General features: G+C 44.6%; 51 protein-coding genes and 2 tRNA genes (2 of these 53 running past the window's edge). 21 read left to right on the top strand and 32 right to left on the bottom strand.

Annotation, left to right across the window (positions count from 1 at the left end; translation table 11 throughout):
- The 6 genes from MLE17_RS06010 to MLE17_RS05985 form a co-directional block, all read left to right on the top strand.
- Positions 1 to 847: the 3' portion of a glycoside hydrolase family 105 protein gene (locus tag MLE17_RS06010; protein ID WP_243347852.1), read on the top strand. It extends 395 nt beyond the left edge of the window; only the last 847 of its 1,242 coding nucleotides appear in the window; its start codon lies beyond the left edge, outside the window; its stop codon occupies positions 845 to 847.
- On the top strand, positions 844 to 2,247 hold the full coding sequence (locus MLE17_RS06005) for a glycoside hydrolase family 105 protein (protein WP_243347851.1): 1,404 nt from the start codon (positions 844 to 846) through the stop codon (positions 2,245 to 2,247). Before MLE17_RS06010 ends, MLE17_RS06005 begins: the two co-directional genes overlap by 4 nt.
- Positions 2,248 to 2,418: 171 nt before the next feature.
- Positions 2,419 to 2,733: an L-rhamnose mutarotase gene (rhaM, locus tag MLE17_RS06000; RefSeq protein ID WP_243347850.1), complete on the top strand. Its 315-nt coding sequence runs from the start codon at positions 2,419 to 2,421 to the stop codon at positions 2,731 to 2,733.
- A gap of 130 nt (positions 2,734 to 2,863) precedes the next feature.
- A complete protein-coding gene (locus tag MLE17_RS05995; RefSeq protein WP_243347849.1) occupies positions 2,864 to 4,435 on the top strand; it encodes a sialate O-acetylesterase in 1,572 nt (523 codons plus the stop codon).
- Between the two features lie 210 nt (positions 4,436 to 4,645).
- Positions 4,646 to 5,998, top strand: coding sequence for an oligogalacturonate lyase family protein (locus MLE17_RS05990; RefSeq protein ID WP_243347848.1), 1,353 nt, complete (start codon positions 4,646 to 4,648; stop codon positions 5,996 to 5,998).
- 257 nt (positions 5,999 to 6,255) lie between these two features.
- Positions 6,256 to 7,506: a glycoside hydrolase family 28 protein gene (locus MLE17_RS05985; protein ID WP_243347847.1), complete on the top strand. Its 1,251-nt coding sequence runs from the start codon at positions 6,256 to 6,258 to the stop codon at positions 7,504 to 7,506.
- A gap of 70 nt (positions 7,507 to 7,576) precedes the next feature.
- Here MLE17_RS05985 and MLE17_RS05980 read toward each other — a convergent pair whose 3' ends face one another.
- Positions 7,577 to 8,467, bottom strand: coding sequence for an AraC family transcriptional regulator (locus tag MLE17_RS05980; protein WP_243347846.1), 891 nt, complete (start codon positions 8,465 to 8,467; stop codon positions 7,577 to 7,579).
- Positions 8,468 to 8,610: 143 nt separating this feature from the next.
- Between MLE17_RS05980 and MLE17_RS05975 the strand changes: the two genes are divergently transcribed.
- Entirely contained in the window at positions 8,611 to 9,996 is a 1,386-nt protein-coding gene (locus MLE17_RS05975) for a sugar porter family MFS transporter (protein WP_243347845.1), read from the top strand.
- Positions 9,997 to 10,156: 160 nt separating this feature from the next.
- Positions 10,157 to 13,438 carry a DUF5107 domain-containing protein gene (locus tag MLE17_RS05970; RefSeq protein ID WP_243347844.1) on the top strand — a complete coding sequence of 1,094 codons (3,282 nt, stop codon included), beginning with the start codon at positions 10,157 to 10,159 and terminating at the stop codon, positions 13,436 to 13,438.
- 161 nt (positions 13,439 to 13,599) lie between these two features.
- Here the strand turns inward: MLE17_RS05970 and MLE17_RS05965 are convergent, their stop codons facing one another.
- The gene (locus MLE17_RS05965; protein WP_243347843.1) at positions 13,600 to 13,827 is read right to left on the bottom strand and encodes a hypothetical protein; all 228 of its coding nucleotides are present in this window, start codon (positions 13,825 to 13,827) and stop codon (positions 13,600 to 13,602) included.
- 38 nt (positions 13,828 to 13,865) lie between these two features.
- On the opposite strand from MLE17_RS05965, the gene MLE17_RS05960 reads away from it, so the two are divergent.
- The 5 genes from MLE17_RS05960 to MLE17_RS05940 all read left to right on the top strand — a co-directional run bounded on the left by MLE17_RS05960 (position 13,866) and on the right by MLE17_RS05940 (position 18,876).
- Positions 13,866 to 16,277, top strand: a complete 2,412-nt coding sequence (locus tag MLE17_RS05960; RefSeq protein WP_243347842.1) for a beta-galactosidase — start codon at positions 13,866 to 13,868, stop codon at positions 16,275 to 16,277.
- Positions 16,278 to 16,439: 162 nt separating this feature from the next.
- The gene (locus MLE17_RS05955; RefSeq protein WP_243347841.1) at positions 16,440 to 16,937 is read left to right on the top strand and encodes an RNA polymerase sigma factor; all 498 of its coding nucleotides are present in this window, start codon (positions 16,440 to 16,442) and stop codon (positions 16,935 to 16,937) included.
- 10 nt (positions 16,938 to 16,947) lie between these two features.
- Positions 16,948 to 17,394, top strand: a complete 447-nt coding sequence (locus MLE17_RS05950; protein ID WP_243347840.1) for a hypothetical protein — start codon at positions 16,948 to 16,950, stop codon at positions 17,392 to 17,394.
- A gap of 78 nt (positions 17,395 to 17,472) precedes the next feature.
- Positions 17,473 to 17,919: a DUF6108 family protein gene (locus tag MLE17_RS05945; protein WP_243347839.1), complete on the top strand. Its 447-nt coding sequence runs from the start codon at positions 17,473 to 17,475 to the stop codon at positions 17,917 to 17,919.
- 24 nt (positions 17,920 to 17,943) lie between these two features.
- Positions 17,944 to 18,876 (top strand): PorT family protein, encoded by a 933-nt coding sequence (locus tag MLE17_RS05940; RefSeq protein ID WP_243347838.1) that lies wholly within the window; start codon positions 17,944 to 17,946, stop codon positions 18,874 to 18,876.
- A gap of 44 nt (positions 18,877 to 18,920) precedes the next feature.
- Here the strand turns inward: MLE17_RS05940 and MLE17_RS05935 are convergent, their stop codons facing one another.
- The 4 genes from MLE17_RS05935 to MLE17_RS05920 form a co-directional block, all read right to left on the bottom strand.
- Positions 18,921 to 19,586, bottom strand: a complete 666-nt coding sequence (locus MLE17_RS05935; protein ID WP_243347837.1) for an inorganic pyrophosphatase — start codon at positions 19,584 to 19,586, stop codon at positions 18,921 to 18,923.
- Between the two features lie 211 nt (positions 19,587 to 19,797).
- Positions 19,798 to 19,965, bottom strand: coding sequence for a DUF362 domain-containing protein (locus tag MLE17_RS05930; protein ID WP_243347836.1), 168 nt, complete (start codon positions 19,963 to 19,965; stop codon positions 19,798 to 19,800).
- Positions 19,966 to 20,079: 114 nt separating this feature from the next.
- Positions 20,080 to 20,943: an alpha/beta hydrolase gene (locus MLE17_RS05925; RefSeq protein WP_243347835.1), complete on the bottom strand. Its 864-nt coding sequence runs from the start codon at positions 20,941 to 20,943 to the stop codon at positions 20,080 to 20,082.
- A 120-nt stretch (positions 20,944 to 21,063) separates the two neighbouring features.
- Positions 21,064 to 21,567, bottom strand: coding sequence for an RNA polymerase sigma factor (locus MLE17_RS05920; RefSeq protein ID WP_243347834.1), 504 nt, complete (start codon positions 21,565 to 21,567; stop codon positions 21,064 to 21,066).
- Between the two features lie 532 nt (positions 21,568 to 22,099).
- Here MLE17_RS05920 and MLE17_RS05915 point away from each other — a divergent pair.
- The 3 genes from MLE17_RS05915 to MLE17_RS05905 are packed head-to-tail and all read left to right on the top strand — an operon-like array spanning position 22,100 to position 25,548.
- Positions 22,100 to 23,485, top strand: a complete 1,386-nt coding sequence (locus tag MLE17_RS05915; RefSeq protein WP_243347833.1) for an NfeD family protein — start codon at positions 22,100 to 22,102, stop codon at positions 23,483 to 23,485.
- Positions 23,486 to 23,498: 13 nt separating this feature from the next.
- Entirely contained in the window at positions 23,499 to 24,260 is a 762-nt protein-coding gene (gene kdsB, locus MLE17_RS05910; RefSeq protein WP_243347832.1) for a 3-deoxy-manno-octulosonate cytidylyltransferase, read from the top strand.
- A 10-nt stretch (positions 24,261 to 24,270) separates the two neighbouring features.
- Complete coding sequence (locus MLE17_RS05905; RefSeq protein ID WP_243347831.1) at positions 24,271 to 25,548, top strand: M16 family metallopeptidase; 1,278 nt, start codon at positions 24,271 to 24,273, stop codon at positions 25,546 to 25,548.
- A 59-nt stretch (positions 25,549 to 25,607) separates the two neighbouring features.
- Here the strand turns inward: MLE17_RS05905 and MLE17_RS05900 are convergent, their stop codons facing one another.
- The 5 genes from MLE17_RS05900 to nusB form a co-directional block, all read right to left on the bottom strand.
- Entirely contained in the window at positions 25,608 to 26,021 is a 414-nt protein-coding gene (locus tag MLE17_RS05900) for a DUF5606 domain-containing protein (RefSeq protein ID WP_243347830.1), read from the bottom strand.
- 79 nt (positions 26,022 to 26,100) lie between these two features.
- On the bottom strand, positions 26,101 to 26,685 hold the full coding sequence (gene coaE, locus MLE17_RS05895) for a dephospho-CoA kinase (protein ID WP_243347829.1): 585 nt from the start codon (positions 26,683 to 26,685) through the stop codon (positions 26,101 to 26,103).
- The gene (locus tag MLE17_RS05890) at positions 26,678 to 27,685 is read right to left on the bottom strand and encodes a YbbR-like domain-containing protein (RefSeq protein ID WP_243347828.1); all 1,008 of its coding nucleotides are present in this window, start codon (positions 27,683 to 27,685) and stop codon (positions 26,678 to 26,680) included. Before MLE17_RS05890 ends, coaE begins: the two co-directional genes overlap by 8 nt.
- Before the next feature lie 14 nt (positions 27,686 to 27,699).
- The gene (yajC, locus tag MLE17_RS05885) at positions 27,700 to 28,020 is read right to left on the bottom strand and encodes a preprotein translocase subunit YajC (RefSeq protein WP_243347827.1); all 321 of its coding nucleotides are present in this window, start codon (positions 28,018 to 28,020) and stop codon (positions 27,700 to 27,702) included.
- A gap of 57 nt (positions 28,021 to 28,077) precedes the next feature.
- Positions 28,078 to 29,004 (bottom strand): transcription antitermination factor NusB, encoded by a 927-nt coding sequence (gene nusB, locus MLE17_RS05880; protein WP_243347826.1) that lies wholly within the window; start codon positions 29,002 to 29,004, stop codon positions 28,078 to 28,080.
- A 203-nt stretch (positions 29,005 to 29,207) separates the two neighbouring features.
- Between nusB and MLE17_RS05875 the strand changes: the two genes are divergently transcribed.
- From MLE17_RS05875 to ribF, 3 genes are all read left to right on the top strand, one after another.
- Complete coding sequence (locus tag MLE17_RS05875) at positions 29,208 to 29,570, top strand: DUF3276 family protein (RefSeq protein ID WP_243347825.1); 363 nt, start codon at positions 29,208 to 29,210, stop codon at positions 29,568 to 29,570.
- A gap of 124 nt (positions 29,571 to 29,694) precedes the next feature.
- The gene (locus MLE17_RS05870) at positions 29,695 to 30,318 is read left to right on the top strand and encodes an HAD family hydrolase (protein WP_243347824.1); all 624 of its coding nucleotides are present in this window, start codon (positions 29,695 to 29,697) and stop codon (positions 30,316 to 30,318) included.
- Complete coding sequence (gene ribF / locus MLE17_RS05865) at positions 30,318 to 31,238, top strand: riboflavin biosynthesis protein RibF (protein ID WP_243347823.1); 921 nt, start codon at positions 30,318 to 30,320, stop codon at positions 31,236 to 31,238. Before MLE17_RS05870 ends, ribF begins: the two co-directional genes overlap by 1 nt.
- Before the next feature lie 35 nt (positions 31,239 to 31,273).
- Here ribF and MLE17_RS05860 read toward each other — a convergent pair whose 3' ends face one another.
- The 7 genes from MLE17_RS05860 to MLE17_RS05830 form a co-directional block, all read right to left on the bottom strand.
- Positions 31,274 to 31,732, bottom strand: a complete 459-nt coding sequence (locus MLE17_RS05860; protein ID WP_243347822.1) for an Lrp/AsnC family transcriptional regulator — start codon at positions 31,730 to 31,732, stop codon at positions 31,274 to 31,276.
- A gap of 291 nt (positions 31,733 to 32,023) precedes the next feature.
- Positions 32,024 to 32,824, bottom strand: coding sequence for a ThiF family adenylyltransferase (locus MLE17_RS05855; protein ID WP_243348127.1), 801 nt, complete (start codon positions 32,822 to 32,824; stop codon positions 32,024 to 32,026).
- 204 nt (positions 32,825 to 33,028) lie between these two features.
- On the bottom strand, positions 33,029 to 33,580 hold the full coding sequence (locus MLE17_RS05850) for a nucleosidase (protein ID WP_243347821.1): 552 nt from the start codon (positions 33,578 to 33,580) through the stop codon (positions 33,029 to 33,031).
- 143 nt (positions 33,581 to 33,723) lie between these two features.
- Positions 33,724 to 34,725: a uroporphyrinogen decarboxylase family protein gene (locus MLE17_RS05845; protein WP_243347820.1), complete on the bottom strand. Its 1,002-nt coding sequence runs from the start codon at positions 34,723 to 34,725 to the stop codon at positions 33,724 to 33,726.
- A gap of 350 nt (positions 34,726 to 35,075) precedes the next feature.
- Positions 35,076 to 38,369 carry a preprotein translocase subunit SecA gene (secA, locus tag MLE17_RS05840; protein ID WP_243347819.1) on the bottom strand — a complete coding sequence of 1,098 codons (3,294 nt, stop codon included), beginning with the start codon at positions 38,367 to 38,369 and terminating at the stop codon, positions 35,076 to 35,078.
- A 147-nt stretch (positions 38,370 to 38,516) separates the two neighbouring features.
- The gene (locus MLE17_RS05835) at positions 38,517 to 40,094 is read right to left on the bottom strand and encodes an alkaline phosphatase family protein (RefSeq protein WP_243347818.1); all 1,578 of its coding nucleotides are present in this window, start codon (positions 40,092 to 40,094) and stop codon (positions 38,517 to 38,519) included.
- Between the two features lie 232 nt (positions 40,095 to 40,326).
- A complete protein-coding gene (locus MLE17_RS05830; RefSeq protein WP_243347817.1) occupies positions 40,327 to 41,502 on the bottom strand; it encodes a DUF4105 domain-containing protein in 1,176 nt (391 codons plus the stop codon).
- 635 nt (positions 41,503 to 42,137) lie between these two features.
- Between MLE17_RS05830 and MLE17_RS05825 the strand changes: the two genes are divergently transcribed.
- Complete coding sequence (locus tag MLE17_RS05825) at positions 42,138 to 42,746, top strand: SagB/ThcOx family dehydrogenase (protein ID WP_243347816.1); 609 nt, start codon at positions 42,138 to 42,140, stop codon at positions 42,744 to 42,746.
- Between the two features lie 87 nt (positions 42,747 to 42,833).
- Here MLE17_RS05825 and MLE17_RS05820 read toward each other — a convergent pair whose 3' ends face one another.
- Entirely contained in the window at positions 42,834 to 44,015 is a 1,182-nt protein-coding gene (locus MLE17_RS05820; protein ID WP_243347815.1) for a hypothetical protein, read from the bottom strand.
- Positions 44,016 to 44,494: 479 nt separating this feature from the next.
- Positions 44,495 to 45,001, bottom strand: a complete 507-nt coding sequence (locus MLE17_RS05815; protein ID WP_243347814.1) for a hypothetical protein — start codon at positions 44,999 to 45,001, stop codon at positions 44,495 to 44,497.
- Positions 45,002 to 45,439: 438 nt separating this feature from the next.
- Between MLE17_RS05815 and MLE17_RS05810 the strand changes: the two genes are divergently transcribed.
- Positions 45,440 to 46,066 (top strand): NAD(P)H-dependent oxidoreductase, encoded by a 627-nt coding sequence (locus tag MLE17_RS05810; protein ID WP_243347813.1) that lies wholly within the window; start codon positions 45,440 to 45,442, stop codon positions 46,064 to 46,066.
- Positions 46,067 to 46,151: 85 nt separating this feature from the next.
- Here the strand turns inward: MLE17_RS05810 and MLE17_RS05805 are convergent, their stop codons facing one another.
- The 12 genes from MLE17_RS05805 to MLE17_RS05750 all read right to left on the bottom strand — a co-directional run.
- Positions 46,152 to 47,027: a carbon-nitrogen hydrolase gene (locus MLE17_RS05805; RefSeq protein WP_243347812.1), complete on the bottom strand. Its 876-nt coding sequence runs from the start codon at positions 47,025 to 47,027 to the stop codon at positions 46,152 to 46,154.
- Positions 47,028 to 47,075: 48 nt separating this feature from the next.
- Positions 47,076 to 48,104 carry an agmatine deiminase family protein gene (locus tag MLE17_RS05800; RefSeq protein WP_243347811.1) on the bottom strand — a complete coding sequence of 343 codons (1,029 nt, stop codon included), beginning with the start codon at positions 48,102 to 48,104 and terminating at the stop codon, positions 47,076 to 47,078.
- 212 nt (positions 48,105 to 48,316) lie between these two features.
- A tRNA-Asp gene (locus MLE17_RS05795) sits at positions 48,317 to 48,390 on the bottom strand.
- A gap of 213 nt (positions 48,391 to 48,603) precedes the next feature.
- Entirely contained in the window at positions 48,604 to 48,867 is a 264-nt protein-coding gene (locus tag MLE17_RS05790) for a GIY-YIG nuclease family protein (RefSeq protein WP_243347810.1), read from the bottom strand.
- 38 nt (positions 48,868 to 48,905) lie between these two features.
- Positions 48,906 to 48,979, bottom strand: a tRNA-Asp gene (locus MLE17_RS05785).
- A gap of 545 nt (positions 48,980 to 49,524) precedes the next feature.
- Positions 49,525 to 51,045 carry a PQQ-binding-like beta-propeller repeat protein gene (locus MLE17_RS05780; protein ID WP_243347809.1) on the bottom strand — a complete coding sequence of 507 codons (1,521 nt, stop codon included), beginning with the start codon at positions 51,043 to 51,045 and terminating at the stop codon, positions 49,525 to 49,527.
- A 158-nt stretch (positions 51,046 to 51,203) separates the two neighbouring features.
- Positions 51,204 to 51,599 carry an ExbD/TolR family protein gene (locus tag MLE17_RS05775; protein ID WP_243347808.1) on the bottom strand — a complete coding sequence of 132 codons (396 nt, stop codon included), beginning with the start codon at positions 51,597 to 51,599 and terminating at the stop codon, positions 51,204 to 51,206.
- Positions 51,596 to 52,246 carry a MotA/TolQ/ExbB proton channel family protein gene (locus tag MLE17_RS05770; protein ID WP_243347807.1) on the bottom strand — a complete coding sequence of 217 codons (651 nt, stop codon included), beginning with the start codon at positions 52,244 to 52,246 and terminating at the stop codon, positions 51,596 to 51,598. The genes MLE17_RS05775 and MLE17_RS05770 overlap by 4 nt, the downstream gene beginning before the upstream one ends.
- A gap of 181 nt (positions 52,247 to 52,427) precedes the next feature.
- On the bottom strand, positions 52,428 to 53,606 hold the full coding sequence (uxuA, locus tag MLE17_RS05765; RefSeq protein WP_243347806.1) for a mannonate dehydratase: 1,179 nt from the start codon (positions 53,604 to 53,606) through the stop codon (positions 52,428 to 52,430).
- Between the two features lie 11 nt (positions 53,607 to 53,617).
- Entirely contained in the window at positions 53,618 to 54,430 is an 813-nt protein-coding gene (locus MLE17_RS05760; protein ID WP_243347805.1) for an SDR family oxidoreductase, read from the bottom strand.
- Positions 54,431 to 54,454: 24 nt separating this feature from the next.
- Positions 54,455 to 56,893 (bottom strand): glycosyl hydrolase family 95 catalytic domain-containing protein, encoded by a 2,439-nt coding sequence (locus MLE17_RS05755; RefSeq protein WP_243347804.1) that lies wholly within the window; start codon positions 56,891 to 56,893, stop codon positions 54,455 to 54,457.
- A gap of 220 nt (positions 56,894 to 57,113) precedes the next feature.
- A protein-coding gene (locus MLE17_RS05750) for a DUF4974 domain-containing protein (RefSeq protein ID WP_243347803.1) crosses the window boundary here: on the bottom strand, positions 57,114 to 57,671 show its 3' end. The gene runs 819 nt beyond the window's last position; 558 of the gene's 1,377 nt are visible here — the last part of the coding sequence; its start codon lies off the right edge, out of view; it ends in the stop codon at positions 57,114 to 57,116.

Here is a 57,671-nt window from a genome sequence, read left to right as displayed (position 1 = left end):
TCAGCTTTGGCACTTTAAGGAACTGGATGATTGCGGTTCGATGGGTGCCAGTGTGATTGATGTTTACAAATACGCTCCGAAACCTGAGTATAAAACTTACATTGAAACGGCTGCGAACCACATAACCAAAGGTCAGGAGCGTTTACCTGACGGTACGCTTTGCCGCAAGACTCCCCGCAAGATGACCGTTTGGGCTGATGACGTTTACATGAGCGTATCTTTCCTTTCGCGTATGGGGAAATTCACCGGCGATGTGAAGTATTTTGACGATGCAGCCAAACAAATCCTTCAGATTTCAGACCTGCTTTGGGACCCTACCAAACAGATTTACTATCACTGCTATTATACCGACCTGAAACGTAACGGTGTTGCTTATTGGGGGCGTGCCAACGGCTGGATTGCGGTTTCTACTGCACAACTTCTGGATTTGATGCCGGCTAATCACCCGAAACGCGCCCAGTTGATTAAATACCTCGAACGTCAGATTGTAGGTTTTTCCCGTTATCAGGATGCTAATGGCATGTGGCACCAGCTTTTGGATAAACCCGATTCTTATGCAGAGTCTTCTGCTACCGCCATGTTCGTTTACACTATCGCAAAGGCATTGAACAACAACTGGATTGACCCGACCTACAAATCCATTGCAATAGCCGGATGGAACGCTCTGAAGAAAAACCAGATTACGGCCGATGGCAAATTCTCCAATGTTTGTGTTGGAACCGGTATTTCCGATGATCAGGTATTCTACTATACCCGTCCGGTGGGTGACAATGAGAAACACGGTCTCGGACTTGTGCTGCATACCGGTGTGGAAATGATGAAACTTAGCAAAAAAACGAAGAAATGATACGCAGAGTTCATTCCTTAATAATATGCGGAGCGTTTTGTGCGCTGTCCTTCAACGGGCAGGCACAATACGTTTCCCACAACAAGGAGAAAGTCAATGACTTCAATACGCCGATGCACCTGATGAAGCCGGAGTACAAGACTCCTTATGGCGTAGCCACTCCCGAAGAGGTTAAAGGTGTAATTGACCGTGTCCTTACTTTCCTCGAACCGGCAACTCCTTTTAAAGTTATCAACAAAGAGACTCAGGCTGAAGTTACCGACCTCCGCAAGATTGATAAGAACTCAGTGCTTGAAAAGGGCACCTTTCGTCTCGCCAGTTACGAGTGGGGTGTAACTTATGCGGGCATGTTGCTTGCCGCACAAACGACTGGTGATGCCCGTTATTCGAAATATGTTTCGGATCGTTTCAATTTTCTGGCCAGTGTTGCGCCCTATTTTGAGAAGCTTCGCAAAGAAGGCATTGTGGAACCGCAGATTCGCCAGGTGATTCACCCCGAAGCGCTGGATGATGCCGGAGCTATGTGTTCGGCGATGATAAAAGCGCAGAATGATGGCCTGAAATGCAACACCCGTGCGATGATTGACAACTACATCGACTTTGTCATGAACAAAGAGTACCGTCTTGCAGATGGAACCTTTGCCCGTAAGCGTCCGATGTACAACTCCGTTTGGCTTGACGATATGTTTATGGCTATTCCTGCTATTGCCAATATGGGGAAACTGACCGGTGACAAGAAATACTACGACGAAGCGGTGAAGCAGGTGCTGCAATTTGCCGACCGCATGTTCATCAAAGAAAAAGGACTTTACCGTCACGGTTGGGTAGAGGGGATGAGCGAACACCCCGCTTTCCATTGGGGACGTGCCAACGGTTGGGCTATCCTGACTAAAGTCGAAGTACTGGATGCTCTACCTGAAAACTATCCCGGACGTGACAAGATTCTCGAGCTACTTCGTGCTCACATTCGCGGCCTTGCCGCCTGCCAGTCCGGCGAAGGCTTCTGGCACCAGTTGCTCGACCGCAATGATTCTTACCTCGAAACTTCTGCTACCGCTATTTATACCTATTGTATCGCTCATGCCATCAACAAAGGATGGATAGATCCTTTGGCTTACGGCCCTGTGGCTATGTTGGGCTGGCATGCTGTGGAATCGAAGGTCAATCAGGCCGGAGAAGTGGAAGGTACCTGTGTGGGTACGGGAATGGGTTTTGACCCTGCTTACTATTACTACCGTCCGGTACACAAATACGCAGCACACGGCTATGGTCCGGTAATTTTGGCTGGAGGTGAAATGATTCGCCTGTTGAAAACCACTTATCCGAAGATGAATGACAGTGCGGTGCAATTTTATCACAAGCAGCAAAAGACGGATAAGCCGATATTTGCGGAGGAGTGAGAAGTCCCACCCCCTCCCGATAGCTATTTCGGGACCTACCCAATAGGGCAGGAGTCGTCGCGCAATCCTAATTAAATCTCTAATCTATTTATCATTAAATAATCAGAAGTCATTCGACTCCCCTCTCTATAGGAGAGGGGTAGGGGGAGAGGCTTCTTAATCTTTCTAATCATGAAAAGACAAGCATTCAAAATGTTCCTGAAACCGGGCTTCGAAGCCGAGTATGAAAAACGCCACAACGCCATCTGGCCTGAGTTGAAACAACTTCTCAAAGACAACGGTGTGTGTGATTATTCCATTTTCTGGGATAAAGAGACCAATATCCTTTTTGCCGTACAGAAAACCATCGGTGATGGCGGTTCTCAGGACCTCGGTACTACCGAAATCGTACAGAAATGGTGGGCTTATATGGCTGACATTATGGAGACCAATCCCGATAACTCTCCGGTTTCGATTCCTCTGCCGGAAGTATTTTATATGGAGTAGAATTTAAGGTGTCACAGAGAACCACAGAGATTTTTCACAGAGTACCACAGCGAAATGTGTCTAAAACCGCTGTGGTTCTCTGTGCATTTCTCTGTGTCCTCTGTGATATTTCTCTAATAATTAATCAACAATGAATAAACTATCCCGTCTCTTTTGTCTATCCGTAGCTCTTACCGCTACATTCTGGGCAAAAGCCGAAGTGAAACCTTCGACACTTTTCTGCGACCATATGGTGTTGCAGCGTGACGTGCTGATTCCCGTGTGGGGAACGGCCAAAGCCGGTGAGAAAGTAACCGTTAAGTTCAATAAATCGGAGCAAACTGTTACGACAGATGCTTCCGGCAAATGGATGATTCGTCTTCCGAAGCAGAAGGCAGGCGGACCATTCACGATGTCAATCAAAGGTACGAATGCCGTTACCGTCAATGACGTTTACGTCGGTGAGGTGTGGCTTTGCTCCGGCCAGTCGAACATGGACATGACCGTAGGTAAAGAAGACCGTTACTGGTGTGGCGTGCTCAATGAAGCCGAGGAGGTGGCCAATGCCAATTATCCGACCATCCGTGTCTTTGACGTTGATTATACCCCGAAACAGACTCCGCAAGTCAATGCTATCGGCAAATGGGAAGTCTGTTCGCCAAAGACTGTTGGCCATTTTTCTGCAGTAGCTTACTTTTTTGCCCGCGAGATTTCGAAAAAATTGCATGTACCTATCGGTATGGTGACTTCCGCTTTTGGGGCCAGCACTGCTGAAACGTGGATTAGCAAGGAGTCTCTGGAATCTCATCCGAATCTGAAGCCGCTTTTGGATGCTTATCACGATAAACTCAACAAGTTCGTTGCCGATAGTGCTAATCTTATGGCAAAATACCGTGCAGAACTGGCACAATATCAGGGAGACCAGGCCGCTGCTCAGGCGGCTGCCGGTGATGTTTCCGCTTCTAAGAAGTTGAAAGCGCCGCGCAATCCGAGTCCGATTGTTGACCAGCATAATCCTTACGTTTGCTACAACGGTATGATTGCACCTCTCGTTCCTTACGCCATTCGTGGAGCGTTGTGGTATCAGGGTGAGTCAAACGGACCGTCATCCAATCTCTATCGCGAGATTATGGAGACGTTGGTGGCCGATTGGCGCAAGTCATGGGGCGAAGGTAACTTTCCGTTTCTCTATGTTCAATTGGCCAACTACGGCGCTCCTGTAACCGAGCCGGTGAAAAACGACATTATGATGACCGTTCGTGAGGCTCAGGTGAAAAACCTTTCCATTCCGAATACCGCAATGGCCGTTGCGATTGAGAACGCGGGCAATGACCCTAAAAACATTCACCCAAAGAACAAACAGGCTATCGGTTATCGCCTTGGCGTGGCTGCCCGTGCCAAAGTCTATGGCGAAAAGATTGAATACTCCGGCCCAATGTACAAAAGCTATAAAGTAGAGGGTGATAAAATTCGTCTCTTCTTTGACCACGTGGGTGGTGGACTTGTCGCGAAGGATGGTAAACTGACCGGCTTTGCCATTTGTGGCGAAGACAAGAAGTTTGTGTGGGCGGAAGCTAAAATAGAGGGAAAGACGATTGTTGTTTCCTCTCCGGAAGTGAAGAAACCTATCGCTGTTCGTTACGCCTGGAGCGTGAATCCTCCGGCAAGTCTTTCGAACAAGGACGGTTTGTGGTCGCCAAACTTTAGAACGGATAATTTCTAAAAGATACGATTACCCGCAGGGTAACATATGTTTACCTTGCGGGTGACAATTGACTACCTTTCACCTGACATATCATTACCTTGCGGGTGACAATTGGTTACCTTTCGTCCGACATATCATTACCTTGCAGGTGACATTTGATTACTTATCCTATGTAATAAGCTACTTGTAAAGGGCATTTTCTGCCATTCAAGCAATAATAACAATAACATGAAGAAAAGATTTGCAATATTTCTGTTGACATTGGGTGTCTGTATTACGACTATCCAACCGTTTGCCCAGATAGGTAAACGCTTCCCTTCCGAGCGGAAAGTCATCAAAGATCCCGTTACCGGAAACAAACTAATCTTTCTTACCAGCACTCCGGTGGGGGATTCCAAGATTTACCAGACGCACAACCAATGGACTTCCGATGGCAAGTGGCTTATTTTCCGTTCCGGTCGGGTTAAAGGCGAGGCAATGGCCGTAAATGAGAAGAGCGGTGTGATGGTTCAGGTGACCGAAGGCGGTTACACCGGTATGCTCAACGTGGCACGCAAGTCGATGAAACTCTATTTTATGCGCCGTCAGCAAAATGATACGTTAAGCGAGTCTTTATCCATTGTTGAGGTCGATTTGGCAAAACTCTTTGCCGATAGTCAGGCCGGAACAATGAAACCGGTGGCTGCCTACCAAAGAATTTGTGGGATAACACCTCCCGAACTGGAAGCCGGTGGCGATATGGCGCTCGACGGCAGTGAAGATTGGGTTTGGTTTCGTGTAGGCAAGGAGGAGGCTGCCCGTCATTTAGCTCCCGATGCTAAGATTGAACCTGCATTTGGTCCCCGTCACATGGGAGCCGGTCCCGCCGGTATTGCTGGTATGAATATCCATACGGGAGAAGTCAAATACGTTACTTCAGTTCCTTTTCAGGTGGGACATATTCAGACCAATCCGTGGGTTTCAGGTCAGATTATCTTTTGTTGGGAAACGGGAGGCAAGTCTCCACAGCGCACCTGGATCGTTAATTCCGATGGTTCGGGTCTTCGTCCGTTATATCCCGAGGCTTCTTACGAATGGGTGACGCATGAAGCGGTCATTTCGCCGGATGAAGTGGCGATTGCCATATTAGGACATCGCAAAATTGCATCATCTTCTGATACTATGAACGTAAAAGGGACAGATTTCAAAGGTATCAATCCCGGTCAGGATGCCGAATGGGGAGATTGCGGTACACGCGAGAAGCCTACGGGGCTGGGCATTGTCAATATCAACACGCGCGAAATGGTTATTGCCGGACAAACGGCCAGTGGTAGCGGATTCTGGCATGTTAATGGTTCGTCTGATAAACGATTTGTCGTAGGCGATGATTTTGCACGTAATATATATCTGATTGACCGCCGTACTCATGAGATGATTCTGCTCTCTACCGGACATAAGGCGACGGCCGCCGATCATCCCCATCCGACCTTCAGCCCTGATAACACGAAGATAGAGATTCAGTCCGCAATGCTTTCGGCAGATGGCAAATCGATGAACATTTGTGTGATTCCCGTGCCGGAAAAATGGTTGAAGAGAAAGTGAATTTGGTTACAAAAGTGCTTGACGGTGGTAAATTCGTTCAAAATGAGGTGGATTAATTTCCATTTTTAAATACGAAGTAGCAAAATTGAGTCTTTTTGATAGCCTAAAATTATCTTACAGGCATTGAGTACGATTATACAGTCCTAAAAGAGGCAGATACCGTAGTTTTGTCATAAATATTTTACAGTCCGGCCCGGGCCATAATTCATTGCTGAAATGAAAGGCTCGCGATATTAAGCCGCACACAATAATAATTTATGAAGAGATTATTTCTGCTTGTATGTTTAATGGCTGTCGTTTTTGCCGCTCAGTCTAAAGATTATGTTATTACGGATTTCGGAGCCCGTGCCGATAGCACTACGATGAATACTTCTGCTATTCAGAAAGTGATTGACCTGGCACACACCAGCGGAGGGGGCACTATCGTGATTCCTAAAGGTACATATCTTTCAGGCGCCTTGTTTTTTAAGCCACATACCAAACTTCGCCTGGAAGAGGGGGCCGAACTTCTAGGTTCAGATAACATATCCGATTATCCTTTGATTCCATCTCGCATGGAGGGGCGGAAACTCGACTATTATGCCGCGCTGATCAACGCTTATCGTGTAGATAGTTTCAGTATTAATGGACCGGGTAAAATTAATGGGAACGGTTTGCGCTATTGGAAGCAGTTTTGGGCGTATCGTGATTCGATGAAGAGGATGAAACAGGAAGCAACCAACCTGGATGTTCACCGTCCGCGCCTTGTTTTTATCTGGGGATGTAAGAATGTGCTGCTTTGTAATGTGAAGATGTGCAATGCCGGATTCTGGACGACCCATTTATATCAATGCAAGAATGTTTTGATCGATCATTGTGACATTCGCTCACCGTACAAACCTGTTCCTGCTCCGAGTACCGATGGTGTGGATATTGACGTTTGTAAAGGTGTGACCATTCGCTACTGTTATATAGCCGTCAATGATGATGCCGTTTGTGTAAAAGGAGGAAAAGGTCCTACCGCTCATAAACTTCCAGAAAACGGTATTGTGGAGAATGTCCTTATTGAGCATTGTACCTTCGGCCCTTCTCATTCGACATTGACTCTGGGTAGCGAATGTATTCATGCCAAAAATATTACCATGCGTAATTGCAAGGTTGACAATACCTGTCCTGTGCTGAAATTCAAGATGCGCCCCGATACTTACCAGCTCTATGAAAATGTTACCGTTGAAAACATCACCGGCATGTGCGGCTCCATCATCAATATGGCTCCCTGGACCCAGTTTTTCAATCTCAACGGAAGTAAAGAGAAACCCTGTGGTAAAGTTCGCAACATCACTATTTCTAATGTAAAGGTGAAAAGTCTTACTTTTGGCGAAATGCAGGGGAATCCGAATGACTCCGTCTCTGAAATTGTTTTCAAAGATATCAATGTGACTACACCCAAGGCTTCGTTTAAGAATAAATACTCCGATGTGAAAATGGAGAACGTTCTTGTGAATGGAACTCCATTACAAAACCAATAGATTCATCGTATATTTAGCATAGAAAAAGAGATTACTTCAGCCTGAACTGGAAGTAATCTCTTTTTTCTTTTTATCCTTTCTTCTTCTTCCTATACTCGGTCGGTGATATTCCCATCGTTTTAGTAAACAACCGGCTGAAGTAAAACGGGTCTTCAAAGCCAATCATCATACAAATCTGATTAATCTTCAAATCCGTGAAGTCGAGGTGATGACACGCCTCCTGTATTTTGAGTTGAATGAGGTAGTTGAGGGGCGAATATCCCGTTTTTTGCTGGAACAGGGCCGATAAGTGGGAGGCAGAGAATCCCACGTAACGGGCAATTTCGGCCAAAGTCAGTCGTTTGCGGATATTCTCACGCATGAAGTGAATTGCTTCGTCCACCACATCCCGCTGACTCTCTTGCTCGCTGGCGCTCTCCCGGTAACTCCGGAGAAACTTCAGCGACCCCAGAAAATGGTAAAACTCCGTGAGGCTGTAGTAGAGATTATCCTTGCTATACCCGTTGCGCAGCGTTGCAAACATCTCCTCAAAGAGTTGCAACCGCAGTTCGATACGAGAATCGCTTCCCGGAGATATCCGTGTCGGCTTGTCCAGCCCATTTGCAAAGAACCCCGCCATCTCCCCGTCGAAATGTATCCAGTAGATTGTCCATGGATTATTAGGATCACTACCATAAGCATGTGCTTTCCCTTTAGGTATAATGACAAACTGGTGTGCGGTGATATTCTGTGTCTCACCCTCTGTCTGAGTCCATCCGTTCCCTTCCAGGCAATAGATTAGAATATATTGCAGGGCTTCCTCTTTGCTCCGTTTGCGGAAATGGAATCCGGCTTTGGGGTAGAAGCCCAGGTCAGTCATATAAAGTTTATTGCTGAATGGGTTGCCTTTAAGCTCATTGATAATGGATTCGGGAAGGATTACCGCCCGTTCTCCTTTAAATCCGCTTTTGATTTTAACCATGTTCCGGGTTCATTCGTTTTAATATTGCAAATGTATCAAGTTTTCCGGTTATCGGAATATAATCCATGTTATTCCATATTATTTATAGGAGGCAATTGCCATTGATACATTTTCTTTGCACTATCAAATCGAACAATCATATCATGAAGAATTTCAATCACCGTTTTCTTTTCTTTATCGCCGGAGTTTCTGCTATGGGGGGACTGCTTTTTGGTTACGACTGGGTTGTAATCGGCGGTGCAAAACCTTTCTACGAACAATATTTCGGCATTGCCGATTCGGCTTACCTGCAAGGTTGGGCCATGGCCTGTGCGCTTTTGGGGTGTCTGGGCGGTGCCACATTGTCGGGGATGATGAGTGAGAAATATGGCCGCAAGAGATTGCTGCTCGGGGCTGCTGCATTGTTCTTCGTTTCGTCGATGATTACCGGGGCGGCAGGTAGCTTTACCCTCTTTGTTATGGCCCGATTAATGGGAGGTGTCGGTATCGGTATCGCCTCCAATCTTTCCCCGATGTACATTGCCGAGATTTCACCCACACACATGCGGGGCCGGTTGGTTTCGTTGAACCAGTTGACCATCGTGATTGGTATTCTGGCAGCCCAGGTGGCTAACTGGCAGATTGCCGAGCCCGTTGCAGCAGGAAGCACCGGCATGGATATTCTCAACTCCTGGAACGGACAGATGGGCTGGCGATGGATGTTTTGGGCAGTCTGTGTCCCGTCTTTCCTCTTTTTCCTATTAACCATATTTATTCCCGAAAGTCCCCGTTGGCTGGCCATTCGCAATAAAGAGGATAAAGCCCGTGAGATACTCAGCCGAATCGGTGGTGAGGAGTATGCCAAAGCCGAACTGAAACAGATTCATGATGCAGAGCAATCCTTCCCTGAAGCCGGTGGACTGAAGCAGCTTTTTCATCCCCGCATGTGGAATGTGCTGACGATTGGCGTTGTACTGGCCGTGTTGCAGCAATGGTGTGGCATTAATGTGATTTTCAACTATGCGCAGGAGATATTTGCGGCGGCAGGTTACGGTTTGTCTGACGTGTTATTCAATATCGTAGTGACCGGTCTGGCAAATATGATATTTACCTTACTTGCGATGTACACGGTAGATCGGCTCGGTCGCAGGGCTTTGATGCTGATGGGGTCGGGCGGACTGACCGGTATCTTTGCAGTGATGGGTATTCTCTATCATTTCTCAGTAACGGGATGGCCTCTGTTGTTGTTAGTGGTCATCGCCATCGGTTGTTATGCGATGTCACTTGCTCCGGTTACCTGGGTAATACTTTCCGAAATCTATCCCACCAAAATACGCGGTGCAGCTATGGCGGTCGCTACGTTTGCCTTGTGGAGTGCCTGTTTCATCCTTACCTATACTTTTCCTTTACTGAATAAAGGTCTCGGCGCATCGGGAACATTCTGGTTATACGGCTTCATCTGCCTGTCGGGATTCCTGTTTATTCGCAAAAGATTACCGGAGACAAAAAGCAAATCGCTGGAGGAACTGGAGAAGGAGTTGGTGAAATGAAAGTCTTAACGCTGTCAGGAGCAAGCACGCTGACAGGTTACTGCTGGGGTGCGATTGTCATACCTTTTAAAAACCGTACTCCAATGATGAACCGGAAACCTGACTGCGTTGAAGACCTGTCAGCGTTAAAAAACAAGTTAAAATCAAATCAAAATATACTATGGTCAAAGTCTGGGAAGAAGTCGTTATTATCCCCACATACGAAATCGGAGAACCCGAGAAGAATCCGATGTTCCTCGAAAAGCGCGTCTATCAGGGCAGCAGCGGTGTGGTTTATCCCTATCCGGTAGTCGAAAAGATTGCCGATGAGAAGGTCGATAAAGCGTGGAATGCCGTTTACCTCGAAAACGAATACCTAAAAATCATGATTCTGCCGGAGCTGGGAGGTCGTGTGCAAATGGCTTACGATAAAATCAAAGAGCGCCATTTCATTTACTACAACAGCGTGATTAAGCCGGCTTTGGTAGGATTGACCGGCCCGTGGATTTCCGGTGGTTTGGAGTTCAACTGGCCGCAACACCACCGTCCGAGTACCTATCTGCCGGTGGATTATACCATCGAGCAACATGCCGATGGAAGCGCTACCGTTTGGGTAAATGAGCAGGAGCGTATGTTTCATCAAAAAGGTTCCGCAGGATTTACCCTTCGTCCGGGACGTGCAGTGCTGGAGCTTCAGGGAAAGCTATTCAATCCGACACCGGTGCCGCAGACATTCCTTTGGTGGGCCAATCCCGCGGTATGTGTAAATGACGACTACCAATCGGTTTTCCCACCGGATGTCAATGCCGTATTTGACCACGGAAAACGTGACGTGTCGAAATTCCCGATTGCTACCGGTGTCTATTACAAGATGGACTACTCTGCCGGTGTGGACATTTCCCGCTACAAAAATATTCCTGTTCCCACTTCTTACATGGCTATTAAGTCGAAATACGACTTCGTGGGCGGATACGAAAACGATACCCGTGCCGGTGTGTTGCACGTGGCGAATCACCACATTTCTCCGGGGAAGAAACAGTGGACGTGGGGCAACGGTGATTTCGGTTGTGCCTGGGATCGCAATCTGACAGACAGTGATGGCCCATACATCGAACTGATGACCGGTGTGTTTACCGACAATCAGCCGGACTTCTCGTGGTTACAGCCGTATGAGGAAAAGACATTCGTGCAGAACTTCATGCCGTATCGCGAACTGGGTGTGGTGAAGAATGCCTGCGTTGACCTTTTACTAAATCTGGAAGAAGAGAATGGAAAAGCGGTCTTGAAATTGTTTGCAACCCGCAAACTGACCCATGTGAAGATCGTGCTGAAAAGTCAGGATGCGACTCTGTTGGAAGAGGTTCAAACCCTTTCTCCTGAAAATGTCTATGAGAAAGGAATTGCATTGAATGGCATTTCCTATCAGGAGCTGACTGTAACCGTAAATGCGGAGAATGGCAAGAAAATCCTCTGCTGGACGCCTGAGAAAGATGAAATCAAGACCATACCCGAAGCGGCCAAACCGGCTTTAGACCCCAAAGATATTCAGACGAACGAGCAACTTTTCCTGAATGGTCTGCACATCGAACAATACCGTCATGCCACCTACAAAGCGACCGATTACTATCAGGAGGCTTTGCACCGCGATCCGTCTGATGCCCGCTGCAACAATGCGATGGGAATCTGGCTGTTCCGCAAGGGACGATTTGCCGATTCGATTCCATACTATCGTCGTGCGATTGAGACACTCACCACGCGCAATCCCAATCCGTATGACGGTGAGCCGTTGTACAACCTCGGTTTGGCATTGAAGTTTACGGGAGAAAACGAGGAGGCTTACGAATCATTCTACAAAGCCTGCTGGAATGCGGCTTGGCAGGATGCGGCCTATTATTCATTGGCACAAATTTCTGTAATAGACGGTCGATTTGATGATGCGCTTTACGAAGTGGACAAATCGCTGATTCGCAACTGGCACAATCACCGTGCCCGCCACCTGAAGGCTGCGATTCTACGCCATTTGGGCAAAGAAAATGAAGCTTTGGCTTTGATCGACGATTCACTCAAAATTGACCACTTCAACTTCGGTTGCCTTTTTGAAAAATACCTGATTACTCAGAATGTTTCGGTTGAGGCTCAGCTGCTGACGCTTATGCGTACTGAAAGTCACAACTACGAAGAAATTGCTCTTGATTATATCAATGCAGGTCTCTATGATGAGGCGGTGGCAATTCTGCAACTTTGTATCGACAAGGCACAGCCGTCACCAATGGCTTTCTACTATCTGGGTTGGGCGCTCTCATTGGCAGATAAAACTGCGGAAGCAAAAGCCGTATTTGAAGTTGCATCTGAGCAAAAACCGGATTGCTGTTTCCCGAACCGATTGGAAGCCATTCTGGCGCTGCAATGTGCTATGGATGCTAATCCGCAGGATGGTTTTGCACCGTTCTACCTTGGGAATCTTTGGTACGATAAGCTGCAATATACTGATGCCATCGCTTGTTGGGAAGCTTCAGCGGCAATTAATCCGAATTTTCCTACCGTATTGAGAAACCTTTCGCTGGCTGCGTTCAACAAACAGAATGATTCGGAGAAAGCGGTTACTTTACTCGAAAAGGCATTTGCACTGGATGAAAAGGATGCCCGTATACTGATGGAGCTGGACCAATTGTACAAGCGGTTGAATCGTCCGCATGCCGGGCGTCTGGCATTTCTCGATAAACATGCTGCTCTGGTAAAAATGCGCGATGACCTTTACCTTGAATATGCGACCCTACTGAATCAGAGCGGCCGCTATGAAGAGGCTAAATTCCTGATCAAAACCCGCCGTTTCCATCCGTGGGAGGGAGGCGAAGGCAAAGCTCCGGCTCAATACCAGATAGCCCGCCTCGAACTGGCTAAGATTGCTTTAGGCAAAAAAGAATATGCAACGGCAGAAACGCTGTTGGTTGAATGCTTCGAATATCCGCACAATCTGGGTGAAGGCAAACTGCCCGGAGCGCAGGAGAATGATTTCAACTACTTCCTCGGTTGTGCTTACGAAGGCATGAATCAACCGGAAAAAGCCCGTGCTTGCTTCGAAGCCGCCGCAGTCGGTATCAGCGAACCCGCGGCAGCGATCTATTACAATGACCAGAAGCCGGATAAAATCTTCTATCAGGGATTAGCCCTGCTGAAACTGGGTCGTGACGAAGAGGCCCGAAGCCGTTTCAATAAGTTGATAAGTTATGGAGAGAAACATTTGTTTGACCAGGTGAAAATCGATTATTTTGCGGTTTCTCTGCCCGACTTGCTCATCTGGGACGATGACTTCACACACCGCAATGTCATCCATTGCAACTACATGATGGGGCTTGGTTACCTGGGATTGGGCGAAACCAGCAAAGCGAAATTGCATTTGCAAAAAGCCTTTACTCTGGATAATAATCACCAGGGTGTACAGACGCATTTGGCGATGATATAGGTTGTTAAAACCTCCAAGCCATAACCCTCCGGGGGGGCAAAACCTTGGAGGTTTGAGAAATCTACTGGCCAGACCTAACAGGTTTTTAAAACCTGTTAGGTCTGGTATTCGCAACTTTCAAGCCAGTATTGTGAGTATAAGTAACTTTGTAGGCACTCTCTTTAGAATCCTAATTGCAGAAATGCTTCAGCGGCACTCAGAAATGCTCGGGAGACACCCAGAAATGCGATAGCGGCACGCAGAAATGCGAGAGAGGCACGCAGAAATGCCTCAGTGGCACCCGAAAATGCTAGGGAGGCATCCAGAAATGCCTCAGCGGCAGTGAGAAATGCTCCGGAGTCTGACTCCCTCGCATTTCTCACTGCCTTCGGGCCATATTTCAGAGCCATATTTCAATCGAAAATACAAAAAACAGACATTCAACTCAATGAAGAAAAACAGATTGTTTCTCGCCACGCTGACCTTGGCAGCCACTTTATCTGCCCAAAACAGCTACCAAATCGACATCACCAAAGTGCGTACTGATGTGATGCGCGGGCATCTCGACCTGGGCGGGCGCAGTGTCAACGGTGATACTATCGGGGTAAACAGTTTCTACATCGAACGCAACGGGAAGCCTATAATTCCTGTCATAGGAGAATTCCACTTTAGTCGTTATCCTCATCAATATTGGGATGAGGAGTTGAAAAAGCTGAAAGCCGGAGGCATATCAGTGGTTGCCACCTATGCATTCTGGAATATGCACGAGCCGAAAGAGGGAGTCTTCAACTGGAGCGGAGATTACGATGTGCGCCGTTTTGTGGAACTTTGCCGGAAGAATGGGCTTGATGTCCTGATGCGTATTGGTCCTTTTGCACACGGAGAAATCCGAAGCGGAGGTTTGCCTGACTGGCTCTATGGCCGACCTATAGAGGTGCGTACCAATGATGCCGGTTATTTGTTTTATGCCAACCGCTTGTATCAGGAGATTGGCAAGCAACTTCGGGGTTTGATGTTTAAGGATGGAGGCCCGGTTATTGGTGTTCAGATTGAAAATGAATACCAGCACTCGGCGGCTCCCTGGGGAATCAGCTATATGGATGCTCCACGTGAGCGTACGGTGGGACGGCGCGACAATAAAATCACGCAGGATGGCGTGGGCATTAACAATGCCGGCAATGAGTTTGCCGATGTGGGGCGCGACCACATGAAGACGCTGAAGCAACTGGCTATCAAAGCCGGACTGGTCACGCCTATCTATACCGCCACCGGTTGGGGACGGGCGACTATCATTGAAAAAGGTTCGATTCCGGTCATGGCCGGTTATGCTTACCCTTTCTGGAGCAAGGGCACCGATCCGTCACCCTTCTATACCTATAAGGATATCCAGCAAAAGCCGGACTATTCACCTGTGAGTTATGATGTCAACCTCTATCCGTCGATGGCGGCTGAGTTGGGCACAGGTATGGCTAATATTTATTCACGACGTCCTCATGTGTTGGGTGAAAGCTTCCTCCCGATGATGGTTCGTACCGTGGGAAGCGGTACCAATGGACTGGGATTCTACATGTATCACGGGGGAACCACCCCTTCTGTTGGCAACTTCTTTTTTGCTGAAGGGTGGGGATTACACAACAAATCGTACGATTATCAGGCTCCGATTGGCGAGTTTGGCCAAATGAGCAAAGGGTTTTATTCTCTCAAGCTAATCAACTACTTCTTGTCAGCTTTTGGCAATGAGCTGGCTCCGCTTCACACTATTCTTCCCGTAGGAAGCGATACCATCAAACCGACCAATACCACTACATTGCGCTATGCGGTCAGGGGCGATGGGGAGAAGGGTTTTCTCTTTATGCATAACTTTCAGGACCATATAGCAATATCCGAACTGAAAGGCTTGAAAGTAGACATCGCGACAAAATCGGGTTCAGTATCCTTTCCCGAAACCGGGACATTTACTCTTAAAACCGGAGCTTCTGCCATTTTTCCATTCAATCTGAATATGGATGGAGTTGAGGTGCGAATGGCTACCGTTCAGCCTTTTTTCCGCTTTACCAACCAGGGGAAACGTTACAATGTGCTGGTTTCGATTGATGGCATTGCTCCGGAAATGGTATTGAAAGGAAAAGTAAAAGTGACCGGTTCAGGCATGAAAACATTTACGCGCAATGGCAATACCGTGGTCGCTTTCCCGATCGGCAAAATCGGAGAAATGCAGATCAACGGAGTCTCCTTTCTCGTATTACCCTGGGAGCAGGCGCTTAATGCATATCTCGTAGGAAAAGAAAATCAGCATTTGGTGATTAGTAAATCGGTCGTATTGGATGGAGAGAAAATCTCCCTGATTTGTAAAAATGGTGAAGCCGTGGATGTAGCAGTTTATCCTTCGGTGAAGGAAATATCGGCAACCAGTGCTGTCGTAAAGAAAACAGTGGCACCTCTTCCGAATATGACGCAACGTACCATCTCTATTCCGACAGTTGAGCCGAAGCTCCAACTGGTACAGGCCGATGACCGCCACTTCGTGCTCAAAGCACCGGATATGGACTGGTCAAAGGTAAACGATGTCTTTGTGACTTTCGATTACCGGGGAGACCGCGCTCTCTGCATGATGAATGGCGAGTTGCAGACCGACAACCTCTACTCCAGCCAGCCCTGGACTATCGGTTTGAAACGATACAGCGATGCATTGAAAACCAACGAAATGTATTTCTATTTTATGCCAATGGCTAAAGATGCTCCCTACCTGAGTTATCTGGACAAAGAGGTGATTCCTGATTTTGGTAACAAAAAGGAATTTCTCGAAATCAAGAAGCCTGTAATTAGTGTGGAGTATAAGGTAGAGATTACGTGGAAGTAATTTGAAAAGCCATTCGATTTTCCATTCTTGTAGAGGAATAATCGGTTGAAATCATTAAATTTAGCCTGTTCGGACAAATGTTCCGGGCAGGCTTTTCTATTTTTCTGAAAAAATTCCCCGTTTCGATGTTATACTTGTGGCGTTAATTCGTCCTATAAACAAATGAGTCCCGAAAGATTTAAGGCAGAGGTACTGCCATTGCGCGAGAAACTGTTCCGGATAGCATGCAAAATGCTGGAAGATGAGCAGGATGCGGAGGATGCTGTACAAGAAGCATACCTCAGGCTTTGGCATACGCGTGATGTGCTTGACCGGTATGACAGCATTTCCGCTTTTGCCACGACGGTGACTAAGAATATCTGCATTGATAAGCTACGCATCAGGTACCGGAAAGAGCCGATGGCCGATAATGTTGAGCAAACCGCTCACGACAACCCGCACCTGATGCTGGAAAAAAGTGATACGGAAAAGCTGATTGGCTCGATCATAGACCAGTTGCCACCTTTACAACGGATGATAATGCAGATGAAAGATGTGGAGGAAATGGAAAATGAAGAGATTGCCTCCATAACCGGAACGAATATCGAAGCCGTTCGCATGAATCTCTCCCGCGCCCGGAAACGGGTAAGGGAAGTTTATCTGAAGTTAACTGCCATTTAATTGAGTGATGATGAAACGATTTGAAGACATAGATGAATTAATTGAAAAGTATTTTGAAGGTGAGACTTCAGTGGCTGAAGAGAAAGCGCTTCATCGCTTTTTCCGGCAAAAGCATTTACCTAAAAAATACCGGGCGGAGAAAGCGATGTTTGACCATTTTGCCAGTGAAAAAGTGGGAAAAGCACCTCGCAGGGCAAGAATAATACCCCAGGTAGTCCGCTGGACGGCAATTGCGGCAGCTATTATCGGTTCAGTCTGGATAATAAACCGTAGGGAGGAACCTGCCCATCCGCTGATTGGTAGTTATGTAATCATTGACGGTACTACCTACACCAATCCGCAAAAAGTACGTGAACATGCCCTGAAAGCGTTGGATGATGTAACCATGGAGCCAAAGAGTCATCCGGATGAAGAGGCTGAAAGGCTAATGAAAGAACAACTTAGTCTGTTTGAATAAATAATAGGTTCTATAACGTTGCGGGTGGGTACGGAATGATTTTGAATTCATTTAGATAGAGCCAAATAATAATACAATATGAAGAATAAAAATTACGGAATCCTGATTTTACTATCCGTATTCTGGCTTTTACCGGAGTTGGTAAATGCCCAGTCGGATTTACAGATTAGTAAGGTTTTCGAGAAATATGGTTCCCGAAAGCATGTGGTCATGGTCGAAATGAGTCGCGAAATGCTTGCTTCTTACAATATGACGTTGTATAAAAGCATCAGTATAAAGGAAGACCCTTCGTCGGTAGAGTTTGTCCGAAACTGTCTGTCCAAAGACAAGGAAGGGGCAAAGAAAATCAAGCAGGTCATGAAAGGAGGTGAGCTTGTATCGGCCTATTATCAGCTGAATAAGCGTGGGAAAGACAACCGGTTTATCCTCTTCCGGAGTGACCCTCCTAATGTCGTAACGCTTATTTACATCGAAACGGAAGAAGAAACCGATAATATTGTAAATATGCTCCTGAAGAAAAAATAGTAACAAACGAAAATATTCAACATTATGAGAAATCAATTTATAACCCTATGGGCTTTTTTAGCCCTGCCAGCCATTCTTTTAGCAGAAACGGCAGCTTCGGATACAACATTCCGCTATAAAAATAAAGTGATTAAAGTGGAAGACCAGCCCGACCAGGTGAAGGTAAAAGTCTATGAAACCAGAAACGGAAAAGATACCGTTGCCTGTAAACAAATCTTTGAAGGCATTTACAGCGATGGTAAAAGCTACGAAACCTGGTCGGTAATAGAAGAGATTGGCATTCAACTCCCCGGTCTTGGCAAGCCTAAAAACAAAAAGCAAAATTCGAAATGTCACATGGAGCCTCACTACGCGGGAATTGGTATTGGTTATATGAATGTGACAGATGACGGTAATCCCTTTCATACGGTTTCTGCCGATAGATTTGCACTGAAAGCGGAAGAGACAACCGAATGGTTTATCAATCTGATTGAGCACAGCTATTCCCTTTACAACAACCGGCTGGCACTTGTAACCGGTATGGGGATCAACTGGCGTACCTACCGGATGGATCAAAATATGATGCTTCAAGAGATTAATGGAAAGACACAAATGGTGCCTTTCGATTTGGCGTCAGGTTATGAATACAGCCGCTTGAAGGTAACCCGTATTACCATGCCGTTATTGCTGGAGTGGCAACCCGGATTTTTGCGTAAAAGTTTTATTTCGGGAGGCGTTGAGGCCGGAATCAAGACGTATTCCACCTTTAAGGTCAAATATAAAAACAGCGTCGGGGATGTGGTGAAAAAAGTAACTGACCGTGGCCTGAATACCACTCCGCTCTCTTTCGACCTGATGCTGATGGCAGGTATTGATAATATCAGCATATTTGCCAAACAAAGTCTGACCGGAGTATTCCAAAAGGACAATGGACCGGATGTGAAACCGGTGTCTGTAGGATTGGTGCTGAACTTCTGATAATAAAACACGAAAGGCTGTCCTTATCCGACAGCCTTTCGTGCTTAGTATAATAGTTTTCCCAGATTCTCAAATCGTTTACGGTAGTCATTTATCGAGCACCTAATAACTTCATAAGCCTCTTCTCTTCCGTAAGTGTGGGTGATTTCAGTGTTTGCCTCTTTTCCCGGCATATCCTTGTAGGTAAGAAAATAGTGTTTGAGCCGTTCTACCACAAAAGCCGGTACATCAGAAATATCCTTATAGCCTTCATAAACGACATCATTGTTTAGTACAGCAATGATTTTGTCATCAGCTTCACTACCATCAATCATACGGAATCCCCCGATGGGTCGGGCATGAACCAGGATATCTCCATGGGTAATGTCTTTTTCTGTCAAAACGCAAATATCTATAGGGTCGCCATCTCCTTTAATTCCAGTTCGTTCGGTTTTTTCCGAACAGAATTGCCCCACCAGTTCTCCGCAGAATGTCTGAGGAAGAAATCCATATAGCGCAGGAACCACGTTGGAGTATTTCTGTGGACGGTCAAGCAGCAGGTAACCGCTATCTTTGTCAATTTCATATTTTACGGTATCGGTTGGCACTACTTCGATAAACGCAGTAACCATTTCGGGCGCTTCTTTGCCCAGATATATACCGTGCCAGGGATGAGACTTGTAGCGGAGGCCCATTAAACGGCCTATTGGGTCAGAAAAAGTATCTACCATAATTAGTTTCTGTTGATGAGTGAATGTTTTGATGAAGCAGATTTTCTCTGCTTGAATTTTACAAAGATAAAATTCTTTTTCAGCGTGCAGGGCTTTGTCTTTGATTTTTAATATCTAAGAAATGACCTATGACAAGTTAACAGAAAAAAAAAGAGCCTCTGAATATTCAGAAGCTCTTTTTTTCTCATTTAAGAGAGCGTTGATTTCTTAATTATGCAGGTTTAATTGCTTCAGTAGGACAAGCGTCTGCACAAGTACCGCAATCAGTACAAATTTCCGGATCAATTTTGTAGATATCGCCTTCAGAAATTGCTTCTACCGGACACTCATCGATACATGTGCCGCAAGCGATACAATCTTCAGTAATTACGTAAGCCATTTTTTTTTAGATTTAAATTAGTGAATGAATTTCATTGCAAAAATAGCAGATTTAGCTTAGAAGCAAAATTTTTCTCTGCTTTTTTTCATTATCGTTTTGTCGTATTTACAACGATTATTTTACTTGTTTTTGAAGCCAATCCCACAAAAGCTGAGTCATAACGTCATGATAAGCAAATGTCTCTCTGAAACCGAAGCCATGTCCTCCGTTTGGAAATATGTACATAGTGGCCGGTATTTTATTGCTTTTTAGGGCGTTGTAAAATAAGGTGCTATTAACCGGAGGGACAGTTTTGTCGTCATCGCTCAGGATTAAGAGGGTAGGTGGGGTTTGCGGGGTAATCTGTTCCTCGTTGGAAAAACGATTTTCAATTTTAGGTTCAGGGTTCTTCCCTAAAAGGTTTGAACGGGAGCCACTGTGGGTGATGCCCGGTTTCATGGAAATGACAGGGTAATACAATATCATAAAATCGGGCCGGCTGGCGTTGTCAAAGTGGGTTCCCAGTGTTGATGCAAGGTGTCCTCCTGCAGAGAAACCGCAAACTCCCACTTTATCCGGTTTGATATTCCATGCCTTAGCATTGGCGCGAATAACCTTCATGGCTTCCTGTGCATCTTCAAGCGGAATATCGGTATATCCGTTGGGAAGTCGGTATTTGAGCACAATTCCGGCAATGCCTTTGCTGTTGAGCCACTTCGCAACATCATGTCCTTCGTGCATCATCGCCTGACGCGCATAGCCTCCCCCCGGACAGATTAGTACAGCCGCTGTTGCTGAATCACTTTTTTGTGGCAGATAAACATACATTCTAGCCTCTTTGCAGTTGAGGGCATGCCCCTCATTCGTAAAGCTCTCCGGAGCTTCAATGCCATTATGATCAGGAGCTCCGTTTTTCCAAACCGGAATGTCGATGGGGGATTGGGCAAATGTCATGGACGAGAAAAGTAATGAAAGTAATAATCCGAATGTTTTTTTCATCGTAAATGGTTTTGTAGTTAGTGTTCCTGCAAAATTAAATTTTCTTCGGGTACGGATAAATAAAAAAAGAGTGATTCGGTTGAGAATCACTCTTTTTATAGATAATCGTGTAAATCTTATTTACTCATAGTCTTTCAGGTTTTCTTGTAAACGTTGTCTGGCAAAGAAAATGCGACTTTTTACAGTTCCGATAGGAAGGTGCATTTTATCCGCTATTTCCTGATATTTGTACCCGGCAACATGCATAGAGAACGGGATTTTGTATTCATCAGAAAAACTATTGATTGCCTTCATAATCTCTTTTACAGAGTAGCTTCCGTCGGGAGTGTCAAAACCGGATTCCTGAGGCAGGTTGAGGTGGTAAAGGTCCTCAGTCTGGTCAATGATGGTTTGGTTTCGTACCACTTTGCGGTAGTTGTTAATGAAGATATTCTTCATAATAGTAAATACCCAACCTTTGAAGTTTACATTTTCGAGATACTTCTCCTGGTTGTCGAGCGCTTTCAGGGTTGTGTCCTGCAACAAATCTTCAGCATCCTCTCTGTTGGCAGTCAATTGATAGGCGAAATTTTTCAAGTTATCCTGGAGGCCCATCAGTCTTTCAGTGAAATTCATCATTGTCATAGCGGTTCTTTTTAAAGGTTTCACTTCTGGTTTACTACTGCTGAGATATTGTGAAAATATCTCAGATACAAAAATAATATTTTGTTCGCAAGGAACCAAATAATTTAGAAGGGATATAAACTGCGCCATGGTTAAAAATCTGTAAAATGGACTATATGGTGTCCTTGTGCTGGATTTGTGAATTGTGTAAAAAATAACATAGTATGACATGTGTGGCTTTAAAAATGCCGGAATAACTCCATATTTGACTCGGTTTAACTTAGATGGAGTTTGGATCTTGTGTGTATTAACTTAAATGGGAGGTTTTTGTGTTGTTAATAACTGTGATAATGTTGTTGGTTTATGTTTGAAAACATGCCTGTTTGGGTGTTTTTGTAGTCTGGAATGGTTTAAAATAGAGAGGCCAGGCTTGTGGTGAAATCAGGAACGTTAGGATGGGTGTTTCCTTTTGAACAAATACTCCGTATAATTTATTATGTTTGCATAGCTTTCTGCCGAAACCAGAGTATTTCATTTACCAAATAACAACTCCATGAAAAAAGTGATAGTTTGTCTTTCTCTATTGCTGTTTGTATTCTCCTCGCAACTTATCGAAGCAAAGAGACCTCTTATTTACAAGATAAACTTCAAAGACGAGGTTGGTAGCAAAACCTGGATATATGTGAAAGAGGGATTTAAAGAGGCCCGACAGCGAAAGGCGGATGCCATCATTATTGAGATGAATACCTATGGCGGTACCGTAATTCATGCAGATTCAATTCGCACCTTAATACTCAATGCTCCTATCCCGACTTATGTGTTTATCAACAATAATGCGGCTTCAGCCGGTGCTCTGATTGCGATTGCCTGCGATAGCATTTATATGCGGCCGGGAGCAAATGTCGGGGCGGCCACTGTGGTTAATGAGACGGGGCAACCAATGCCGGATAAATATCAGTCCTATATGAGGGCAATTATACGCTCTACAGCCGAAGCGCACGGGAAAGATACAATTAAGATGAATGGCGGTAAGGTGGTAAAATGGCACCGGAATCCTCGTATCGCAGAGGCGATGGTAGATGAGTCCATTGTTGTGCCCGGAGTGGTTGATTCAGGGAAGGTGTTGACCTTAACTGCGCAGGAGGCCATGAAACTTGGCTTTTGTGATGCTATAGTAAGTAATATTGACGAGATTGTGATTGACCGGTTGGGATACGATGATTATGATTTGGTGGTTTTTCGTCCGACGGTTTGGGATGACGTGAAGGGCTTTCTGATGAATCCGGCTTTGCAGGCGGTATTGATTATGCTGATAATAGGTGGGATCTATTTTGAAATGCAGGCTCCCGGAATCGGTTTTCCGACAATCATATCACTAACCGCAGCGGTTCTTTACTTTGCGCCGTTGTATATTGATGGGGTGGCTGAATACTGGGAAATTATTCTGTTTGTGGTAGGCTGTTTATTGTTATTAGCCGAAATATTTATTATTCCCGGATTTGGCATTGCGGGAGTGACCGGGATAATTCTTGTATTTCTGGGCCTGTTTTTCGGACTAGTCAATAATGTCGATTTTACTTTTGATTCAGCACCTTCGGATGAAAGCTCCCGGGCGATACTTGTTATCATTTCCGGACTGACCTTAGGCATTGCCCTGATAATTTATATGAGCAGCCGGATTGGTACAAGAGGGGTTTTCAGTAAATTTGCTCTGCAAAAAACACAGGAGTTGCAAGATGGGTATATTTCCGTACCGGGAGAATATAGTCAACTGATAGGAAAAGAGGGGGTTGCGGAGACAATATTACGTCCTTCCGGTAAAATCAGGATTGATGGAGTGCAATATGATGCGGTTGCATTGACCTCGTATTTAGATAAAGGCGAAAATGTCCGAGTAGTAAAGTTTGAAAATGCACAGCTTTACGTGAAGAAGAAATAACAACAAATAGAATATGTCAGGAAAAAGATTTATAGGGGTAATCCCGGCCCGATATGCTTCAACTCGGTTTCCGGGAAAACCGTTGGTGAAGATTGGTGGTAAAATGATGATTCAACGGGTGTACGAGCAGGTGATGGATACTCTGGATGAAGTTTGTGTGGCTACGGATGACAGGCGGATTATTGAGGCTGTGCATTCATTTGGGGGAAATGTGATTATGACCTCCGAAAGACACAAAAGCGGAACAGACCGTTGTCATGAGGCGATGTTGAAATGCGAAGGAGATTATGATGTCGTGGTAAACATACAGGGCGATGAGCCATTTATTCAACCTCAGCAAATAAGTCTCCTCAAGGCCTGTTTTGATAATAAAAATACGCAGATTGCGACTCTGGTAAAGCCATTTACGTTGGAAGATGGTTGGGAGGCTTTATCAAATCCGAATTCTCCTAAAGTGATTATGAATGACAGGATGGAGGCAATTTACTTCAGTCGTTCGGTTATTCCATATGTTCGGAATTACCCTGAGGCGGAGTGGCTTAATCACCAGACGTTTTATAAACATATCGGATTGTACGCTTACCGCACGGATATCCTTGAAAGTATTACCGAACTGGAGCAGACACCATTGGAGTTAGCCGAGTCGCTTGAGCAGCTTCGCTGGCTGGAAAATGGATACAAGATAAATGTGGCTGTTACCCAGTTCGAAACAATCGGCATTGATACTCCGGAAGATCTGGATAAAGCAGAGAAATTCATTCAAAATAAACGCTAAGAAGAGTTACATGTTAGACAGAACAATACAACCTGAAATTCGAAATATTGAGACTTTTACTATTCCGCAACCCAATATCGTGGTATTGCCCAATGGGATTGAACTTTACACCGTTAATATGGGGGAGCAAGAGGTGATTCGCCTCGACTTGATGTTTTCCTCGGGAAAATGGGACCAGGAAAAGAATCTGGCTGCGGTTATGACCAATATGATGCTCAAGGAAGGAGCCGGTGAACTGACTTCTTCGAAAATCGCCGAGCTGCTGGACTATTATGGATCCTGGATGCAGAGTTCAGTGACTCAGCATAATTCCTATCTGACACTGTATGCCCTGAATAAGCATTTTTCATCATTGCTTCCAATTATAGAGTTGATTATTAAATCTCCGACTTTTCCTGAAGAGGAGTTCCGGACGTTGATGTCACGCCAGAAACAACAATATCTGGTGGATTGTGAAAAGGTGGAAAATCTGGCCAATTTTGCTTCGATAGAGCAGCTTTTCGGTGCATCCCATCCATACGGAAAGAGAGCCGCAGCCGAAGATTTCGATTTGCTGACCATTGAGGATTTGAAAAAATATCATCAGAAACATTATCATTCAGCCAATTGCCGCGTATTCCTGACGGGCAAATTGAATGATGAGCATCTGGCTATGGTCAGTGAGTTGTTTGGCCAAAAGGAGTGGGGGATAATCTCTGAAAAAGAAGAAGGCTCATTTGAGATCTTATCGTCCGATGAGAAGTTCCGAAAAACCGAAAAGCCGGAAGCTGTACAATCGGCAGTGCGTTTCTCAAAAAAGTCTATTGACCGTAAGCATCCCGATTTTAACGGCCTGCGGGTTCTCAATACGGTGTTGGGAGGGTATTTTGGAAGCCGCCTGATGACCAGCATTCGTGAGGAAAAAGGCTATACTTACGGCATCGGATCTTCATTGGTTACACAACAAAAGGCAGGCTACATGACCATTGCAACCCAAACGGGCGTTGAAAATGTGGGACCTCTTATTGATGCCGTTTTTGAAGAAATGGATAGACTCAAAATAGAGGAGATTTCACCGGACGAAATGGAACGGGTGAGAAGTTATCTTCTGGGAGAATTTGCTCGTTCGTTTGATGGCCCGTTTTCAATTGCGGATGCACATATCTCGATTTTAGCCAACCAATTGGGTTTTGATTATTATGAAAATCAATTGAAGGTCATCCAAAGCATAGATTCTGCTACTCTTTTGCTATTAGCGAATAAATACCTGAACCGGGAAGATTTTTACGTTTCGGTGGCCGGTAAATGAGAAAACGGGCGTTCAGTGAAAAAAATCTGAACGCCCGTTTTATATAATGAAGTTGAGTCTTATTCTGCCACCTCTTCAGCAACTTCTTCATTGAATTGTGTGTAGCCTTTGCTTACCAACAGGTTGTACCAAACGATAACTTTCTTGATATCCGTAGGGTAAACGCGTTCACGATCGAATGAAGGAAGGATTTCTCCGAAGTATTTTTTCAATGCGGCAGCATCAGCTTTAGCATCAACAGCCGTTGCAGCTCCTGACTCTTTTTCAAAAATCAACTGGAATACCTCACGAAGCGGTTTTTCACCTTCTTCGGTATAGATGGCAATATCATTTAAAGAAATAACTTTATCACGGGAATAGGCCGGCGTTTTTTTGCCATCGAGCAGAGATTCTACGATAATGGCGTTACGACCCTGAGAAGCGAGTTTAAAAAGTCCGGGTTTTCCCGAAATTGACAAAATAGTTCTGAGCATATAGTTTTTGTTTTTGGATTCGAAGCCGCAAATATAGAAAGGAAAAAAATACAGGCAAAAAGGAAAACGTTGTATATTGTTAAGCTAAAAGCTTGCATTGGGCGATGATTTCAGTCAACTGTGGTATGATGGGATGGGTATTGTCATTGTTTATAACGAAGTCAGATCGTTGAATACGTTCGGACTCAGCCATTTGATTCCGCATCCGGTCTTTGATCAGGCTTTCTGAAGAGTGGTCGCGCTGCATTACCCGTTGGATTCTGATTGCTTCCTGTGCTGTGACTACTACAACCTTGTCAACATGCAGATATAGTCCTGAATCAAATAAGATGGCAGATTCAATTACAACCAAATCTGCATTTTGTTTGTCGCACCATTGGTAGTAATCTTTTCTTACTTCGGGGTGGACAATTCCGTTGAGTTTGCTGAGTAATTCCGGGTGTTGAAATGCAATACCGGCGATATGCGGGCGGTTTAGCTGCCTATCCTGATAGGACCCTTCTCCGAAAATAGCAATGATTCCATTCCGGATTTCAGAAGATTCGACCATCAGTCGTTTAGCTTCCCGGTCACAGTCATAAACCGGAATACCGCATAATCTGAAAAACTCGGCAACAACGGATTTTCCACTGCCAATGCCTCCGGTTAATCCTATTCTAATCATTTTGTATCTCTTCCATTAGTACATCCACCTCATCCGGTTGATACCTTATATTCGATACATAATGGGGGTATTTAACCATCTTGATATGGTGTCTGCCAGTGTTGTTCTTTTGAATGTCGTTGTAGTCAATTACAAATGAAAAATCATTCGCCTGCACTGATTTGTAATGACTGATTGAAACAGAGCATACTACGCGGATCGTAGCCGGGAATAACCTCATATTGAAGCCTTCGGGTACATTGATTCCAATAACCGGAATATCAATTGATTTTTCGGTGATGGACTCTACTGGAACCATGACTCTGATTTTGTAGGGAACCAGTTTCACCCCATCGATTTTGTTAAGTACCAGATTGGTCTCAAAGGTGTCTTTTAGATTGGAAACCCGTAGCACCTGCGTATAAACCTCTTTAATCTGGTTGAGTTTATCGGTTGGCGCGTAAATGGTAATCTTAGGCGGCCAGAAACGAATCCGGTTGCTAAGTCCGAATGAGTTTTCGGTGGTAATTGCTGATAAAAGTTTGACCGGTACGGTTTTAGATTCGCCCTGAGAAAAATTGAGGTTAATCGATTCCGGAAAAACAGAGCGTAGATCTATGCCGACTACAAATTTCTTTCTTAGCTTATTGAGTAAATAGTCAGAGGATATTGTGGCAACCCCTTTTTTGATTTGTAGTTCCCGGAAGTCAATTTCACAAGTCGGTACCGGTCGGCTAAAGGAGTAGCTAAATAAAGTTGCGCCTTTGTCCTTTGCCCTGACTTGTAATGAATTGGGAATGTCCGATGTGAGAATTATATTTCTGGGAATGTTGATGATGCGAAGGGGAACCCTGAAATCTGTTTCAAGGTTTTCTTTCATCAATTGCAGAAACCAGAAGAATGTAGAGAGTATAACGAAAAAAAGGAAGGTCAGAAGTTCCTTTTTGCGTTTGAAACGCAAGAAACTTCTGACCTTCACCAGAAAGCGGTATATCTTCAGTTGATTCTTTCTGCCTTGCATAGGAGGGAAATGTTTTATTTCGTCTCAGCAGACTGAGAATCGGCAGCAGATGCAAATACAGATCCTTTTTCCACTTTGATACGAACGCCTTGTGCGATTTCGATAACAAAGTAAGTGTCAGCGATTTCTTTGATAGTGCCATGGATACCACCAGCCGTAACTACGCGGTCTCCGTTTTTCATTGCTTCACGCGTTTTTTTGATTTCTTTCTGACGTTTTGCCTGTGGGCGAATCATGAAGAAATAGAAAACGGCAATAATAAGTACCATCATCAGGATGCCTGAAAGACCACTACCCTGAGCCCCGGCTTGAAGCATTACGCTTAATAAGTTCATAGTTGTATTCGATTACGATTTTTTATTGTTGTTATCAAGGCAAATATAGTGAAGTTTTTAATTCTTCACTATTCTCTTTTCCGATTTTAACTGATTTATCACGTTGTTGAGCACTCCGTTTACAAAGTAACCACTCTTTGGGGTACTGTATGTTTTTGCCAACTCGATGTATTCGTTTAGCGTTACAGTTGTTGGAATCGATTCAAAATTGAATATCTCTGCCAAAGCAATCTGCATAATGATAATATCCATGAACGCAATGCGGTCCATTTCCCAGTTCTGGGTATTTTTGTCGATGAGTTCGCGATATTCTTTTTCGCTCAGGATGGCTTTACGGAAGAGAGTAACGGCGAAATCACGGTCCGCTTCAGCCTTAAACATTGGTAGCAGAGACTGTTTTTCTCCTTTATCCGGATTGAATTGCTTGATTGTTTTGAGGACGAAAGTACCGATGATGTCCATGTCATCGTTCCAGTAAAGGCTGTTTCCTTCCAATACTTCAGCAAGATCGGCATCTTCCATGATGATGTTTTTGAATATAGAGCGCCAGAACTCGCGGTCAGCCTCGTAAGAATCTTCTTCGCTGGCCATATAATCCTGATAAGTTTTTGACTCAATGATACGGTCGAGCAAAATACGGATAAAGTCCTGTTCGTTTGTCCAGGAGATTTTCTGATTGCTGAGATATTCGTTGAATTGACTGTTTTCGTTCAATTGACGGATGAATCGGTTGTCTATAAACCGGGTGTTGGGATTGAGTTCTTGTTCTGTTGGGAGGAGTTTGTTACGGGCAGCGTCGAGTCTTCTTTCCTGAAATTGAGTCAGCTCCACCATCAGCAGGAGCAGAAAGTTGTACAATTCGTAAGATTTTTCGAGACTAAACATTAATTCTGTTTCGGCAGTTGCTAGTGAGCGGTTGTCATTCTTGTAGTATGAATAAATCAACTGCATCACTTTAATTCGAATCAATACGCGGTTTATCATCTTTTTAATGAGCTATTTTTAGATGGTGCAAAAGTAGTCTATTTCCCCGAGTCGGGGAAATGGGGAAGTCTATTTTCATTTTAAATTATCATAAAGAAAGAGAGCTGCTTATTTTTATTGCCGGTTTCTTTGGAAATGTTCAAAATAATCTCCATATTTGGAGGGAAATAAAAAGAGTCAAGTTATCCAAAAAAGTCTGAGCCATGGATGGATATCAAAAGAGAAGTATGACCAATGCGAAGGATCAGGAGATAGTTTATTCCCGAGCGATCAAAGCTGGTAAAAGAATCTATTACTTAGATGTAAAGAGAAATCGCAAAGACGAACTGTTTCTTGCCATTACAGAGAGCAAGAAGGTCATAACCGGTTCTATAGAGGATCCGGTTGTCGAGTTTGAAAAACACAAAATCTTTCTTTACAAAGAAGATTTTGAGAAGTTTTTAATTGGAATACAGGACGCGATTGCTTTTATTGGCAATTCTGGATCCGGTGAGCCTTTAAAGAATGATATAGCAGAAAAGCTATTAAGCGAAATTCCCGATTTTGTAATTGATGAAATTCAATAAACAGGAAAGCCGGAGGTAACCCTTCGGCTTTCCTGTTTTTATAAACCTTCCGTGAGCGTATCAATCCTGGTCTTCCTTACCCCTTATGAATTAATTGTTATCTTTGCAGGCAAAATTTCGAGGAATGAATCAGATGATTAAGACGATTATATTTGACCTGGGCGGCGTGCTTTATGACCTGGATAGACAACGTTGTGTAAATGCGTTGGAAAAAGCCGGCCTGGATAATGTAAATGAACTACTGACCAATTATAAACAAGCCGGAGTATTTCAACAGCTTGAAGACGGAGAAATAGCGGCTGAACAGTTTTATGCTGAAATACGCCAGATTACAGGCAAGAATGTACCTGACGAGGCGATTAAAAATGCGTGGGATGCGTTTCTGGTTGAAATACCCGATTATAAGCTGGAAATGGTATTAAACCTTCGCAAGCGTTTTCAGGTATTCATGCTGAGCAATACCAACGAGATTCATTTCAGTGATGCCATTCCCCGTGCATTTGAGAAAAATGGTAAAACGATTCATGACTACTTTGACCGGTTGTATTTGTCTTACCAAATGAACGTATCGAAACCCAATCCTTCCATTTTCCACCAATTAATTAGTGACTCGGGGATTGACCCGCAAGAGACATTGTTTATAGATGATTCTCCTGAAAATGTGCGCGTGGCAAGTGAAATGGGCTTCAAGACCTATCTTGCACAACCGAAAGAAAACTTCTCTCATATCTTTGAAGGCCTGGAATAATGAAAATTATTACCGACAAATCACAACTTGACGGACGGGATCTGGCCGCAACCATTGGCTTTTTTGATGGGGTTCACCGGGGACATCTGCATTTAATCAATCAGGTGAAAGCAGTGGCTGCTCAAAAAGGGCTGAGCTCTGCCGTAATCACATTTAGAGAGCATCCCCGTAAGGTAATTCATACCGATTATCTCCCTCAATTGCTGACTACTTTTGAGGAGCGAATGAGTCTGCTTGCAGAAAGCGGCATTGATTATTGTATCGTGATGGATTTTACCTTCGAATTGGCTCAGTTTACGGCTCAGCAGTTTATAGAGGTTATATTAAGTAAAACATTTTCGGTAAAGGCACTGGTAATCGGTTATGACCATCGTTTTGGAAAAAACAGGACGGAAGGATTCGAAGATTACGTTCGTTTCGGAAAAGAGGCCGGGATGGAGGTGATTCATGCAGATGCCTTTTTACACGATAAGGTGCATATAAGTTCGTCGGCTGCCCGTCGGGCATTGCAGGCCGGGCATATCAGGGAAGTAACGATGCTGCTGGACCGACCATATAATATTGAAGGGAGAGTGGTAAAAGGCCACCAATTAGGACGTGAAATCGGGTTCCCGACGGCTAATCTGGAAATGCTGGATGCTGAAAAGATTTTACCTGTTCCCGGAGTGTATGCCGTGAAGGTTCTTTGGCGAAGCAAAGAATACAAAGGGATGATGAATATCGGGGTGAGACCGACAGTAAGCAATGCGAATAAGCAGACCATTGAGGTTCACATTTTCGATTTCGAAGTAAATGTATATGGAGATGTATTGAAGGTCTTTTTTATCGATAAGCTCCGCGATGAGCGAAAGATGAATGGGCTGGAAGACCTCATAACGCAGTTGCAGATGGATAAAGAAGAAGCAATGAAACGATTATAACAGAAAAGGAGAGCCGTGATGACTCTCCTTTTTCATTATTTCTTAACCGGAATTTCCCGTTTGATACTTTCGTCAAGTGAGATTAATGTCTCTGTGGCAATTACACCGTCAATCTCCTGAATCTTTCCATTGACCAGCTCCATAAGGTGTTCATTATCTCTGGCATAAAGTTTGACCAGCATAGTGTATGGGCCCGTTGTATAGTGACATTCCACGATTTCAGGAATCTTTTCAAGTTCAGGGACAACTTGTTTGTACAATGAGCCTTTTTCGAGCTTAACTCCAATATATGTACATGAACGATAACCCAGAACTTTAGGGTTAACGGTATATCCTGACCCGGTAATGACATTCATGTCGATCATGCGTTGTACACGCTGGTGTATAGCCGCTCTGGATACACCGCATTCAGCAGCCACATCTTTAAATGGTATTCTTGCATTTCGAGAAATAATCTCAAGAATATGTCTGTCAAGGTTATCTATTTTCTCCATTATATAATTTTGTTTAGTCGCAAATTGTAAGCAAAAATAGCAATTAGTGTCCGAATAAGAAATATAATTCGATAAAAATATCCGATTACATGATATTTTGTTCATTATGAAGAAAAAAGTAAGTTGGGACGCCGAGTGTAAAACCTTGTTGTGAATTAAAGTTTAGAATTTTGGTTAATAATCGACCGCTTTGAAATAACGCAATGTTGGTTACAGGGTTTTTGATATAACAAAAGAGCCGGAAAAGGTAATTTCCGACTCTTTGATATGATGCTTCAAAAGGAATGCTGATTATTCCGATTCGTTTATGGCTTTTATCACTAATCCCGCAATTGTGAATCCGAATATGGCCGGGATATGAGAGGTTGTCCCGTTGATGCGGGCTTTCAGGCTGCACCATTCGTGATTGACCAAATCAGGGTCGCCGGGACCGTTTTTGCTTTTCGGACAAAGGCATTGCTCGGTGCCACAGGTGGCAGCAGCGCCTTTATTTTCAAGAACTTCATCGCTGTAAACGCAGAGGAACTTCTTCTTCAGCTTTTCGCCTTTGCGGATTTTCCGGCGGAGCATGGCTCCAAGCGGGCAGCCATCGACTTTCCAGAATTCAGCTACACGGATGCGGGTTGGGTCAACCTTAAGAGCTGCTCCCATAGAGGAGAATAATGTGGCGTTGGTCTCCGTCGCTTTTCTGATAAGGTGAACCTTATTCTCCAGACTATCGATGGCATCGATAATATAGTCGTAGTTTTCAAGCTCGAAAGAGTCGTGCGTTTCTTTGCTGTATATCTTTTGCAGAGCAGTAATTTCTGCTTTGGGATTGATTTCCAGCAGACGTTGTTTGAGGACATCAGTCTTGACTTGCCCCACGGTTTGAGTGGTAGCCAGGAGCTGACGATTGATATTCGTGACACATACACGGTCAGAATCGACAATCGTGAGATTGCTAATGCCAGAGCGAACGAGGCTTTCTGCACACCAGCTTCCAACGCCTCCGATGCCAAATATGATGACCCGTTTCTGAGCCAGTTTGCTCATACTATCTTTTCCCAGCAGAAGTTCCGTACGCTGGAAAATTCCTTTTTCAATACCCATTGATTTGTATCTGATTTTATCGATTGGTTCGGTTTTATCCGACTGTAATGGTTGCAAAAATAAGGCAAAAGTAGATTGAGTGCGGGATGAACAACCGTTTTTAACTGATTATGAGAATCTTTGACGAGTAGCTTTGTGTCACAGAGGACAACAGAGAACCTCAGAGTTTGTTCTTTATCTCTGTGGTTCTCTGTGATACAACCATCATTTGAACTGATTGAAGAAAGCTTGAAGGCCGGCATTAGCATCTTCGAGCTTATCTTCCCAATGTTTGACAGAGTTTTCTCCGATTTTGTCAGTGATGTATTTTACAGAAATAAAAGGCAGTGAAAGTCTTTTGCAAAGGGCAGCAACGGCGAAGTTTTCCATATCGAAAGCATCGGCTTCGTCAATCACTTCGGTCACAAAGGAGTCACCGGTGTTGCAGGTGTTGTGCATTTCACAACCGGAGAAAAGAGTGATTTTACTTAACTCCTCGATAAAGTCATGATGATAGTCTACCCCAAACTCTTTGCATTTCTTCATATCGCGATCCACAAAGGTATTGCAGATGACAATCGAATCCACGTCATTGACCACGGAACCAGCTGTGCCGATGTTGAGAATTAGGTTAGGCTTATGGGTTTGGATTGCATCATATACCGAAAGAGCGGCGTTAACTTTACCTATTCCGGTCTGGCAATAGATAATATGGCATCCCGGGAATGAAACATCTACTCTCTCCTGTGGAATGGCGTATGTGACTAATATCTTCATATCGTTGACGTTCAATTATAAAGACAAAGGTAGATGTTTTTTGAATGAATAAATCTAATGCAAAGCAGAGGAAACGCTAAGATTTATCAAATGGCGCAGTAAAAACCTCCAAGGTATTCAAGACCTTGGAGGTTTGGGGTTTCTTATTGATTGTATTCATTCAATGCTTCGTAGAATGCCTGAATGTTTTCAGCAGGAACATGCGGCGGAAGGTCGCATCCGGTGGAAAGGACGTAGTTGTCAAATGTAGCTGTTTTTTGCAAAAGGTCGGCAACGTAAGTTTTAACCTCAGCAGCAGAAGTGAGCTTCATTACCCCCACGGGGTCAACATTTCCCATGATGAGTTTGTCTTTCGGGCAAACGTTGAGAGTCTCCAACATATCAATCGCATTGCCAAAGTGGAATGCTGCCGCATCAGTATTTAACATAGCCTCGGTACAGTGGCCTTTGTTTCCGCAGTTATGGAGCACTACCATGAAGTTGTCATCCTGCACGGCATCGACAATCTTTTTCACATACACAGAAGAGAAGGCCTGGCAATCTTCGTTGGAAAGCAATCCGGCTGCCGGTTCGGCAATCATTACCCCGTTGCTGCCAATGCGTTTCAGCTCCTGGCAATAGTTGATAAGGAATTCGGTGCATTTGTCCAAAAGCTTTCCAATTGCTTCCGGCTCAATGTAGCAGCCAATCATGATTTCGGACATATCATACAGGCGACCGGCCAGTGAAAACGGGCCAATGATGCCTGCGAAAACAGGTTTATCGCTAATGGCTTCTGCTGTGAGTTTGTTTGCTTTCAGATATCCGGGAATACGTCCGGCAGTCAGGTCAGGGACTTTCAGATTGTCAATCTCTTCGGCATTGCTCACCAGACGACCAATGATGTGCGGCATATCATTCTCCGGAAAGTCAATCTGACAACCGAAAGCTTCGGCTTCGACAGTCAGGTCCATAATGACGGTGGTTGCAGCAGATGGGTAGATTTTCCCCAGTTCTATAACGGCTTGAGCATGCACCTCTCCGTTTTGTACAGCATCTACCACGCGTTTGCCAATCATCTCGATGCCGGGATGCGTCATGATGGGGATGGCGATTCGTTTCTTATTGGCAATTTGTTGGTTTGCCCACTCTTTCATGTTTCTCATAACTCGAGTTTTTGGGTTTCATGGTTTGTAGGGCAAAAATAGATGATGCAGGACGGGAGGGAAGTCAATATTTATCCGAAATAGGTAAATAATCGGTGAGGAGAGGATGATTTTATCACGGACAATGTCTGTCCCAAGTAGGACAAAGCCTGTCCGAAGTAGGACAACGTTCGTCCCACTTCGGACAATCGTTGTCCCAAGTAGGACGGAGTTCGTCCCAAGTAGGACAAGAGTTGTCCTAAGTAGGACAGAGTCCGTCCCAGTTAGGACAAAGGCTGTCCCAGTTGGGACAAGGGTTGTCCCGGATAAAAAATAAGGGCTTCGCCGTGAGCGAAACCCTTATCTGGTTATTATGCCATTTCTTTACCGTGGCAGTTTTTGTATTTCTGACCGCTACCGCAAGGGCAAGGGTCGTTACGACCGACCTTTTTCTCCACGTGAACAGGTTCACGTTTGGGTTGCGGACGTTCGTGGGTTTCAGGCGCCGCACCGTACTCGTCTTTTTGTGTGTGGTACTGGCTGTAATCCTGTTTTGGTTCGTGTTTGGCTTCGTGTACCTGTTCCGGTTCGCGTACAGGAATTTGACCGCGCATCAACACGCTCACCACTTTACGGCTGAAGCTGTCCACCATTTCCTTAAACAGACCGAATGACTCCAGTTTGTAAATCAACAGCGGGTCTTTTTGCTCGTAGCTCGCATTCTGTACCGAGTTGCGGAGTTCGTCCATTTCACGCAAGTGCTCTTTCCACGATTCGTCGATGGTGTGGAGCAGAATGGTTTTCTGGAACGTTTTCACAATATCCTTACACTCGGTATCGTAAGCCGTTTTCAGATTGCAGGAGATGTTGTACATCAGTTTACCGTCAGTTACCGGAATCATGATGCTTTCATATACGCCACCCTGAGTCTCGAATACCTCTTTGATAACAGGTTGTGCCACATGAGCCATTGCATCCGATTTGCGCTTGAACGCTTCCAGTACTGCGTGGTAAAGCTGGTCGGTCAGTTTCGCTTTCTTTTCTGATTTGAACTGGTCTGCATCAAACGGTACTTCGATAGCAAATACACGGAATACCTCGTCTTTCAAACCGTGGTAGTCGTTGGCATCGGCAAACTCTTCGAAGATTAGTTTCGAAGAATCGTAAATCATATTGAGGATATCGAGAGAGATACGCTCACCCATCAATGCGTGACGACGTTTGGTATAAATCACTTCGCGTTGCGCGTTCATCACGTCATCGTATTCGAGCAGACGTTTACGGATACCGAAGTTGTTTTCTTCCACCTTCTTCTGAGCACGTTCGATAGATTTCGAAATCATGCTGTGCTCAATCATCTCGCCTTCGTCAAATTTCAGACGGTCCATGATAGCGGTGATACGCTCTGCACCAAACAGACGCATCAAATCATCTTCCAATGACACGAAGAATACAGATGACCCCGGGTCTCCCTGACGACCGGCACGACCACGCAACTGACGGTCAACGCGACGGGACTCGTGACGCTCCGTACCCAGGATAGCCAAACCACCGGCAGCTTTTACTTCCGGAGAAAGCTTGATGTCGGTACCACGACCCGCCATGTTGGTAGCGATGGTTACGGTTCCTGATTGACCTGCCATAGCTACGATTTCAGCCTCACGCTGGTGCAGTTTCGCATTCAGTACGTTGTGAGGGATTTTGCGCATGGTGAGCATTTTGCCCAACAACTCGGAGATTTCTACCGAAGTAGTACCCACCAATACCGGACGGCCCTGTTCTACCAGTTTTACAATCTCTTCGATAACGGCAGTGTACTTTTCGCGTTTGGTGCGATATACACGGTCGTTCATATCGTTACGGGCGATGGGACGGTTGGTTGGGATAGTTACTACATCCAGTTTATAGATGTCCCAGAACTCACCGGCTTCCGTTTCAGCAGTACCGGTCATACCGGCCAGCTTTTTGTACATACGGAAGTAGTTCTGAAGGGTAATGGTTGCAAAAGTCTGCGTTGCAGCTTCGATGGTTACACGCTCTTTAGCCTCGATAGCCTGGTGCAAACCGTCAGAGTAACGGCGGCCTTCCATGATTCGGCCGGTCTGCTCATCAACGATTTTTACCTTGTTGTCAATTACAACGTATTCGTCGTCTTTTTCAAACAGGGTATAGGCTTTAAGCAACTGGTTGATGGTGTGAACACGCTCCGATTTGATAGAGTAGTTTTGGAGCAACTCATCTTTCTGAATTTGCTTCTCATCTGCAGAAATTTCCGATTGCTCGATCTCGGCAATGTGCGCGCCGATGTCAGGCAAAACGAAGAACTGAGGGTCTTCAGAGTGACCGGTCAGGATATCGATACCTTTGTCGGTCAGCTCGATGCTGTTATTTTTTTCATCAATGACAAACAACAGCGGGTCAGTAATAATATGTAAGTTGCGGTTGTTGTCTTGGATATAGTTTTCCTCGGTCTTCAACATCTGCGCTTTTACGCCCGGCTCGCTGAGGAATTTAATCAACGGTTTGTTTTTAGGCAGACCTTTGAATGAACGGTAAAGCAAAACAGAACCTTCTTCACGCACTTTATCATCGTTTGAAGCCATCTTCTGACGGGCTTCTGCCAGCAGTTTGGTACAATAAGAACGTTGCTCATTTACCAGTTTTTCCACGCGTGGGCAGAATTGCTCAAACATCTGGTCTTCGCCTTTAGGTACCGGACCGGAGATAATCAATGGAGTACGGGCATCGTCAATCAATACCGAGTCCACCTCATCGACAATCGCGAAGTTGTGTTTGCGTTGCACGAGGTCTTCGGCGCTCATCGCCATGTTGTCACGCAGGTAGTCGAAACCGAATTCGTTGTTGGTACCGAATGTGATGTCAGCTTCGTATGCTTTGCGGCGTTCGTCAGAGTTAGGCTGATGTTTGTCGATACAGTCCACGCTCAATCCGTGGAACATATACAATGGCCCCATCCATTCCGAGTCTCGTTTCGACAGGTAATCATTTACGGTTACGATGTGCACACCGTTGCGGGTCAATGCGTTGAGGAAAACAGGTAGTGTTGCCACCAAAGTTTTACCTTCACCGGTTGCCATCTCTGCGATTTTACCTTTATGGAGAACGGTACCTCCGAACAACTGACAATCGTAGTGAATCATCTCCCAAAGGATTTGGCTACCACCGGCATTCCATTTGTTGAAATAAATCGCTTTATTGCCTTCGATTTTCACGAAGTCTTTTGTCGCAGCCAGTTCGCGGTCGAAATCTGTTGCTGTAACTTCCACGGTTTCATTTTGGGTGAAACGGCGGGCAGTGTCTTTTACGATAGAGAATACTTCCGGAAGAACCTCATCCAGTTTCTTTTCCTGAATTTCGTAAATCTGTTTTTCGATAGCGTCAATTTCAGTCCAGCCTTTTTCGCGGGTTTCAATATCTTGTTCTTCGATTTCTGCTTTTTTGTCTTCGATGGCTTTGCGTTCAGCGGCTACACAGTCCTGAAGCAACTGCATGATAGCTTGTGAACGGGCACGCAGGCCGTCGTTATCCAGTTTTTCGATTTCAGGATAAATAGCCTGAATCTTTTTCACGTAAGGGTCAATCTCTTTCAAGTCGCGTTGAGACTTGTTTCCGAAAAGACTCTTCAGAATATCATTAAATCCCATAATATATAATTGTCTATTAGTTTTATAAATGAAAATATTCGGCTTGAAACAAGCCGGTAAAAGCCGGACAAAAATAAGCTAAAATAATGATTTACGCTATTTTGCCTCTGTTTTTATCCGAAAAGGGAGGATAGATGGCCGGACAAATTAAAATAACTCCTTCAGAACGCCATCGGAGCAGGCGCTCGGGGCACGGATACGCAGATAATAGGAAACGGTAGGCGCTACCTCGGTCGCTTTGATAACGCGATTTATGCGGTTCCCTTTGATGTTGTTACCAAAGAAAAACAACGGAGTCTGAATAGCAGACTTACGCACTTTGGACGATTCGTCTTTTTGCTTTTCGTAAGCTTCTTTCCATCCCGGTTGAAGTTCCAGAATGAGGTCGCCGGAGATCTTGCGGTGGATTCCGTTACGGATTTGGAGAATATCGTCATTTGCCCGTCCGAGCAACAGGCTGAACGAGGTAATCACATCCTGCACGCCGCTCATTTGGATGAGGAACTCGGCAGCCTTGGTTTGCACCTGAGTCAGGTCAAGTTGCTTGTCGTCAATCAGTTTGCGGTTGAGGAAAATCTCTTTATTAAAATAGCCCGTTACCCAATCGCCCTGGCCGTATTGTGACATCAGGTACATATTGAGCAGAGCGGTTGCACGGTTGGGGTAGAATTCGCCATCAGGCAGATTCAATCGCTCGGGCGTATATTCGTTTTCTTCGCTATAGCCCGTAGAAGCTAAGAAAATCAGTGCGTTTTTCAGGCCGACTTTAGCATCGATGGTATTGAACAGCTTTTCCAACTGCTTGTCGAGCCGGAGGTAAGTGTCCTGTATTTCAAGCGAATTGTCGTTCTGCCCTTTGTTTTTAAAAGCACCCGCGTGGAAAGTAAGTGCAAGGAAGTCGGGGTAGGAGCGTTTGCCCAGGACCTCTTTTTCAAAGAAATTCAACACCAGACGGTTCACCTCTTCATTGACCAGGGCACTCGATTTGAATTGCACCAGGTTGTCCTTTGCCTTGCGGAAGTTGTATTTGAAGCTAAAGTCTTTGTGCTTATAGGGAAAATACTTGTAGGTCGAAACGTCATTGAGAGGTTCCCACACCATGGATTCTACACGGTCAGACAGCGGGTCTTTGCTGTTGTAGGCATCAAATGAGGAGGGGAGATTCTGATAATAGGTTGATGTTGCCCAATTGTGGCGCTGGTTGTCAATCCAGAAAGCACCGTCGGCTGCGTGGCCGCCACTGACAATGGCTTCATCCGAGTTCGGAGCGAAAGAATAAACCGAGCCGAATCCTTCGGTGGCACTCTTCAGTTCGTCGGTGAGCGTATTTACCAGTAAGTTTTTGGGTGAAAGCGTCTCATCGGTGTAGTTCCCCATGTAAGCCGGGTCGAGCAACGTGAGCACAGGCTTTTTCGTCTCGCGGTTGTAACGGTTTACCCCCACGATGCCATGATACCACGGATTGGCTCCGGTAAAGAGCGTAGCGGTGGCCGAAGCCTCGTCAGGATTGGGAAAGTCGTATTTCATGTCGCGGTAGTATGCTCCTTCGCGCATCAGTCGCTTGAAGCCGCCCTCACCGAACATGGTATAGAATTGCGTGAGATAATCCCCCCTGAGCTGGTCCACGACAATGCCGACCACCAGTTTCGGCTGCTCGGGAGAGAGCTGTGCCTGAATCTGATTGACCGTCAGTGCAACGACTATCGAGGTGATTAGTTTCTTCATTCTATTAGGATTGGCACATTGGTGATGTACCATTTAATCATTTACAATTTACAATATAGCCAGAATGCAGGCTTGTGTCTTTTTACTCAATTAAACCGCCCCTAAATCCCCTGAAGGGGACTTGCAGAGTGTGCCGGACTTTGATTTATTCCTTAATTATAGCCTTTTATATGCAGTAATATTCATATTGTACTGCTGCAAAAGTCCCCTTTAGGGGATTTAGGGGCAGAAATTAGCGTTTAATAAAAAGCAATGTCCGGAATAGTGACCGGAAAAACAAGGCAAACGTCATAAAGAGGAATGCCAGACTGAACGTTTGTGGCAAAAATTGTACCAACAGCAGGAAAACAGCCAAAATGGCAGCATTTGCAATATGATAGTAGCCTAATTGTCTCTTTAATGCCGGAATCAGACAGGCAACTGCAAAAATCAGATGCAACGGATGCAGCGTAAAGAGTACGAAGTTGGGATTCGTGGCCGGATGAATCGAAACGAAGGTCATGAAAAAGACGATACATCCCGTCAGACCGTAAATCAGGAACAATATCGCATCGAGCCAGTTGTAAAGTTTGTTTTTGCGGAAGCCCAGAAAGCTCAGGGCGAAGACGACCACCATCAGAAGTCCCGTGATGAAGTTTGGCGACATCAGGAACGGTTCGGTTTCTATCACCGGAGGTACACCCGGCAAGATTTCTCGGTCAGACGCGACCAGGTTACGTTGCACCCCGGCAGAGTCAATGATAATGGTGCGGTTGAATCCGTCCTCCAGATAAGCGGGAAGGAACATTTGCTCCTTGTATGAGGCTTTGCGGTCGAGGTCACTGCCCAGTATCAGGTCGATACCGAAGGTCATCCACTGCTTTTTACCGATGCAACCATGTATCAGTTGGCGGAATGTTTGGGTCGGGATGGAATCGCGATAAGCAAGTTTGCCGTTGATGTTTTTCTCCACAATCTCACGCGGACGGGTGGAGCAGTTGTCAAACAGAAAGTTGTATTTGTAGGCGCGGTTTTGCGGTTCGGCATTGGTCATCAATGCTTCGAAAACCTTTTGCTTCTCGCGTTGGGTCAGGTTCAGGATTTGCTCGCGGACGGAACGGCGCGTGATGTAGCTTTCGATGCAGACATCGCGGTAGTCCTGCACGGCGAGGATATATTCGGCATCGCCTTTGGTGAAGCGGTAGATGAAGTTCGGGCTGTTGAAGTCGAAAGTACCGTAGTTGAAAATCAGGTCCACGTGGTTCGGTTCATCCTTTACCCGAAGTGCCGTGTGCCCGTAAAGGCCGTACACCTCCGGGGTCTTGTCGTAGGTGAGCAGGCTGATGACGGTGCTGTCACTCAGCACGGGATATGCGTAAGCCGTGATGAAAGACAATAAGGTTATGATTGTGAGTGCAAACTTTTTCATTATTCTGATGGTTGAAAAGAATAGCGCAAAATCTCTGGTGTTTTGCGTTAAACTTTATCCGGTTTTTACCGTCGAAATTCGGTGCTGCAAAGATAGGGGAAATATTCGGGATGAAATCAGAAGATTATCATCCTGTCAGAAGCATTAATGACTCTTTATAGATTTGGGATATTCCTCTAAAGAATATTTACTTCAAATCTTTGTCATTCTTCCATTCGCCTGCGGCGGGCCTTACTTTTTGGCGCAAAAAGTAAGCAAAAACATAGCCCAAAAGAACAGCCGAATTTACAATTTAGTCATTTACAATTTACGATAGAGGTATCTGCGTATTCTTAAATTGTCAATTGTAGATTTTTCAATTGTAAATAATGAGTCTACTCGCTCAGACAGCTTTTGGGCAGTCTGGAATTTTTTGTTTGACACTTCGTGGTGGGTTTTTCAATTGAAGTTGGTTATATCTTAGACATAAGCTATGCATTGTCATCCCGTGCTCGACACGGGATCTCAAAATAGCAGACGGATGATGGATTAATTTTTTCTGATTGAGAGATCCCGCATCAAGTGCGGGATGACAGAAATAAACTTACTTCGGTTTCTTTATTAAGAGAAAGTTTTCACTTAATACACATTATACTATGACAAAAAGAACATTTTCCATTTCGTCACTTCTGCTGGCTTTCGTGATGACGATGGCGGCGCAGGACATCCAATTACCGAAACCCAAAACGACCGGCGGGATGCCATTGATGGAGGCGTTGAGTAAGCGCCAGTCCAATCGTGATTTCAGCGAAAAGGAGCTGGACAACCAGACCTTGTCGAACCTCCTCTGGGCGGCGTGGGGCTATAACCGTGCGGATAAACGCACCGCGCCATCGTCGCGCAACAAGCAGGAGCTGGAGCTTTATGTGGTGATGAAGAACGGTTCGTATCTTTATGATGCCCAAAACAACCTCCTGAAGCAGGTCTCGAATCAGGACAACCGCAAGGCTGCCGGTATGCAACCGTTTGTGTCGATTGCGCCGGTGAACATCATCTTTGTGGCTGATAAATCGAAAGGTTCCGACCTGGAAAGCTCGCATACGAACAGCGGATTTATCTCGCAGAATATCTATCTCTTCTGTGCTTCAGAGGGATTGATTACGGTGGTGCGGGGCATGTTTGATGCGAAGGCGCTCGCGCCCGCCCTTTCCCTGAATGAGAATCAGGTGCCGATACTGGCTCAGACGGTGGGGTATAAGAAGTAGGAACTAACACAGCGAAGGGAGTGGGACTGCCTTCGCTGTTTGTCTGTATTGCCAAAGATTTTGATTTGAAGATAGTTCCAGATTTTCTTAAAGTGATTCTATTGATACATTTGATAGAAACTTTTTTAGAGTCTTTGTCCCCATTCCTGGAAGTTGTTTTAATGAGTCTTCTGTTATTTCTCGGGTTGAAACTCGAAGCTTAATTATTTCTTTAGCAAGATTTTTTGATATCTCGCCAACAACTTCCAGTTCGTCTAAGGTTGCAGTATGTATATTCGGAATTGGCTTCATAAATAGTTTGTTGTCAAGATAGTTTAATAAATCAGCGCATAGTAAATAAATATGCATTATCGTTTTGAGAGCATCAAACCTATTTAAGTCAGAGTGTACTCCTTTATTTGTTATCTTATAGAGTTTTTGAAGGTATGATCCAATAAAATCAACATGACTTTTTGCAAGTTCTCTATCTGAATCACTTTCAATACATTTATCCATATAAGCCCAAATACGATTGATATAGTTATTTTGAGAAAGACTTCTTCCATTTATTTTTTCCTCCGTTGCAGGATATAAAGAGTCAGCGAGTTTTTCAAAAAAACGACGGCAACTGGTTAAAGCTTGAGCCCATTCTTCTTGTTTGTCAGAAGAAACAGATTTGAAAGCTAACATCAACATTTCTGCAATTTCAGGATTAATATCAAGTAATTTATCTTCGACTTGAGTCTTCAAGATTTGAAAAACACTTTCCGGTAAACCCTCGAATGCATATTTTTTATGATAGAATGCGGCTTTTTTATATGCCTCAGTTTTTACAATTGAGATTGTTGTTGTAAGATTTGATTTATAATAGATAGAGTCATTGTTACGTCTTGATTTGACTAAATCATTATACCTCTCTTCTATAAAACCAATATTTTCTAAACCACCACCAGCTTTTGTGGATCTTGCTTCTAATTCTTCAATTGAAATAGTTTTACCTAGATGAATACCGAGTTCTTTAAGTTTAGCTTGTGAGTCAAGAAATAGTTTTCTCGCTATTTCATCTGCTTTTTCATCTAAACGAATACTTGTTAATAGATCTTTTAGAGGTTTGGTGTATTTATCATTACCTAATTCAATTTCTGTCCAAATTAAAAGATCTTCTTCGTTTAGAAGATGTCCTATTCTATTCAATTTTTGAACTGCATTAAAAAGTGTATTCTTTGGATTTTCTAGATCAATGAATACATTTTCTAATAATTTGATTCCTTGTTCTTTTTTAGATTTCATAATGATAAGACGTTGAGTTTTGATTTTTCCTTTTTTACCGCTCTTTAGCGCAAGTTTAGCGAAGCGTAACTTGTGCTGGAAATCTAAACAGCTTGTAGCTGTTTAAGAATTCGGAGAATTCTATTTTTTACATGCGACAGCTACAAGCTGTCTTTATTTTGGGCACGGGTTACGCTATCGCTAAACCCGCGCCAGGGTGCGAGTGCCAGTTTAGCGGATCGGACCGCCAATTTATCGGTCAAGAGCGTCAATCTATCGCTCCGGAGCGACAAACTGACGCTCGGAAGCGATAACTTATCGGTCGGAAGCGTCAAGTTGACGGTCGAGAGCGACAAATTATCGGTCAAGAGCGATAAACTGACGGTCGGGAGCGCTAATCTGTCGGTTCGGACCGACAATCTATCGGTCGGGACCGACAAAAAGACGCTCCGAAGCGTCAATCTGTCGCTCCGGAGCGTTAATTTGTCGCTTCCGACCGTCTAGTTAGCGCTCACTTTCTTTGGCGCCTTCTTGAAGAAGACCGCCATCTCGTCCGCGACCACGTTGAGGCCGGGTACTTTATCGCGGTTTTGCTTCACTGCCGAATAAACTTCGAGTGCTCCCACCATCGCATCGCTCGTGGCCGCGAAGAAGGTATTTTGAAGACTTTCGGCCAGTTCGTTGATCTGGTTAAGGATAGGGCGAATCGATTTGATTAGTTCGCAATCACGGGCAAACTCATTCTTGTCGAAGACCCCGGGGAGGATTTCCGGATGATCGAGGGCTGCCTGATATGCCTTTTCGATAAAAGGCAGAAAGGTGTTGCCCACTTTGATCAGCGAAAGGATGTCCTGTCCCTGTAGAGTGATCAGAAAATCGAGCTTTGATTTAGCAGAAGCCAGATCTTGTTTTACTAGCTCGGCGGTTTCTGCCGAAAGCGTTGCTGAAACGAGGTTTTGTGCCATAGTTCTAAAAGTTTTTGAGGTTATACAATTGGAAAGTTTCATTGCGTTGCTGTTATGGCAGGCAGCGCGGCAATGGTGTGAAAAGTTTTAGCGTGAGAAAATTGATAGTCGATTGAATAACTACAACCAACCGGTCATTTGCAAATGTATAAGAATAAATTTAACAATGCGGTTGTTTGCGACTCTTTTTTTTGCAAAAAATATATGAGGTGTTTTGGCTTTGTCTGGAATTAAGTATAAAACAAAGAAGTTTTGGTTGTTGGTAAATGATGGAAAAGAGAGAAGGATAAAGATATTCAAACGAAGAGACCGTCCAAAAACTTTCACATCATGATACCAATATAAGGGGAGTCCGCATTTAACAACCCAAAACATCCGGCATAACTTATCTAAAAACAAGCCGGTTGAAGCCACTTTCCAGCGACAATTTCGCTTTTCGATTGTTTATTGACTACGTGTTTAACTTACATATTATAGCAAATGAATTTGATAGAAGCCCTGAAGTGGCGCTATGCCACCAAGCGAATGAACGGACAGCCTGTTGAGGCTGAAAAAGTAGAGACCATCCTGGAGTCCATCCGCCTTACCCCGACCTCATTGGGGTTACAGCCCTTTAAAGTGGTCGTCGTGTCGGACAAGACATTAAGAGAAAAGATTCATGAAAAGGCCTGCCAGCAGCCACAGATTGTGGAAGGGTCGCATGTATTGGTTTTTGCCGTCCGCACGGATGTGAAACAGGAAGAGGTGGACGAATATATTCACCGTGTAGCTACCGAACGGGATATTCCGGTGGAAAATCTGGCCGGTTATAAGTCAATGATTTCCAATGTTCAGGAATTGCCCCGTGAGCGTTACCTGCAATGGACGGCGCGTCAGGCATACATCGCTCTGGGAATCAGCATCACTGCCGCAGCATTCGAAAAGGTGGATGCAACGCCAATAGAGGGGTTTGTACCTGAGTTGCTGGATGAGATTCTGGGATTAGGCGAAATGGGATTGCACAGCGTGGTTTTGCTGGCGTTGGGTAATCGCGATGAGGCAAAAGACCATCTGGCCAAAGCGAAAAAGGTGCGCAAATCGGCCAAAGCAATGTTTATCTTTCGATAGGAAAATATAAAGTAGGAGAGAGGTGAAGGTTGTTGGTTAAACCTGACAGGTTATAGAATCCTGTCAGGTTTAATTTTGTTGTATCTTAATCCCGGTATCTGCGGGTGATTTCGCCAAATTCATCAATGCGGCGGTCGCGGAAGAAAGGCCACATGCGACGAACCGCTTCGGTGCGCGACTTGTCAATATCTACAATGAGAATCTCCTCATCGCTGTTGCCTGCCTGCGCGATAAATTCGCCTTGCGGGCCTGCCACGAAGCTATTTCCCCAAAACTGAATACCGTTGGTCACTCCCGAAGGGTCTGCTTCGTGACCGATGCGGTTACATGAGATGACCGGAAGGCCGTTTGCCACAGCGTGTCCTCGTTGCGAAATAATCCATGCATTGAGCTGGCGTTGTTTCTCCTCTTCCGGGTCTGTCGATTCCCAACCAATGGCAGTTGGATAAATCAGCATCTCTGCACCTGCCAGTGCCATCAGGCGGGCTGCTTCCGGATACCATTGGTCCCAACAAACCAGTACACCCAGTTTACCCACCGAAGTTTCAATCGGGTTGAATCCCAAATCACCCGGCGTAAAGTAGAATTTCTCGTAATAGGCAGGGTCATCGGGGATGTGCATCTTGCGGTATTTTCCGGCAATGCTTCCGTCTTTTTCGATAACCACAGCAGTATTGTGGTAAAGACCCGGAGCGCGTTTTTCGAACAGGGAAAGCACTAGTACGATGCCCAGTTCGGCAGCCAGTTTGCCAAATTCGGTCGTAGATGGGCCGGGGATAGTTTCCGCCTGGTCAAATACGTCCGGATTCTCCGTCTGACAGAAGTACAGTCCGTTGTGCAATTCCTGCAGCACCACCAGTTCGCAGCCCTGCTGAGCGCAAGTGGTAATATTTTTCTTCAGCTTTTCAATATTCGCACGGATATCGGCTGTATTGGATTGTTGGATAAGTCCGACTTTCATTTTATCTGAAATAATGAGTTTATGAATGGGTGATTTCCGAAGGCGATTTTACAAAACAAATCCCGCCGGGTATTGCATCGTCACGCAATGCAATGAACCGTGCTGTTTGATGAGCGACAGGCAATTGATTCCGATAATCTCTCGGTCTGGAAATGCTTTTTGCAGTTGACTGATGGCGATTGCATCTTTCGGGGAATCGTAGGTAGGCAACAGTACCGCTCCGTTTATAATCAGGAAATTCGCATACGTGGCCGGAATGCGTTCCTCTTCACAATAGACCGCATCAGCCATGGGTAAGGCGATTAACTCGTAGGGCTGTCCATTGGTTTGACGAAGTTGTAGCAGCTCCTCTTCCATCTTTTTGAGGGCAGAATAATGCTCATCGGTGGTGTCGTCGCATTTGACATAAGCAATCACCGACTCACTGCACAAGCGAGCCAAGGTATCCACGTGACTGTCGGTATCGTCTCCGGCCAGATAACCGTGGTCGAGCCAGTGGATGGTATGCAGACCGAGATTCTCTTTCAGGTATTGCTCCATCTCCTCGCGGGACATGTTGTTGCGGTTTTCCGACAACAAACATTCGGAAGTGGTCAGCAGCACGCCTTTTCCATCCGACTCCAGGCTTCCCCCTTCCAATACGAAGCGCAACCGGTTTTCATATTTTACTTCCGGTGCAAAGACATTCGTTGCATAAAGTTTCTTCGTAATCTGGTTGTCGTGATTAGCGGCAAACTTCATTCCCCAACCGTTGAAAGTAAAATCAAGTATAGTTGGCTTTCCATCCATCAAAACGGAAATGGCTCCGTGGTCACGCGCCCAGGTATCGTTGGTCTCCATTTGACGGAAGATGATATTGTCCAGGGAGATTTCGCCCAACTGCAGTTTCACCTCATTGATGTCGTGACAAACGATAATCAGTTTCTGGCGACGAGTTACTTCGCGGGCAATATTCACAAAGCAGGGAATCACTTCGTCGAGCATATCGCACCAGTCTGTGTTCTCGTGCGGCCACGTCAGTTGAACGGCGCTTTGCGGCGCCCATTCGGCTGGAAATATGATTTGGGGAGATGTCATGTTCTTTATATGATGTCAATAAGTTATCGGAATGCAAAAGTACGAAAAAAGCACGATTTGGCTATAAAGCAGAAAGAGAGTGTTATTGGTCTGTATTGAACGCGAAGATGATAAAACGCAAAGGGATTTAGCGCACTTCAAAACCTGTTTTCAGTAAGTTGTAAATAGAATTATCGGAAACAAAAAAAGGAAGCCTTTCGACTTCCTTTTTGCGGTATGGACGGGACTCGAACCCGCGACCCCCTGCGTGACAGGCAGGTATTCTAACCAGCTGAACTACCACACCGTGGAGCAATTGTGTTTCTCAATTGCGTTGCAAAGATAGAACCAATATTTTAACTATGCAAATTATGTCCTATCAAAGTTGAAATATAATTGTATTGTAAACTTCAAAATCAAGAGTTATTGAAAACAAAAAAGGAAGCCTTTCGACTTCCTTTTTGCGGTATGGACGGGACTCGAACCCGTCTCGCCACAGGCGAGATGACAGGCCGGTCTTCTAACCATCTGAATTTTGTTTATACTTAGATATGAGTTCGCGCAAATAAATGGAGTTGTAACGTTTTATCTGTTTTTCACGAATCAAAGCTTCGCGTTTGGATGGTAATTCCTCTAAATATACCAATTGCCAAGGCATTTTTCGACTAGTATAGCGACTTTCACCATTATTGTGTTGTTCCAGTCGCTTAGCAATATCTTCTGTAAATCCTTTATAATAGCTTTGATCTACAGTTGATTGTAATATATAGACAAAATATGGCATAATAAAAAAAGCAGCTTAATAATTTAAGCTGCTTTTAGCGGTATGGACGGGACTCGAACCCGCGACCCCCTGCGTGACAGGCAGGTATTCTAACCAGCTGAACTACCACACCGTGGAGCAATCGTTTTTCTCAATCGCGTTGCAAAGATAGAGCCAATATTTTAACTATGCAAATCTGATTTGAAAAAATAGTAGCTGATTTAAGTTATTATGATAGCGATCTTTATTAACTGTCTGAGGAATAGGAGTATTTGTTTTGAGAATAATTTAATGCCGAATCTCAGTTTTTTTAGGGAGAAATGTTTAATGGGTGAATCGGAAAATAAAGTAACTTTATTTTGCTCTGAAAAGGCGGTAGAAAAATAGCTTAAGGATTACTCATTATTTCCGTTCTTCGGTGGTAATTCGAGGGGAATTCAGCAGCTATTCATGGGGAATTAAGGTTATTCATGCAATAGAATACCAGGCATAACCCCAATAAACCGGAGATAAACCCCATCCTTATAGATAGGTTTTATCTGGGTTTCTTCAGGGAAATATAAGGATGTTATCAGGGTTTTATCCTTTCTTTTCCCTTTAATGACTATTGAATGAGCAATGATGTAATAATGAATAAGAATAGAGAAATGCACTAAAAGCTACATGAGAAATCAACGCTCAGCGATTTCTGAAGAGTGATTCAATATTTATAATCCGGACTATATTCTCATCAAATGTAAATAGGAAATTTCCGACCACAAAAGCCTGGTTATTAGCCGGGAGCTCTGCAATGCTCCGACCATTATTATCTATCACTAAAGTAGTGCGATTTTGTGCGATAAGGCGGTAGTCTTTAGTGTCAAAATATTGAGTGTAGAATTCAGTTTCCGGAAATGAATTTAGAATGTTAAAAGTACTGTCCAGTTCAATCACTCTACCTTGGTTGGTGACTACGAAATAATGCGAGATTTCAGTGTCGATAAGGTTATTCCATATTGAATCAGCAAGTTGTTTGCATAATGTAGGAGGCACAAATCTTAATGCAACTTCATTCTTGTTTAAGGAAAATGTGTGTTCGGATAATCTTTTTCCGGATTTCATATCGTAGGAAAATATTTTGCGGGAGTCCAGTAGGGTAATCTCATCGTTGTGAAAAACATGATCAATAACCATTTCACTTTTTTCCATCGTGCTAAAATATACCTGTTTCCCCGACTCTTTGTCATAACCAGCCAAAAACGCCAGTCCGAGATCCGTTCGATTCCCTTCCTCAAATGCATATCCGCGGTTAAGGAGAAATAACTGCTTGTCATTTACAAAAAGGGTTGATTTGGTCGTCTGTCTTTTAGGTAGATTCATTTGCCAAAGATTATTACCCATTTCATCGACCGCCACTAATTTCTCTTTACCGGCCAGATAAAAGACATTCTTGTCATAGCAAACGTTGGAAACTATATCGGTATATTGAGTAGGGGGGACAGTCGTATATCCGTCTCCCGTGGCTGCTGAAAGCAGTACATTGATAGTTGTGAGTAATATTGACGCAGTATAATCTTTTTTACTGGTTTTCATATCTATATCCCATCCTCCTCCAGTATGTGTATCTATGGAATGTAATCCGTCCGATGCCAGCATCAATGTGGAGTCATTGTAAAGAAATAAGTCGTTGATACCATTTCTGTCCGATACTTTTCTAGTCCATTTCTTTTTCCCATCATCGAGACCAATTGCTCCAATTTTATCAGAGATACGGGCTAAAGCGATATGTTGTGCCGGAAAAACATCGTAGATATACTTGTTTGATTTCCATACTTGATTTCCGGAAAAGAGATTATAGGCTATAGCAATACCTGGTGACGATACGATTACAGAGTTGTCGGTAGTAAATATCCTGTCCTCTGTTGGATTGGTCTTTTTTTTCCAGAGAATATTATTACGGGTAAGATCATATACAACCAATTGTCCGGTAGGGTTACCGGCAATAGATGAATTGGAGGACGTAGTTTCTACAATCAGTAAATTGGAATCAGCTAATACAGTCAGCCGTTTTATTTTGAGGGCAAATGAAATTTCTCTGGCACTAAAATAAGAACCATCAATGTATTTCTTACCACAAAGAGTTTCTGTGCTGATAAACGATTGCGTAAAAGCTGATAGGCAAATTATCCAGACAGATAAAATAGTGTATAAACGTTGCATTTTCTTATTCCTCTTTTATAAGGTCAATAGTAATCAATGTTTAAAAGACGGTAGCTAATAAGAAGATGCTGCATGACATTTCAGTGTAATGGCTATATAATGGCAAAAAAAACCCGAAAATCAATAGTGATTTCCGGGTTACTATACTGATGTAACAGTTATGTCTTTTGAGTTGCCAGCACCATTTTCACCTTGAGAGAGGTTCCGATTTGCATTACGTCCACCAAATCCTGGATATTGAGTTTGGGAGAACAGCGAAGTACAACGGTAGGAGATTCAATGCCTGCGAGTTTGGTTTGTAGAGCGCTCTCCAGTTGGTCGAAAGGTACTTCCTTCTGGTCGATATAATATTTTTTTTCTTCCGAAACGGTGAGTGTCACCTGTTGTTTGTTCATCTTTTGAGCAGATTTTGCTTTAGGAAGCAATATCTTGATGACGTTAGGATTGCTCAACGTGGAAATAATCAGGAAGAACAGCAAAAGGAAGAACATAATGTCATTGAGTGACGATGTACTTACCTCCGGCTGGAAATGTTTATTGCGTCTGAGTTTCATTGCTGAATGGATTTAATGAAATGTAGTTCCTCTTCCTGCAGTTTGTGCATGAATTTGTCAATCTGCATTTGCAGGTAGTGATAGCAGGCATAGGCTACAACCCCAACTAGCAAACCGGTTCCACTGGATACCATCTTTTTATACAAACCGTCAGAAATCACACCAATACTAATATTATCACTCATCGAGATATTATAGAAAATGGTGATTACCCCGGCAATTGTACCAATGAATCCAAGCATAGGAGCCACCCCGGCAATGATTCCGAGATATGCAGTATGTTTTTCCATCTTAGAAATCTCGACGTTAGCTGAGGTTTCCATGATAGCTTCAATCTCACGAACCGGCTTTCCTACAAACTGAACGCCACTTTCAAATATTTTACCCATCGAATTGTTGTTGCGACAAACATGCAACGCCTCATCTATCTTCCCTTTTTCCAATTCGCGAAGGATTCGGTTGGTAAAATCACGTTCTACTTTTGAGTTTTTGGAAATGAAAAGAAGCTTTTGAACGAATATGTATATGGTGAGAAATGACAACAAAATAATTGGGATAATAATCACCCCGCCTTTCACTAATAATTCTAATAATGAAATGCCTCCGGCTGTCGGTTGTGTTACCGTTAAATCTGCAAGAATAACCATAAACGAATTGATTTACTGATTAATGTTATTATGTTTCAGGGAAAAAGATTTCTCTTTTTAAGTCGGGCAAAATTAAGCCGAATTAATCACAAATACAAGTTATTTAAGCTAAACCCCTGCCCGTCTAAATTAAAAAAGGAGAAGCCTTTGTGACTTCTCCTTTATAATACGGAAAATGCAATTATTTATTGCTGAATAAAGATTTCGCAATCCCCATTTCCAGACCTCGCAGCTCAGCCAGGCCACGAAGACGTCCGATACAGGAATAGCCCGGATTGGTCTTCTTTTTCAGGTCGTCAATCATCTGGTGGCCGTGGTCTGGACGCATCGGAATAGATACGCCACGACGTTGCTGTAGCTCAAGGAAAGCCTTCATCACACCGAACATATCCACATCGCCTTCGAGGTGATTGTCTTCGTAGAAGTTTCCTTCCTCGTCACGTTTGGTACTGCGGAAGTGCACGAAGTTAATGCGGTCACCAAACTCGGTCATCATCGCTGCCAGTTCGTTGTCGCTGCGAACACCGAACGAACCGGTACAGAGGCAAAGTCCGTTTGACTCGTTAGGAACTGCGGCAATCAGGTCACGCACATCCTGAGCTGTACTCAATATACGTGGCAACCCCAAAATAGTATAAGGTGGGTCATCGGGGTGAATGACCAGCTTAATTCCCGTTTCATCAGCAACCGGAGCTATTTCACGCAGGAAATAAATGAGATTATCTCTCAATTTAGCCGCATCAATTCCATCGTAACGATCGAGCGCTTGCTGGAATTGCTGTACTGTAAAGCTCTCTTCCGAGCCAGGCAAACCTGCAATCATATTGCGGGTCAACAACTCTTTATCGGCATCCGTCATTTCGGCAAAACGGGCTTTTGCCTTTTCAATCTCAGCCTCGGTGTAATCTTTTTCTGCATTCGGGCGTTTCAGAATGAAGAGGTCAAAAGCCACAAAAGCAGCACGTTCGAATCGAAGCGCTTTCGAACCGTCCGGCATGGTGTAAGCCAGGTCGGTGCGGGTCCAGTCAAGCACTGGCATAAAGTTGTAAGTAACGATATAGATACCGCATTTTGCCAGATTGCGAAGACTCTCTTTGTAATTTTCTATATATTTCTGAAAATCTCCGGTCTGCGTTTTGATGTGTTCGTGAACGGGAACACTTTCTACTACAGACCAGATAAGACCTGCTTCTGCAATCAGGTCTTTGCGCTTCTGAATTTCCTCAACGGTCCAGACTTCACCATTGGGAATATGGTGTAAAGCGTTTACCACATCGGTTGCGCCTGCCTGACGGATATCCCACAGGCTTACAGGGTCATTCGGACCGTACCAGCGCCAGGATTGTTTACAAAGTATCATAATGATTTATTTTATATTGAAAATGCATCAAATCCGCCATCCACAACAAGCAGTGTGCCGGTCACAAATTTGGAGGCATCACTTGCCAGATATTGCATGGTTCCCAACAACTCTTCAGGTTTTCCGAACCGTCCAAACGGGGTATGTACAATAATTGTTTTGGCGCGTTCTGTGTATGAACCGTCAGGATTGGTCAACAGAGTACGGTTTTGTTCGGTCAGGAAGAAGCCCGGTGCAACAGCATTTACACGAAGACCAGCACCAAATTTGGAAGCTAACTCTCCGGCTAAATATTGGGTGAAATTTACTACTGCTGCTTTAGCTGTTCCGTAACCGCACACACGGGTCAATGGGCGAATGGCAGACTCGGAAGCGATATTGATAATTACCCCTTCTTTCTGTTGGGACATCGCTAATGAAAATACCATGGTCGGAAGAATAGTTCCATAAAGGTTAAGGTCTACCACTTTCTCAAAAGCCCCCAGATCCAAATCAAAAATCGTTTTATCGGGAGGGATGGTTGCCCCCTGCATATTGCCACCTGCTCCATTAATCAGCACATCGATGCGTCCGAAACGATTCAGAATTTCATCGTAACATTCTTCCAAACGATTTCTGTCAAGTACATCTGCCTGAAGGAAAAGGGATTCAAAACCACTCTCTTTAACTTCAGATTCCAGCTTATGACCTGCTTCGGGATTACGGCCAAAGAATACCACCTTTGCCCCTTGTTCAGCAAAATGGTGAACCATACAGGAGCCCAGCACCCCGGTGCCACCGGTGATGAGGACTACTTTATCTTTTACGCTGAATAGATTTTTCATTATATCTTACGTTTAATTGAATTCTTATTTAATTGCTTCGAAGACGAGAGTTTGTCCGGGAAGCGTAGCAACATCATAGAGATATGTTTTCTTTAAGTTCACCGGATTGAGTTTCGCTTTTTCAGAGATCAATGGCTTTTTGATGGTTTGCACCGCAAAGATTGGATTCGGATTTTCACCTTTGGCAGCTTTCAATCCTTTTCCTTTAATCGGTGTGAGCACTCTCAGTCGGAGATTTCCTCCTGCTTTTGAAAGCACAGTAAGCTTTTTCAATGCACCATTTTCCCAGAAATAGGAAAGCTCGAATCCGCCACGGGCAATGATTCCTTTGATTTCTCCATTTTTCCAAACAGATGGCAACGCGGGTAGGATAAATACAAATCCGTCATGGCTCTGCATCAGCATTTCGGTGATACCTGCAGTGCAACCGAAATTCCCATCAATCTGAAAAGGCGGGTGGGCATCAAACAGATTGGCGTAGGTCCCGCCTTTTTTCTTCTGATCAGCGGTAACTAAATCGAGCTGGTTTTGCAATAACTTATAGGCATGATCGCCATCGAGCAGGCGCGACCAGTAACAGATTTTCCACGCCATAGACCATCCGGTGGAAGGATCCCCACGATGAATCAGTGAGGTGCGGGCAGCATCGAACAACTCAGGAGAACGATACGGTGAAATCTGATTGCCCGGGAAAAGTCCCCATAGGTGGGAAACGTGACGGTGAATATCGTGCGGATCATCCCAGTCGTTCATCCACTCCTGAAGCTGACCAAATCGGCCGATCTGCATCGGAGCCATTTTAGATAAAGCAGTTTGTAGTGTATCGCCAAATGCTTTGTCGACTTTGAGAATAGCTTCCGCTTCTTTCAGATTGGTAAACAGGTCAAATATCAGCTGGTTATCCATCGTGCAACCGGCGGTGATATTGGAATTGTGACCTGCCGGAACATTCTCCGGTGAAGTAGCCGGAGTCAGCACCAACCAATGGTGTTTGGGTTCTTCCACCATTACATCGAGGAAAAATTGCGCTGCACCTTTCATGATTGGATAGGCAGCTTGCAAAAACTTCCGGTCACCGGTGTAGCGGTAACGTTCCCACAGGTGATTGGAGAGCCAAGCGCCACCGGTTGACCACATGCCCGATGTGGCACGATCCACGGCTCCGGTAATGCGCCAGATGTCGGTATTGTGATGAAGCACCCAACCGCGTGCCCCGTACATAATTTTAGCAGTCTCTTTGCCGGATTCGGCTACTTCACGCACCATTTGGAAGAATGGATCCTGTAGTTCAGAGAGGTTGGTGACCTCAGCCGGCCAGTAGTTCATTTCGGCATTGATGTTGGTGGTGTATTTGCTGTCCCATGCCGGTAAGAGCTGATTACACCATTTTCCCTGAAGGTTGGCTGGCTGGCACCCGGGTTGGGAAGAACTGATAAGCAGATAGCGGCCAAACTGAAAATAGAGCGCAGCCAATTGCGGGTCATTCACTTTGGCAAAATCACGAATGCGCTCGTCAATGGGTTTGCTGACAGCATCGGTTTCTCCGAGATTCAGGGAAACGCGATTGAATTGTTTTTGATAAAATGCGATGTGCTCGCTTTTTACTTTATCGTAATCACGACCAAATGCTTTATTCATATACGCCAGGCATTTCGCCTGCTCGTCTTCGGTCAGCTCTTTGTAGTTTTTGAAATTGGTGGCAATAGAGATGTAGAGGGTCAGTGTATTGGCTTTCTCCACCGAGATAATGTTGTTTTTGGCCAAAAGTGAACCTCCGTCATTAAGTGCCTTGATGCGGGTCTGGTATTTTACCTTACCGGAGTTTTTCTCATGTGCATCGGTTTTGCCGGTCATGATGATGGAATTATCACTCATTGACCAGTCGTATTTTTCCTGAGCAGGGTCGAGCATGATGTTGCAACTGATGCTGCCCGGACGGTCGGCTGTAAACCTCACAATCATCACTTGGTCGGTAAACGACACAAAGGATTCGCGATGATAACGGACACCGTTGACCGTATAGCTGACCGAAGCAACGGCTTTGCTAATATCGAGGTCGCGGATGTAATCGGTATAGTTGAGATGACCAGGGAAGTTGATGTACAAATCACCCACTGACTGGTAGGGCATACCGCTGTTGGTTTTCGCCATCACTTTATCGTTGGCCATATCTTCAGCCTCTTTGTATTTCCCTTCGAAAATCAGTTTGCTGATTTCCGGAATGGCTTTCAGGGCATCGGGGTTGGCGTTATTGTTGGGACCGCCTGCCCAGACGGACTCTTCGTTAAGTTGGAGGTGTTCGATGGCCGGAACTCCGTATATCATTGCAGCCAGACGACCATTACCAAGCGGAAGTGCTTCATTCCAGTTTTCGGCCGGACGGTTGTACCAGAGACGCAAGTCGGCGGCTTGCAGACCGAGGGTTAAGATGAGTGAGGATAATATGAGGATGTGTTTTTTCATATGTCATTATTTATTTTTGTTTTGGCCACATATGGAACTCGCATATAATGCCATGCTCTTTGGTGAACATTTGTTCATGCTCGTTTCATAGAAATGAAGTTTATTAAGCAAAAACATGTGTCACAAAACTCTCTTAGCTCCCCTCCAAGGAGGGGAATCAGGTACTCCGAATAATGTCTTTTAACGGCTAACCCGCCAAGAATTGGAGTATTGATATCATCTACATTCCCAATAATTTCTTCAGATTATCGATTCCTTTGATAGCATTTTTCGGGAGTTTTTCTCCCTTTTCACCAAATACATACATAGCAGGATAAGGCTCCAGCTTCACTTTCGATTCGTCAATTTTACCATTGGCATCTTTGATCCTATTGATATCGAGGCCAAAATGCTTCGCAACGAATTCGTACATCGGGAAACGTTTGGTAGCGCCGTAGTCGTGACCATCTTTGGGCAAATGCACATTTTCGACATTATCGGCTTTTCCATAAAAGCCATAAGTACGCTTCAGGTAAGGGAAGTCAATTGTCGGCACATCGGCCGACCAGTCGCTACCGTCGGAAATGACCAACTGAGGCTTGGGTGCCGCAAAGGCAGTCAGCTCGTCGTTGTTGGTACCGCCACCGCAGAAGTGGATGGGCAGGCCGCTTTCACAGGGACAACCGCCGTAGAAGTAGCTTGATAGCGAGACGACCGGCACACTCAGTTTCACGCGTTCGTCAAGTGCATTCATCAACTCGGTCAGGCTGCCGCCACCGGAACCGCCGGTCACCCCGAT

The sequence above is a fragment of the Parabacteroides sp. FAFU027 genome (assembly GCF_022808675.1).
Taxonomy (GTDB): domain Bacteria; phylum Bacteroidota; class Bacteroidia; order Bacteroidales; family UBA7332; genus CAXXIC01.
Note: the sequence above shows the minus strand (reverse complement) of the source record. Positions and strands in the feature narration are given on the sequence as shown.

What these genes read in the sequence shown, in the direction of transcription:
- MLE17_RS06005 (WP_243347851.1), top strand. Translation starts at nt 844, where the DNA reads ATGATACGCAGAGTTCATTCCTTAATAATATGCGGAGCGTTTTGTGCG.
- rhaM (WP_243347850.1), top strand. Translation starts at nt 2,419, where the DNA reads ATGAAAAGACAAGCATTCAAAATGTTCCTGAAACCGGGCTTCGAAGCC.
- MLE17_RS05995 (WP_243347849.1), top strand. Translation starts at nt 2,864, where the DNA reads ATGAATAAACTATCCCGTCTCTTTTGTCTATCCGTAGCTCTTACCGCT.
- MLE17_RS05990 (WP_243347848.1), top strand. Translation starts at nt 4,646, where the DNA reads ATGAAGAAAAGATTTGCAATATTTCTGTTGACATTGGGTGTCTGTATT.
- MLE17_RS05985 (WP_243347847.1), top strand. Translation starts at nt 6,256, where the DNA reads ATGAAGAGATTATTTCTGCTTGTATGTTTAATGGCTGTCGTTTTTGCC.
- MLE17_RS05980 (WP_243347846.1), bottom strand. Translation starts at nt 8,467, where the DNA reads ATGGTTAAAATCAAAAGCGGATTTAAAGGAGAACGGGCGGTAATCCTT.
- MLE17_RS05975 (WP_243347845.1), top strand. Translation starts at nt 8,611, where the DNA reads ATGAAGAATTTCAATCACCGTTTTCTTTTCTTTATCGCCGGAGTTTCT.
- MLE17_RS05970 (WP_243347844.1), top strand. Translation starts at nt 10,157, where the DNA reads ATGGTCAAAGTCTGGGAAGAAGTCGTTATTATCCCCACATACGAAATC.
- MLE17_RS05965 (WP_243347843.1), bottom strand. Translation starts at nt 13,827, where the DNA reads ATGGCTCTGAAATATGGCCCGAAGGCAGTGAGAAATGCGAGGGAGTCA.
- MLE17_RS05960 (WP_243347842.1), top strand. Translation starts at nt 13,866, where the DNA reads ATGAAGAAAAACAGATTGTTTCTCGCCACGCTGACCTTGGCAGCCACT.
- MLE17_RS05955 (WP_243347841.1), top strand. Translation starts at nt 16,440, where the DNA reads ATGAGTCCCGAAAGATTTAAGGCAGAGGTACTGCCATTGCGCGAGAAA.
- MLE17_RS05950 (WP_243347840.1), top strand. Translation starts at nt 16,948, where the DNA reads ATGAAACGATTTGAAGACATAGATGAATTAATTGAAAAGTATTTTGAA.
- MLE17_RS05945 (WP_243347839.1), top strand. Translation starts at nt 17,473, where the DNA reads ATGAAGAATAAAAATTACGGAATCCTGATTTTACTATCCGTATTCTGG.
- MLE17_RS05940 (WP_243347838.1), top strand. Translation starts at nt 17,944, where the DNA reads ATGAGAAATCAATTTATAACCCTATGGGCTTTTTTAGCCCTGCCAGCC.
- MLE17_RS05935 (WP_243347837.1), bottom strand. Translation starts at nt 19,586, where the DNA reads ATGGTAGATACTTTTTCTGACCCAATAGGCCGTTTAATGGGCCTCCGC.
- MLE17_RS05930 (WP_243347836.1), bottom strand. Translation starts at nt 19,965, where the DNA reads ATGGCTTACGTAATTACTGAAGATTGTATCGCTTGCGGCACATGTATC.
- MLE17_RS05925 (WP_243347835.1), bottom strand. Translation starts at nt 20,943, where the DNA reads ATGAAAAAAACATTCGGATTATTACTTTCATTACTTTTCTCGTCCATG.
- MLE17_RS05920 (WP_243347834.1), bottom strand. Translation starts at nt 21,567, where the DNA reads ATGACAATGATGAATTTCACTGAAAGACTGATGGGCCTCCAGGATAAC.
- MLE17_RS05915 (WP_243347833.1), top strand. Translation starts at nt 22,100, where the DNA reads ATGAAAAAAGTGATAGTTTGTCTTTCTCTATTGCTGTTTGTATTCTCC.
- kdsB (WP_243347832.1), top strand. Translation starts at nt 23,499, where the DNA reads ATGTCAGGAAAAAGATTTATAGGGGTAATCCCGGCCCGATATGCTTCA.
- MLE17_RS05905 (WP_243347831.1), top strand. Translation starts at nt 24,271, where the DNA reads ATGTTAGACAGAACAATACAACCTGAAATTCGAAATATTGAGACTTTT.
- MLE17_RS05900 (WP_243347830.1), bottom strand. Translation starts at nt 26,021, where the DNA reads ATGCTCAGAACTATTTTGTCAATTTCGGGAAAACCCGGACTTTTTAAA.
- coaE (WP_243347829.1), bottom strand. Translation starts at nt 26,685, where the DNA reads ATGATTAGAATAGGATTAACCGGAGGCATTGGCAGTGGAAAATCCGTT.
- MLE17_RS05890 (WP_243347828.1), bottom strand. Translation starts at nt 27,685, where the DNA reads ATGCAAGGCAGAAAGAATCAACTGAAGATATACCGCTTTCTGGTGAAG.
- yajC (WP_243347827.1), bottom strand. Translation starts at nt 28,020, where the DNA reads ATGAACTTATTAAGCGTAATGCTTCAAGCCGGGGCTCAGGGTAGTGGT.
- nusB (WP_243347826.1), bottom strand. Translation starts at nt 29,004, where the DNA reads ATGATAAACCGCGTATTGATTCGAATTAAAGTGATGCAGTTGATTTAT.
- MLE17_RS05875 (WP_243347825.1), top strand. Translation starts at nt 29,208, where the DNA reads ATGGATGGATATCAAAAGAGAAGTATGACCAATGCGAAGGATCAGGAG.
- MLE17_RS05870 (WP_243347824.1), top strand. Translation starts at nt 29,695, where the DNA reads ATGAATCAGATGATTAAGACGATTATATTTGACCTGGGCGGCGTGCTT.
- ribF (WP_243347823.1), top strand. Translation starts at nt 30,318, where the DNA reads ATGAAAATTATTACCGACAAATCACAACTTGACGGACGGGATCTGGCC.
- MLE17_RS05860 (WP_243347822.1), bottom strand. Translation starts at nt 31,732, where the DNA reads ATGGAGAAAATAGATAACCTTGACAGACATATTCTTGAGATTATTTCT.
- MLE17_RS05855 (WP_243348127.1), bottom strand. Translation starts at nt 32,824, where the DNA reads ATGGGTATTGAAAAAGGAATTTTCCAGCGTACGGAACTTCTGCTGGGA.
- MLE17_RS05850 (WP_243347821.1), bottom strand. Translation starts at nt 33,580, where the DNA reads ATGAAGATATTAGTCACATACGCCATTCCACAGGAGAGAGTAGATGTT.
- MLE17_RS05845 (WP_243347820.1), bottom strand. Translation starts at nt 34,725, where the DNA reads ATGAGAAACATGAAAGAGTGGGCAAACCAACAAATTGCCAATAAGAAA.
- secA (WP_243347819.1), bottom strand. Translation starts at nt 38,369, where the DNA reads ATGGGATTTAATGATATTCTGAAGAGTCTTTTCGGAAACAAGTCTCAA.
- MLE17_RS05835 (WP_243347818.1), bottom strand. Translation starts at nt 40,094, where the DNA reads ATGAAGAAACTAATCACCTCGATAGTCGTTGCACTGACGGTCAATCAG.
- MLE17_RS05830 (WP_243347817.1), bottom strand. Translation starts at nt 41,502, where the DNA reads ATGAAAAAGTTTGCACTCACAATCATAACCTTATTGTCTTTCATCACG.
- MLE17_RS05825 (WP_243347816.1), top strand. Translation starts at nt 42,138, where the DNA reads ATGACAAAAAGAACATTTTCCATTTCGTCACTTCTGCTGGCTTTCGTG.
- MLE17_RS05820 (WP_243347815.1), bottom strand. Translation starts at nt 44,015, where the DNA reads ATGAAATCTAAAAAAGAACAAGGAATCAAATTATTAGAAAATGTATTC.
- MLE17_RS05815 (WP_243347814.1), bottom strand. Translation starts at nt 45,001, where the DNA reads ATGAAACTTTCCAATTGTATAACCTCAAAAACTTTTAGAACTATGGCA.
- MLE17_RS05810 (WP_243347813.1), top strand. Translation starts at nt 45,440, where the DNA reads ATGAATTTGATAGAAGCCCTGAAGTGGCGCTATGCCACCAAGCGAATG.
- MLE17_RS05805 (WP_243347812.1), bottom strand. Translation starts at nt 47,027, where the DNA reads ATGAAAGTCGGACTTATCCAACAATCCAATACAGCCGATATCCGTGCG.
- MLE17_RS05800 (WP_243347811.1), bottom strand. Translation starts at nt 48,104, where the DNA reads ATGACATCTCCCCAAATCATATTTCCAGCCGAATGGGCGCCGCAAAGC.
- MLE17_RS05790 (WP_243347810.1), bottom strand. Translation starts at nt 48,867, where the DNA reads ATGCCATATTTTGTCTATATATTACAATCAACTGTAGATCAAAGCTAT.
- MLE17_RS05780 (WP_243347809.1), bottom strand. Translation starts at nt 51,045, where the DNA reads ATGCAACGTTTATACACTATTTTATCTGTCTGGATAATTTGCCTATCA.
- MLE17_RS05775 (WP_243347808.1), bottom strand. Translation starts at nt 51,599, where the DNA reads ATGAAACTCAGACGCAATAAACATTTCCAGCCGGAGGTAAGTACATCG.
- MLE17_RS05770 (WP_243347807.1), bottom strand. Translation starts at nt 52,246, where the DNA reads ATGGTTATTCTTGCAGATTTAACGGTAACACAACCGACAGCCGGAGGC.
- uxuA (WP_243347806.1), bottom strand. Translation starts at nt 53,606, where the DNA reads ATGATACTTTGTAAACAATCCTGGCGCTGGTACGGTCCGAATGACCCT.
- MLE17_RS05760 (WP_243347805.1), bottom strand. Translation starts at nt 54,430, where the DNA reads ATGAAAAATCTATTCAGCGTAAAAGATAAAGTAGTCCTCATCACCGGT.
- MLE17_RS05755 (WP_243347804.1), bottom strand. Translation starts at nt 56,893, where the DNA reads ATGAAAAAACACATCCTCATATTATCCTCACTCATCTTAACCCTCGGT.